Source organism: Thermoanaerobacterium sp. RBIITD (assembly GCF_900205865.1).
In the GTDB taxonomy this organism is placed as follows: Bacteria; Bacillota; Thermoanaerobacteria; order Thermoanaerobacterales; family Thermoanaerobacteraceae; genus Thermoanaerobacterium.
The window spans coordinates 346029-403699 of the sequence record NZ_LT906662.1 but is presented as its reverse complement, the minus strand read 5'-3'; the positions used below and the strand labels follow the sequence as shown (position 1 = coordinate 403699).

Below are 57671 nucleotides of genomic sequence, written 5' to 3'. Positions count from 1 at the left end.
AACTTGACTTAACTAATCAGGAGGCAGTAAGAAGATTTTTTGAAGAAGAAAAACCAGAGTATGTATTTTTAGCAGCAGCTAAGGTCGGCGGAATACATGCAAACAATACTTATCCAGCAGATTTTATATATGAAAATTTGATGATACAAAATAATGTAATTAAAGCAGCACATGATTTCAAAGTAAAAAAGCTTTTATTTTTAGGAAGTACTTGTATATATCCAAAAATGGCTCCTCAGCCAATAAAGGAAGAGTATTTACTTTCAGGATATCTTGAGCCAACTAATGAGGCATATGCTATAGCTAAAATAGCTGGGCTCAAGATGTGTCAATTCTTTAAGAGGCAGTATGGTGATAACTTCATAAGCTGCATGCCAACAAATTTATACGGCCCAAATGATAATTTCGATTTAAATAATTCTCATGTTATGCCAGCCCTTATAAGAAAGTTTCATGAGGCTAAGGTTAATAACTTACCTTATGTTGAAGTGTGGGGCACTGGTAAGCCACTTAGGGAGTTTTTATATGTAGATGACATGGCAGATGCATGTGTATTTCTAATGGAGAACTATGATGGTGAAGAGCATGTGAATATAGGAACTGGTCAGGAAGTTTCAATAAGAGAACTTGCTGAGATGATAAAAGAAGTTGTAGGTTTTGAAGGAGAGATAGTCTTTAATACAGATAAACCTGATGGAACGCCGAGAAAACTTACGGATGTTATTAAACTACATTCGCTCGGATGGAGGCATAATGTGGAGTTGGGAGAAGGGATAGAAAGGACCTATAAGTGGTATTTGGAAAATTATAAATAGATATATATTTTTATTCATTGAGTTAGTAGGATAGTACAAAAATCAATCATATACAGCATAGGGAGTGTAAATTTTGAGATTAGGTATTATTAGATTGTATATTGGTGATTCTGGAAAATTTGGATACTATAATATGCAGGAGTTAGGCTTAGCTAAAGCGCTTGTTGAAAATGGAGATTTTGAAGTTTATATATTTTTGTTAAGAAATAAAAAGATATATCCAGAGCAAGAGATTATAGAAATAAGTGATAAAATAAAATTTGTTTATTTGCCAGCAATAAGTATAGGCACACATGGTCTTATAAATCCTGGTTTTATTAAACGATATGAAATTGACGTTGTCCATCTTAGCAGTGATATACAATTAAATACGGGTAGGATTATAAAATGGTGTTTAAAAAATAAAGTACCTGTATATTCATGTATTGGTACTATTGAAAGTGATTCTAATATTAAAATTAAAAAATATTTGTCTAATGTTTTATTTTCTTTAAATAAAGTTTTTTTAAATAAAGTTACCAATATTGCCAAAACTCCTTATGTGTATAGTAAACTTAAAGAGAAAGGAATTAAGAATGTAAAACTTATACCTGTTGGATTAGATATAAAAGAATTAAATAATAATTCAAATATTGATAAACAAATATTAAGAAAAAAGTATAACATACCATCAGATACAAAATTGTTATTATTTGTTGGTAAATTAGAAGAATATAAAAAACCTTTAATGGCTATAGAAGTATTAAAGAATATACTAAAAATAGATGATGGATATTCATTGTTAATGGTTGGCAGCGGCTTGTTAAAACAAAGAATATTTCATGAAATAAGCATAAGCAATCTTAATAGTAAATTCTATTACATTGAAAAAATATCTAATAAGGATATATGGGAGATATATAAATTAAGTGATGTTTTCATTAATATGAACGATGCTGAAATATATGGGATGAGTATATTAGAAGCAATGTATTATAAATGTCCGATTATTGCAGTAAAAGCTCCCGGCCCTAAATTTATTATTGATGACAATGAAACAGGATATATCATAGAAGATTACGATATGCAAAAGTGGATATTGGCAATTAAAAAAGCAATAAAAAATAGGAAAGAAATTGGAGATAAAGCCAATAAAAAAATAACACAGGAACTAAACTGGGATGTTATATCAATTCAATATATTGAATTATATCAGGAATTAATCAATAGTTATCAGCATTATAGATTGAGGGAGATTACATGAAAAAATTAAAGGTGTTGATAGTGCATAATTATTATCAAATTCCAGGCGGAGAAGATGCCGTAGTTGAAAATGAGAGTAATTTATTAAAGGAAAATGGTCATGAAGTTATATTATATACCAGGCATAATGATGAGATTAAAAAAAGAGGAATTTTAGGCAAGGTTCTGCTATTATTTGAGACAATATTTTCATTTAGGACTTATAGAGAAGTTAAGAAATTAATTAAAAAAAATAATATAGATATAGTTCATGTACACAATACTTTTCCTTTAGTAAGTCCCTCTGCTTATTATGCTGCTTTCAACTGTAAAGTTACGGTTGTGCAGACTGTTCATAATTTTAGACTTTTATGTCCAGGAGCTACATTAACAAAGGAAGGGAAAATATGCGAGGAATGTATTTATAAAGGTTTTAAATCTGCATTAAAGCATAAATGTTACAGAAATTCTTTTTTGCAAACTTGCGTAATATGTATTATGTTAAAGTTTCATAGGATTTTAGGAACTTATAAAAGGGTAGATGGGTATATTGCCCTAACAGAGTTCAATAAAAATAAATTGTTAAATTTGATAACAGATGAGAGAAAAATTTTTGTTAAACCTAACTTTGTTAAAAAAAGTCAAACTATGACGCTCCCCAGGCAAATGGATAATTACTTTGTTTTTATTGGAAGATTAGACAAGTTAAAAGGCATTAACTTATTAGTAGAAGCCTGGAAGAATATAAACCAAGCCAGGTTATTAATAATTGGATATGGACCTGAATGGAATAATGTTCAAAAATTCATCGAAGAAAATAAATTAAATAACGTAAGTTTATTAGGTTTTATGCCGAGAGAAAAAGCGTTTGAAATTATAAAAAAATCAAGAGCGATAATAATGCCATCGCAATGTTACGAAGGATTTCCAATGGCTATAGTTGAAAGTTTTTTATTTGGTGTACCGGTAATTGCCGGAAATATTGGCAACTTAGCTTCAATTATAAATGATAGGGAAAACGGATTACATTTTAAATATAATGATAAAGAAGATCTAATTAATAAAATATTACAATTAATGGAAGATGCTGATTTAAATAACAAGCTTAATGAAGGGGCGCTAAATGCCTATAATAGTATGTATACAGAAAAAATAAATTATGAGCTTTTAATTAGGATCTATAATAATGTAATAGGTGGTAAAGTTGAAGAAGTGTAATATCTTAGGAGTTAATGTAAATGTAACAAACATGACCGAAACAATAAAATATATTGAAGAAAATCTAGAGAAGGCAAAAGGAAACTATATATGTGTTTCTAATGTTCATACAACTGTCATGGCTTATGAAGATAAAAATTATAGAAAAATACAGAATGAAGCTTTTATGACATTGCCTGATGGAAAGCCATTATCTATTGTTAGCAAATTGAAAGGGTTTAAAGAGGCTGAAAGAGTCACAGGCCCAGATTTGATGGAAGAGATATTTAAATTATCAGAGGAAAAAGGGTATACACATTATTTTTATGGTAGTACAAATGAAACTTTAGTTAAATTAGAAAAAAAATTAATAGCAAAACATCCTAAATTAAAAATAGTGGGTTCTTATTCACCACCATTTAGAGAATTAACTGAGGAAGAAGATATGAAAATTATTATGAACATTAATCAAATACGACCAGATTTCCTTTGGGTTGGATTAGGGGCACAAAAACAGGAAATATGGATGAGCAAACATAAAAGTAAAGTTAATTCATTAATGATAGGAGTAGGTGCAGGATTTGACTATCATGCTGGGATTCTTAAGAGGGCTCCAAAATGGATGCAAAGATTAAGCTTAGAGTGGTTATATAGGTTATATCAGGAACCTAGGAGATTATTTATAAGATATTTTAAAACAAATGCTAAATTTTTAATATATATACTAATAAAGAATCTATAAATAATTATTTTATGTTAGGTTAATTAAAATAAGATTATAGGTGATAATTATGAATCAATCTTATCATATACTTCAAATCCCATATTTTTATCCTCAAAACGAAAAGCCTTTATGGGGGATTTTTTTTAAAGAACAATTCAATGCCCTGAGTAGAGAAAATATTAAAGTAGGAATTATTTATCCCGAAAATAGAAGTATTAGGGAGCTAAACTTAAAAAAATTAAAAGATAATCATTTTCAGATAAAACTATATGATGAGGATGGTGTATATATATATAGAAAACATGGATGGAATATAATACCACATAAATTTACGTTAGGGATATATATTTGGATAAATGAAGCAGTTAAACTTGGAATTAAATATATAAAAAAATTTGGAAAACCTGATATTATACATGCTCATAATGCATGTTATGCAGGATATGCAGCGAAGATACTTTCGGATAAATTTTATATTCCATATGTTATTACAGAACATTCATCAGGGCATTTTTTGAATAATATAAAATTAATTGATAAATTATTTTTAAGAGGAATATATAATAATTCAAAAATAAATATAACCGTAAGTAATGAGCTAAAAAAATTATTATGTCAAAAATACAGTTTAAGTAGTGATAAATTTATGGTCATACCTAATATGGTAGATACAGATTTTTTTACTGTTAAGCCGAAAATTATTGATGATAATTTTTTTTCATTTTTGACTATTTGCAATCTTGTTCCTATTAAAAATGTAGATATATTAATAAAAGCATTTTATAAAGCTTTCAAGGATAATAAAAATGTCATGCTGAAGATAGGTGGGATTGGAAGTGAATATGAAAAATTAAAAAAAATAGTTATAGAAAACAATATTGAAGACAAAGTAAAGTTTTTGGGTATATTGACACGAGAAAAGGTAAAAGAAGAAATGCAAAAATCTAATGTTTTTGTACTAGCTAGTAAATATGAAACTTTTGGTGTAGTGTTAATCGAAGCACTAGCTACGGGAACTCCAGTTATTGCTACAAAATGTGGTGGGCCTAATGATATTGTTAAGGATGGAGTTGGAGTGTTGGTTAAGCCTAATGATATAAATGAATTGATAAAAGCATTAAAGTATATATACAAAAATTATCAAACTTATGATTCATATAAGATAAGAAATTATTGTTATAATAATTTCGGCCAAAAAATCACAATAAAAACAGTAATTGATTTATATAGTAAAGCAATTGATAGTAGATAATATTTATAAAAATAGTATATTAAAGAGTATTAGATTTTAAGGAGAATTTATCATATGAGTAAAAAAATAGATATAGATTTAATAAATTTATACTTATTGTATTTGTTCACTTTTTTAATAATTTTTGTAGTAAAAAAAATATTAATAGGATATAGTACTTATATATATGTATATAGTGGTGTAATAATAGGTTTATGGTATATAATTTCATTTAGACATTATAATTTTACGGTGATTAAAAAAAATTTTAAGCACATAGATTTCATGTTAATTCTTTTAATATTAACATATTGTATATATATAATTATAGATACAATATATATAAAACCAACAGCAATGATTTATACTTTAACAAAAGTTATTCCTTTAATTGTAATAATTCCATTAATAATACAATATAAATTGGATTACAAAAAAATAATTATTATAAATACTTTTATATCTAGAATATTATATATAAGTATGATTTTGGCTTTTATAATGTATTTTTTTGGATATAGTAATATTTATATTTCTAGAACAGGTATAAAATTTGCAACTCTTAATCAAACAGCTGTATTTGCTGATAAGAGCTTACAATGGCTATTTTGGCATAAAAGTAGATTTGCTACTTTTTGCTTTTTAGCTTTGATTTATTTATTTAATATAAGTAACATAAGAATTTTAGATAAAGCATTATTACTGATAATAATTGAATCAAATTTATATTTTTCAAATTCCCATACATTTCTTGCACTATCTTTTGTATATATTATATATTTTTTATTTAAAAAGTTTAAAAATATAAACAAATATTTAAAAGTATCTTTATTTATTATTTCTTTAATTATTATTTTAGTTATTTTTATTAAATTAATTATTCCATTGATAACCAATGGTAGAAATGTTGGAAGTTTAGGTAATAGAACTTTTATATGGAGATATTCAATTGAATTAATAAAACAAAATCCATTTGGTAATATAATATTAAATAGAAATAGTGGATTTATTTTGCAAAATAGGTTATATATAAATAGTGCTCATAATATTTTTTTAAATGAATTTATAGAAAGTGGCTTTTTGGGAGGAATTTTATATTTTTTAATAGTAATATTATTATTAAAAAGAATTTTATCTAATGATAAAAGAATTTTTTTTGGTGTTTTATTAATATTATTAGGTGGCTGCTTTGACATAATATTATTTGAAGCAATGAATCCAATATTTTGGTATACAATTGCTATTTTTTATAGTTATAATAATTATCAAAAATATAATTGGATAGGAAGAAAAATTGAAAATGTGCCAATTAGTAACAGCTATTATAACCTCATATAACAGTAATGAAAATTTTTTAAAACAAGCAATAGAAAGTGTTGTAAATCAAACATATAGTAATTTAGAGGTTATACTTGTTGATGATGGTTCTACAAACAATGTAGCAAAAAAAATAGCTAAGTTATATCCCAATATTAAATATATATATCAATCAAATAGAGGACTTGCGAGTGCCAGGAATACAGGAATAAATAATTCAAAAGGAGAATTGATTTGTTTTTTAGATGATGATGACATATGGGAAAAGGATAAAGTATCAAGGCAGGTTAATTTTTTTAATGCAGTAATAAAAAATGATAGTAGCCTAGGACTTATATTTACTTATCAAAAAAATATAGATGAAAAAAATAATTTTATAGGAACAGTTGAAAAGAATGCGGATGGTTTTGTTTTTGATAAAATACTTTTTGGTAATATTATAGGTGCCCCATCATCAGTAATGATCAAAAGAGAAGTTTTTGAATATGTAGGCCTTTTTAATGAAGAATTTCGATATGCTGAGGATATAGAATTATGGTATAGAATTACAAGGAAATATAATATATATTCGTTGAATGAATATTTGCTATATTATAGAGTACGAAAAAATAGTCTATCAAAAAATTTAAAAATGATGAATAAATTTTGTGAAAAAGCATTTTTAGATACAATACAAAGAGAAAATGATTATCCTCTAATTAAAAAAAATAGAGAAAAAATAATAAGTAATTATTATATGTGTATTGAAATGACACGTAATTTTGCTTTTAACAATGCTTCATTAAGTAGAAATAGTTATATGAAAGCATTAAAGTATAATCCATTAGGAATATTTAAAATAAAATATTTACTTAAATTTTTGTTTTCATTTTTAGGAGATAATTTATTAATTTATTATAATAATATAAAACATTCGGTTTAATATCCATTTAATATTTTTAATATAAATAAAATATGAAATGAGGTAAGATATGTCAGATAGAAGTTATATTAGTGGTTTTATAAAAAACATTAAAAGTAATTATATAAGAATGATTGTTGGAGCAATAATTTCATTTGCATCATCAATTGTTTATGCAAGAGGATTAGGGGTAGAATTATATGGTGTTTACTCATTTATTATGTGGTTTATTGCTATAATGTCTAATATATTAGGTATGGGGTTATCAGGAACGGTTACAAAATTTCTTCCTCAATATTATTTTAATAATGATATAGATGAATCAAAAATATTAATAATTAATTTTATAAAGAAGATTTATACAATAGTGGGAATAATATGTATTTTATTAATCTTTACTATTCCGATATGGGAAAATTATTTAAAAATAAATTATAATAATATATATTTTATATTATTAATGTCTATTATTTGTATTATACCTACTACACTTAATGGAATATATTCTAATGCAATTCAAGCATTACAAAGATTCGATATATTTGCAAAAGCAAGTATTAAAACTCAGATAATTATATTTATAGGTTCTTGTATAGTAATAGTAATAAATAAAAATGTATTATTAATAATATTTATTGTTTTACTAACTACTTTATTTCAAAATTTTATTTACTACAGAGAATTAAAAAAAATATTGGGAATAGAAAGTTTATTTAAAATTAGAAATGCAAAATTAAAAGATAAAAGTAGTATAATAAAATATTCGTTTTATATGTATATAAACATCATATGGCAGCAAATCGTATGGACAAGATCAGAATACTTTTTCTTAGGAATATATACTGGGCAAAAAGGACTTGCTGTGTATGGGCTTGCTTATAGTCTTGTAAATATGATAAATTTGATATTTTCACCCATTATGAATGTTCTTAATAATTATTTCTCTGAAATTGTATCAAAAAACAATAAAGAATTATTAAATAAGATATTATACACTGTAACTAAATATTTTATTGTTTTATTAATTTTAATATTGTGTTATGGTAAGTTATATAGTAAAGATATTATTTCATTTATATATTCTGATAGGTATTCAGGGGTTATAGATGTATTTCTTATACTACTTACGGGTTTAGTGATAAATCAAATTCTGAATGTATGTGGTGCATTACCTTTTTATTATGAAAAACAAAGGTTTATTGTTGTATTAGGTATTTTATCAGGAATAATTAATATAGTTTTTGATATTTTATTAATCCCGAAGTATGGAGTAATTGGCGCAGCGTTAGCAAATACATTTTCTCAAAGTATATTTTCAATAAATCAATTTGTTTATATAAAGTTTGTAATAAAGATAACATTTCCTCTAAAAGAATTATTATTGGTTATTATTGTAAATTTAGTTTCATACTTTATTATTAATATATTCTATAGCTATACAACTTTAAAAATTATATTTGGAATGTTATTTATTCCTATTATTATAATAATATTAGAAAAACTAAAAATAATTAAATATAAGCAATTAAAACAATTATAAATAGAAAGTTGGTGAATGAATGAAAAAGATACTATTATATCCATGGGGAGATTATTATTTAAACAATAAAATTTTTTATGATAAGAATTTTTATAATTTATGTACTGTTGAGAAGAATCCGATTTTACTTTTAAAAGAAGAACTTAAGTCATTAAATTATGATTTGATTACTATAGATAATGGGAACTTAGATGAAGCTGAATATATAATATTTTTCGAAGTTCCATCAAAAAATAATACATATTACAGAGAGTGTATAAAAAAGAAATTATATCATAAAATGATATTATTTTTATGGGAGCCACCTGTTGTAAATCCTAAAAATTATGATAAGATCATACATGAAAATTTTACTTATATATTTACTTGGCGTGATGATCTAGTAGATAATAAGAAATATTTTAAGTTTTATTATCCTCAACCAAGTTCGGTTCCTGAAATAGTAAATGTACAATTTGAAAAGAAAAAGTTTTGTACTTTAATTGCAGGTAATAAAATATCCAAGGTGAAAGGTGAATTATATTCTGAAAGAATTAAGGCGATAGAATATTTTGAAAAAAATAATATTAAGAGTTTTGATTTGTTTGGAAGGGGATGGAACAAACCTCGAAATAGGAAGGAAAAAATATTTCCTTTTCTAGTTCGGAATTTTAAAAGTTATTCAGGTGAAACAAATAATAAATTATATACTCTATCTCAATATAAATTTTGCATTTGTTATGAGAACCAATCAAATGTTCAAGGATATGTGACAGAGAAAATATTCGATTGTTTTTTTGCAGGATGTATACCGGTTTATTTAGGAGCAGAAAACATAAATGACTATATACCAGAAAATTGTTTTATAGATAAGAGATATTTTGATTCATATACTGATCTATATAATTACTTGACTTCAATAGGTAAAAAGGATTATATAGAATATCAAAATAATATTAAAAATTATTTGGAGGGTAGTAATTTTAAATTTTTTACAGATGAATATTTTGCTAAAAATATAACAGAGACGATAAAAAATCTTAAATAGAATTTTGGAGGTAATATGGTAATTGTAAAAATATTAGGTGGTCTAGGAAATCAGATGTTTCAATATGCTTTTTATGAATCCTTAAAGAGTAAGAATAAACATGTAAAATTAGATATAAATGATTTTAAAAATTATAACCTTCATAATGGATATGAACTTGATAAAATCTTTGATGTTGATAAAAATTATTGTACAGCTGCTGAAGCTGAAAAATTAAAGGATTGTAGTAGTAATATTATCTCAAGAATTAGAAGAAAAATAATTGGAAAAAAGAAAACATATTATATTGAAAAAGTAGGTTATTATGATCCTGATGTTTTTAAAAAAGATAATATTTATTTTGATGGGTATTGGCAAAGTGAAAGATATTTTATAGATATTAAAGAAATTATAAGAAGTAAATTTCAATTCAAAAAAAATCTAGATGGAAAAAATATAAAAATTTTACAAAAGATAATATCTAGTGACTCTGTAAGTATTCATATTCGAAGGGGGGATTATGTCTCAAATCCCGAGGCAGCAAAAAAACATGGAAATATTTGTAATATCAAGTATTATGAACACGCTTTTGAAATTATTTATTCTAATATTTCAAAACCTAGTTTTTTTGTTTTCTCAGATGACATTAATTGGGTAAAGGAAAATTTAAGAATAGATAATGCTTTTTATATTGATTGGAATAAAAGGAAAGAAAGCTATAAAGATATGTATCTTATGAGTCGTTGTAAACACAATATAATTGCAAACAGTACGTTTAGTTGGTGGGGGGCATGGCTTAATAAAAATAAAAATAAAATCGTAATAGCACCTAATAGATGGTTTAGTAAAAAAGACTTGAATAATAATGATATTATACCTAATTCGTGGCTAAAAATTTAATATATATATAAAGATAATTTTATATAGACATAACATTATACAAGCTACAAAGACAAGCGATATAATATCAAGTATTATTTTTTGGAACCTTGACAAATAAAGGCCTCAAAAACTATAAAAAAGGCAACACTTAATAAACCTACCATGAATTGGATAATAATGGAAGGAAATTTAGTAATCTTCAGTTGAATGTATTTGCTAAATCTATCCATTACCTCCCGGTTGGTAGATTTGGCCTTTACTCAGCATGGCAAAGACCAGTCTTACAAGCTTACGTGCCGTTAAAACGAGGGCTCTCTTATGCTGGTGTTTTGTAACCTCATTGTACTTCTTGCAGTAGAAATCAGCATACTCTTTTGCGTGTATCCTTACGCAATTAGCTGCTTCTACAAGATAGTACCTTAAATACTGGTTACCACACTTAGCTAAAGAGGTATCTTCAGCACTAAAGTTGCCAGATTGATATTTATTCCACACGAGGCCTGCAAATTTAGCTACAGCACATTCATTTTTAAACCGCTTAACATCGCCAATCTCAGCTACAAGGCCTGCGGCTAGTACATTACCGAAACCTGGAATAGTAGTCAGAGTTTGGCGAAAGCCATTAAGCTGTTTAGAGATTTCTTTGTCAAGTTTTTTAAGCTGTGACTCAAGAAATCTGATATTTTCAAGAGTCATGGTCAAAGTCATGCTAACAGTATCGCACATGTCAGGATTAAGACGATATGCCCTATTAGCAGCAGACTTAAGTGTCTTAGCAATTTCTTCGGGATTTTTCAATCTATTGTTGCCATGACTCAAGACAAAATCCACAAGTTCCTCCACAGGCATAACAGCGATCTCATCAGGAGTAAAAGAATCAAAAACAGAAGTAGATGCTGAGCCAAAGACGTCGCTAAAAGGACAATCTTCCTTGAATGAAGAGAACTTGAGATAAAGGAGGTTCAAAGCTCTGCTCTTTTCACTGGATATAGTTTGTACCAGATGGTATCTAAAACGAGTAAGGCGCTGTAGCGCAGCATACCTAAAGTCAGGCATAGGAGTAGGGTTTACCCTACCGAATCTGACACAATCAGCAATGATTCTGGCATCAAAATCGTCAGTTTTAGGCAAATAGGTATAAGCCTTTTTAAAACCCTTGACGACACCTGGATTCATAACAAAGAATTTAGGGTTAAAAGGTGCCAGGTCAGGAGAAGAAGCCAGGTGAAGATGGAGGTGCCATGCATAATGAGAAGTGGCTTCCATACCAATTTTGACACAGGAAGCATTAATAGCGTTAGCATGAGAAATCACCTCAGAGATGATAGAATCAGCACCTGGGATATCATTAGAAACCGAAAAAGGTTTCTTAATGAGGTTATTGCCATCTTGATCAATAAAGAAAACAGAATTAGATTGACTGCTAACGTCTATACCGACGAATAAAGTACTGGGCACGTAAATTCCTCCTTTCATTAAAAAATTGAGAACCAGTACCAGGTTAATCCCTGACAGATTACCGAGAAACAGCCTCGCGATATCAGAACTATATCAATACCCATAGGATACACCGTATGGATGCTGAAACATACGGAAGAGTATGATATGGACAGCAAGCGAGTCAGAACTAAACGAGTAATCCCAGGGGTGCAGTCTTAGGCGAGAAGTACCCTAAAGTAGGGTCTTCAGGAGGTTTTCAGAGCGACCCTGAAACCAAATCCTAAAAATAGTTTAACAGAGACAACCTGAAGAAGAAAGAGAGAATTCGTGTACTACAAATGCAAAATGCAGCAATCCAGCATACATCGCATGGAAGATTATATGTTTGGCCGATGTGTAGTCAAGCCTAAAATGAACTCACTGCGTTCGGGCTTGACAACCCATCTTCCCAAACATAGATAATAGCTAAGCGATGTATACATAATATCAAGTGGCACTTGATGGATTTAATTATGACGAATTTAGTAAAACAATATTTAATTATCAACGGGTCATGATCTTACTATCACAACCAGGGATGAAAATGGCTTAAGTACTTGTATAATTTCAACTATGTGCTAAATTCAAAGTAGGACAGGAACAAAGTTTGGTCGAACATCGGAGGAATAGTACCCCGTTTTTCAACGTAAACTGATTGCCTTCGAGCACAACCAATTGTGGACCTATAGGCAGCACGAGTAGTAAAGTTCATATAATCTCGGGCAATCATTCCTGTCAAAATATTTAAAGGAGTTGATTTATATACAAGACATTTTGAATGCTGCTGCAGACTTGATATCCACAAAGAATCCGTAGTTGCATGTCTTCTCAAAGGACCGATTAACAAGCAACCCACCTCTGAAATCAGAATATTTTCAACACTGCTTTCAGACCTTGATTCTCTAAAAGCATGGCTTGTTGAAGAAAGCTGCATGCATATGGCTATGGAAAGTACAGGTATATATTGGGTGTCTGTCTATGAAACTCTTGAAACAGCATTTGATGGACGTATGTTTCTAATTGTTGCCAATGCAAGGCATATGAAGAACGTACCCGGCAAGAAGACTGATATGAAAGATGCGGAATGGATTGCTACTCTTCTAAGAGCTGGTCTTCTCAACAGAAGTTTTATTCCGAAAAAAGATATCCGAGAGGTCAGGGACCTCACAAGATATCGTATAAGCGTTATATCAGATATAACTTCACAAAAGAATCGTATTGAGAAGTTTTTACAAAGCTGTGGTTTCAGGCTTTCATCTTTCATATCAGATATATTTGGTGCTTCTGGCAGTGCAATAATAAAGCATCTTTACACTCACGGCAGCATTACTATCAAGGATCTTGATAGTTGTCTTAAAACCAAAACCCGCAGAAGGATAAATGAAATAATGCAGGCTATAAATGGCAGACTGGACAAACACCAGATGCAGTTTCTTAAAATGATGTTTAGTCATCTCGAGAATCTTAAAGCCCATCTTTCAGAGGTAGAGAGCCAGATTAATTCATTTATTCAAAAGTATGACCATCAAATAGAGCTAATAGATGGTATACCAGGTATAGATAAAATAGCTGCACCTACAATACTTGCAGAAATCGGCACTAATAAGAGTAAATTCAAAACTGCTGAACATATTTGTTCCTGGGCTGGGTTAAGTCCAGGTAACAATGAAAGCGCAGGTAAAAAAAACGAGCAAACATCAATAAAGGTAACCCATATATAAAATGCATCCTTTGTGAAGTGGCCTGGATAATAAGGCCAGAGGAAATCATATTTGTGCGCATGGTATTGGAAGATGAAACAGCGTAAAGGTGCTAAAAAAGCAATTGTAGCTTTTGCCAGGAAACTGCTTGTAATCATCTATACTATACTTAAAACAGATACCAAGTATAACGAAAACTGTTTTGAATCACGCAGGCTTCAAACCGAGAAAAAACGAGTTGTAAGAATGGTTTATGAACTTCAAAAACTCGGTTTTGAGGTAAAGCAGCCCGCATAAATGGGATATTTTCATTACACTGGATATGTATGAGGTAAGTATAGACGATTATACTCGCATAGGGTAGTATTAGCCTTTTTTAGGGCTAGTATATAAAGTTGCCAACGTGCGAGCCTTCGCAAGTACCTTTGAGGTCTTGGAAGAAATTATCCCATTTTCGTAGTAATGTTTAAAGTTCAAAACATCTACCTTCAAGTGGATAAGCTTTTCGCCTATAATAGGAAGGACTTGAGTCTAACTAGCAAGCTCAGTCGCCTCCGGCTCCTGAAATAGGACCTACGGGCGTAATTAACAAACTGTAACAAATATAAATCATGCTGTAATTTATTTAAAGAGGTGAATTTATATGAATATTTCAGTAGCAGGCACAGGTTATGTAGGTTTGGTTACTGCAGTATGCCTTGCAGAAATAGGGCATAATGTAACTTGTGTTGACATTGATAAGAAAAAAATTAATATAATGAAGTCTGGAAAGTCACCAATATTTGAGCCGGGTCTTGAAGAATTAATGATTAAAAATAGTAAGAGATTAACTTATACGACTGATTATAAGGAAGCTTATAAAGATGCAGATGTTATTTTTATAGCTGTTGGTACTCCTGAAAAAAAAGATGGTTCGGCAAATTTGAAATATGTATATGAGGTTACAAAACAAATAGCTGAATCTGTAGAAAAGAATTGTGTAGTTGCTGTAAAATCAACTGTACCTGTTGGAACAAATGATAAAATTGAAAGAATCTTAAAAGAAAACTTAAAACACAATGTTTATGTAGAAGTTGCATCAAACCCTGAATTTTTATCACAGGGGACAGCTGTTAGAGATACATTAAAAGCAAATCGTATAGTACTAGGAGTTGAAACAAAATATGCCGAAGAACTATTGAGAAAAGTATACGATGGTTTTGGACTTCCATACGTAATAACAGATAGAAGAAGCGCTGAAATGATAAAATATGCATCAAACGATTTTCTTGCTTTAAAAATTTCGTATATAAATGAAATAGCAAACCTATGTGAGATTGTCGGTGCAAATATAGAAAATGTTGCAAAAGGTATGGGAATGGATCCCCGCATAGGAGATAAGTTTTTAAGAGCTGGCATCGGTTATGGTGGTTCATGCTTTCCAAAAGATACAAAGGCACTAAATTGGTTGGCAAATTTTAACGATTATGAGTTAAAAACTATTAAAGCTGCAATCGAAGTGAATGAAAGCCAAAAGATAAAACTCATTAAAAAGGCAAGAAAATATTATGATAATTTTAGTGGTTTAAATGTCGCAGTTCTCGGGCTTACATTCAAACCAGGTACAGATGATTTAAGGGAAGCACCGTCACTGCAGAATATACCAATACTTCTAGAAGATGGAGCTAATATTAAAGCATGGGATCCTGTCGGCATTGAAAATTATAAAAAGATATATCCTAAAGAGATAAAGTATTGCAATACAATAGAGGAAACACTTAAAGATGCTGATATTTGCTTTATATTTACTGAATGGTCAGAAATTAAAAACTTTAATATATCGCTATTCTCAAAGTTAATGAAAAATCCTTTAGTTATTGATGGAAGAAATTGTTATGATTTAGAGAAGGTAAAGACGGCTGGAATCATATACGAGTCAATAGGAAGAAGTACAATTAATGGATTAATTTCAAGCAACGATAATGCAACTTATGATGATGAGGCCGCAGCTTCAATAAGTAAATAAGTAGTTTAATACATAAAAGTCGTTAAATTATATGGATAAACTTATATTAAGAAAAAGATAAAAATAGTCAAAGCTAAAAGATTTACGTAAATTTATTTATGGGGGGTGGGATTATGTGGTATAAAAAATGGAGTATTATACTTGATATTAGTGCATTGGTTTTAGCTTTTATAATTGCTTTATATCTTAGATTTAATTTCAATATGAATATAATGTCAAAAAGATGGTATTTAAGCACATTTATTATCTTATTAACGATAGATTTTTTAATTTTATACTTTAAAGGATTATATGATAATAAGCATTGGCCTTTATTTAATCAGATAGGAATAATAATTGATGGAATGGTTTATTCAGTATTTATATATCTATTTATATCATATTTTATTAAAATGACGTATTTTTCAAGATTAACACTTATATACATATTTATTATTGGGTTACTGCTACAAATAATATTCAAATCAATTTTACTATATTTACAAAAACAGAGATATAAAAGAGGCTTAGATTTAAGTAATGCATTGATACTGGGGAATTATTCAAATGAATCAAGTGAAATAATTAATAAGCTTATGTCGCATGAATTTGGGATAAACGTAGTGGGTATTTTATCTGATGATGATATAAATTATGATGATTTAAATAAATTAGGAGATATTAAAAATTTTAATATTGTTATTGATAAATATAAAATCGATACAATATTTATAGTATCAAAAATTGATAAAACAGAAGAAATAATAAATATGTGCCTTAGCAAGTACATAAGCGTTTATTCAATTAATAACAGTATAAATCTTTCAAACTATCCGATGGAAATAGAGGTAATTGATGATATGCCTATTTTAAAATTAAAGGATGTATTTATTGGCGGATTCGAAGGACATGTAAAGAGACTTTTGGATTTTACGCTGTCATTTATTGCGTTAATTATTTTATCGCCTTTATTAATTATAATAGCACTATTAATAAAAATTGATTCTCCAGGTCCTGTATTTTTTGTTCAAAATAGAATAGGATTAAATGGAAAATTATTTAAAGCATATAAATTTAGGACAATGGTTATAAATGCCGAAAAAATTTTATTAAAATGGTTAGAGGAAAATCCGCAGATAAGAGATGAGTATTTAATAAATCATAAACTTAAAGATGATCCGAGGATAACAAGAGTAGGAAAATTTTTAAGGAAAACAAGTCTTGACGAATTACCACAATTGTTTAATGTACTAAAAGGTGATATGAGCTTGGTAGGACCGAGGCCTTATCTTGTGAGAGAATTAGACGAGATACGTCATTATGCAAAATTCTTATGGAGAGTTCCACCTGGAATTACTGGTTTATGGCAAATAAGTGGACGAAGTGAAGTAGATTTTGAAGGACGATTAAAAATGGATATGCAATACATATCAAATTGGAATATTTGGCTTGATCTTAATATACTTTTTAAAACTATACCAGCAGTACTTAAAAAAGACGGTGCTTATTGACTAATGTAATAAACATAATAATAAGAAACCATAATATAGTACTATATAATAATCCATTAAGTAAACTAGAATAAAATTTTTTACTCAGCATAAAATCACCCATTATATTTATGATTTACCTCCTGGTAATATCTTATTCAATAAGATTTAAATTGATATTTGAATTGAATATGGAATCGACGAAATATTTAGACGATTAATATGTTATATAAGCCATACTTTAAATAAAAATAATGAAAAGGGGAATTTCAACATGTATAGAAAAAATAATACTACAGTTTTTAATGAATCATTTAATGATGATACAAAAAATCAGGTTTGGAAAAAAGGATTTCCAATACCTGGTGAAGACCCAGATATATATAGACGTGATTGCTGCGGAGCTATAATAAGGAAAGCTTCGTATGGAACGCATGGTGATTATGGCTGGGAAATAGACCATATAATACCTGTGTCAAAAGGAGGAACGGACGATTTAAGTAATCTTCAACCGTTACATTGGGAAAATAATGAATACAAGAGCGATAACTATCCCAACTGGTCCTGTAAAAGAAGAAGTTAATAATTAATTTTTTATTAAAGTATGGCTTTTTTTGTAGTAGAAATTTATAAGATATTAGATAAGATACTAGTTTAGAAATATGAATTTGTCTTATAGTTTGATAAAGAAGGTGGTGCACATATGATAACAGGTGTAATCATGGCAGGGGGAAAGGGCGAAAGGTTTTGGCCCAAAAGCAGGATAAAGATGCCAAAGCAGTTTTTAAAGCTATATGGTGATAAAACCATGATTCAGCAGACGGTAGATAGGCTAAAGAGACTTATGCCAATTGAAAATATTTTTGTTGTTACAAACATAGATTATGCAGGTTTGATTAGCGACCAGATACCAGAGCTTCCGACAGAAAATATATTGATAGAGCCTATGGGAAAAAATACAGCAGCTTGCATAGGTCTTGCAGCCATACATACAGAAAGGCTTGATAGAGATTCTATCATGGTAGTAGTGCCATCAGATCACGTAATAAAAGATGAAGAAACTTATTTAGGAGTGTTGAAAGCAGCAATAGAAAAAGCAAAAGCAGGCAACAATCTTGTCACAATAGGCATAAAGCCGCTGCATCCGGAGACAGGATACGGATATATAAACTTTAAGAAGATTACAAATGAGATATTTCATAACAATCCTGTACACAAAGTAGAAAGATTCGTAGAAAAGCCAGATCATGATACAGCAGTGAAATATGTAGAAAGCGGAGACTATTTATGGAATAGCGGCATGTTCATCTGGAAGACATCTACAATACTAAATGTGATAAAAGAAAATATGCCACAATTATACAGTGCATTAAATGTTATAAAGGAAAACTTTGATTCAGATGAGATAGAGAAAATCTTATACGAGGAATATTCAAAACTTGAAAGCATATCGATAGATTACGGCATAATGGAAAAGGCCAAGAATGTATATGTAGTGCCAGGAGACTTTGGTTGGGACGATGTAGGAAGCTGGACATCAATAGAAAGATTATACGAAAAAGATGAGAATGGCAACGTCATAAAAGGCAATGTCGTAAGCGTAGACACAAAGAAATGCATCATAACAGGAAGCGATAAACTCATCGCAACACTCGGCATAGAAGATGTAATAATCGTAGACACAGAAGACGCACTTTTAATATGTTCAAAAGATAAAGCGCAAAATGTGAAAGAAGTATTGAAGGAATTGAAAAAGAAGAAGGCGGAGTATTTGTAAAAATATATAATTATTTTTAAAAAGGGATTTTTTGACTAGAAGGGGAGGACATTTATGTACTGCAAGAATTGCGGCTATAAAATGGGAGACAATCTTCATATCTGTCCTTACTGTGGAGCATTAGTGGATAATACATCTAAAGAAGCAAAAACTTCAAATAAAAGATATTGGCTCATTCCTTTTAGTTTTGCCATAATGGTTGCCATAGCGGTAACTTTTTATTTTTTCTATGAAATAGGTGTCAATAAGAAAGTGGAAGAAATACGGGCAAAAGCGGAAGATATGGCTTTACAGGGGAATTTTGATACTGCATTAAATTTTGCTAAAAAGGGTTTGGCTTTGCGCCCTAATCATAAAGTATTACAACAAGACCTGGCTTTAATAAATTTTGGCAAAACGGTATATGAAAAATTAGAAACAGCTAATAAGTATGCTGATGATAAAAAATTTGATTTAGCATTAAAATCCATTTCTGCAGTTGATAAAGACCTTGAAGGTCGAAGTGGTGAGTATTTTGACATGCTTTCTAATCTCAGCAAAAAGTATAAAACACAGGTAGAAGTAAAACAACTGTATGATGATGCCAAAAACAAAAATACAATTGATGAGTTGGCTGATGCATTGTCTAGATTAAGCTATATAGATAGTCCAGATGCAAAGAATATAGATAAATTAATACGTCAGAAAATTGCCAATATGGCTTACTCAAATGCCAATGAGTTGTTAAAGGATAAACAGTTTAATGAAGCATTAAAAGTGATAGAAAAAGCTATGCAATACGATAGTTCAAATGCTAAACTTATTTCATTTAAAAAAACTATAGTAGATCAGAAAACTGCTTTTGAAAACGCAGAAGCACAGAGAATGCAGCAAGCTATGATTTCTGCAGCCAAAGAAGATGCCATGAACAGGACCAATGCAGTCAGCGTATTAAATGTTAAAAATTACATCAATGGTTATGGGGATTTTGTGATAGAAGGAGAAATTAAAAATGTAGCCACAAAACCTATATATGAAGTAGAAATTTATTATGCAATATATGATGCAAATGGAAATACTATTGGAGATGGCAATACATATGTATATCCAGTTTATTTGTCACCATTGCAAAAAGGAAGTTTTTCCAATATACACTATGGGCTTTCAAATGCTGATCATATAAAAATAACTGGGGTAAACTGGTATATTGATTAAAAGGGGCAAACAAGCATGGGAGAGACAAAAAAAGATTCTAAAAATTCTTTAATTATTAATTTACTTATAACAATTCTGATAATAGAAATTGGACTTGTTGCATTTAATTATATTAACAAAGAATTTCATCAACAAGTAATTACAGGTAACTCAAAATTAGGCCAATATAACGCTATAAAAAGTTCACAAACAAAAGATTCAAAACAAACTAGCATTAAGTCTATAATATCTGATAATCAGGAAAAAGTTATGTACATCGAGGTCAACGATGGAGGCGATATGGTAACAGGTTCTGGATTTTTATACGACACTAATGGCGATATCATAACAAATGCTCATGTAGTTAGTGGTGCTTCTACAGTAAAAGTAAAAACATATGATGGAAAGGAATATAACGGTACAGTCATAGGCAAGGGTGAAGATATAGATGTAGCTTTAATAAATGTACCTGGACTGGCAGGAAGAACTCCTGTTAAAATATCATCGAGAAAAGGGGAAGTCGGCGATCCTGTCATTGCCATGGGAAGTCCACTGGGGTTACAGAATACAGTTACGACGGGAATAATAAGCGGTGTTGACAGAGATTTTACAATTGCACCATATGTGTACAAAGGGGTATATCAGATATCAGCTCCTATATCGCCTGGTAGTAGTGGAGGCCCACTATTGGATCAAAATACAGGAGAGGTTCTAGGAGTAAATTCAGCCGGGACTATTGAAGGGGTAATAGGTTTCTCCATACCCATAAATCAAGTATTACCACTTGTGGAGAATTGGGCGAAAAATCCATCAAAACCTCAGACAAATGAATATGCCGTTGATTCTACAGAGCAACTTGATAATGGTCAATCTATTAAAGAAGAAGCCGAAGCTTTAGTTCAGTATTTTTATCAATGCATCAATTCGCAGGATTATGTTACCGCATATTCACTTTTAGGCAGTGATTGGCAAAGCGGAACAACATATCAAGATTTTCGAAATGGCTATCTTAGAACAGAATATGTTAATATTCAAAACATTATATCTAATTACAAAGATAATAATCATGTAGAAGTTACTATAACAATAGAAGCTCAGGAACTCACTGGTCAAGATACTGTTGTGACAAGTCTTTATATGTGTACATACGATATAGGTTATGAAAATGACCAATTGAAAATCTTAAGTGGTAAATTTAGAAAAATTTAAAAAGCAGCATGTTCATATGGAAGACTTAACAATACCAAAGGAATATTAAAAAAGGGCTTTGCCTTATGAGACCAGAACTGGAAATAGTTTGGCAATAAATCAAAAGGCAAAAATGATTTTGTGTTTTTGTATGGCAATGGGATTTTGGAGGGGATGATGTAGGAAGCTGGACATCAATGGAGAGATTGTACGAAAAAGACGACAACGGCAACGTCATAAAAGGCAATGTCGTAAGCATTGATACAAAGAAATGCATCATATCAGGAAGCGATAAACTCATTGCGATTTTAGGCATAGAAGATGTGATTGTCGTTGATACAGAAGACGCACTTTTAATATGCCAAAAGATAAAGCACAAAATGTGAAAGAGGTATTGAAGGAGCTTAGAGAGAGGAAGTCGGAGTATTTGTAAAGATAAGAAAATTTTTTAAAAGAATGTGGATTTTTATGGTAGATAATCTAATAGATTTTTATGAAAATAATCTTAGCATGAAAAAATTAATATTTTCTTATTCAAAGACATATTTTAAATTTTGTTTTATGATATTTCCCATTACAGGAATAATAACTTCAATTTTATTTTTTTTATATAAAAAATTTTTCATCTTAATTATTATGGCTATTATATTGATGATTCCATTATATTTTATTAATTCTCAAATTAAAAAAATATTAAGTAATAGATATAAAATCAATTCGAAAAGTTTTCTGTGGGATATTAATGGATATAATAAAATTAGAATGAATTTATTAATAGATTATTTGACTAAAGAAAACATATTAAAAAATGAAAAAAATTAGAAACTATTAAAAATATCATTTATAAGCAAAGTAATGAAAAGAAATTTAATGGTTTTTTATTACCAGGTATATATTTGACATTAATTATTCCGATTTGGTTAGATTTTCTAAACTGGATATATGAACATACATCTTCATTTACAGAAATAATACTTATTAGTATTTTTTTCTTTTTATTTGTATCAGAGATATTTTTTATAATATATGGATTTAAATTTATAATTTCTGATTTGCTAAATAGAGAAAGCAATAAGTTAGCAGATTTAGCATATCTTTTAGAAAAAATACAGATAAATGTAAAACTTGATAGTTTATATAAATAAAAATTTTTATTATATGCATAAAGATTTTATTTCAAAAAGGAAGAAATATAATTTGTAAGATAAAAAGCCGTAGTAGGAGTATCGTCTTAATTTTTATTTAAATACGTCGAAATATACTTTGAAAAGTAATTTTTTATATTATTCCATCAAGTTTAGATAAAATTGAAAAGAGGGTATATAAAATGGAAAAGGGGAAATTTGCTGATTACGCCATTAGGGAAGGAAATGTTAAATGGAATGATTCAATAAAAAGGCAAAAAGAGTTATACGACAGAGAAGATGAATTAAGAAGTCCATTTTACAGGGATTATAATCACATATTTAATTGCATGGCTTTTAGAAGATTAAAACATAAAACACAAGTGTTTTTTGCTACACATAATGATCATATATGTACTAGAATGGAACATGTAAATCATGTAATGTCTATAAGTTATGATATATCGAGCTATCTTGGATTAAATACCGATTTGACTTTAGCTATTGCTATTGGACATGATATAGGTCACGCTCCATTTGGTCATGCAGGAGAAACAATTTTGAGAAACTTAGCCGAGAAATATTTAGAAGATAATTTTTGGCATGAAAAGAATGGCTTAAGATTTGCAGATAAATATGAAACTTTACAAGATCCGTATGGTAATGAAGAAAACTTAAATTTAACATATGCAGTTAGAGATGGTATAATTTCACATTGTGGTGAGATAAAAGAAAGATCTTTAAAACCTCGAGACAATGTAATTGATTTATATTCTATCACAAAGCCAAATGAATATTCGCCTTTTACTTGGGAAGGATGTGTTGTTAAGATATCAGATAAGATTGCCTTTATTGGGAGAGACATAGAAGATGCTATTATGCTAAAAGTTTTGTCAAAAAGAAATATAATAGAATTATATAAAATTATTGAAAATGACATTAATATAAAAATATCTGATATCAATAATACAGTTATAATTCATAATTTTTTAATAGATTTGTGTAGGCATAGTGATCCTTTAAATGGATTAAGATTTTCTGAAAAATATTTAATTTTAATTGATCATCTAAAAAAATTTTGCTATTCGTATATATAAGAGAACAAGCGACTAAATTTATATAAAGATTTTGCAAAGCTAATTATGCATTCAATCTTTAATGTTTTATTAGATTGTTATAAAGGAAATGATACAATAAATCGTATAACTACATCTTATAACGAAATATATCCGCTATTAACGAAATATTTTATTGAATGGTTAAAAAAGTACTCAAATAATCGTGATAATTCAAAACTAAAAAATGATGTAATATATGATCTAGAAAATAAAAATGATTATATTCAATCGATAATAGATTTTATTTCAGGGATGACTGATAATTTTGCTTTGCGTATTTTTGATGAATTAACTAGTTTTTAAAGTTTATTAAATTATAATCAGATCTAATTTTTAATAAAATTATTCTTTAAAGGTGATTAGTATAAATAAATTAATGGGTTTTTTAGAATTAAACAAATTAGGTATACCGACTGTTCCATTAAAAGAATTTCATCCAGATGTTAATTTAACATATGATGTGTTATGGACAATACGGGTAGCTGTATATGAAGGTGATGATTTAAATTTACCGCGAGCAGTTGGTGTTAATGCCAGGGAAGCATTGAAAAAAGGACGGGAATTATATAATACTTATAAGGATAAAGGTATGATTTTTTATTATCCTTTTTTTATAGCGGAAAAAAGCGGGACATTAGAGATTAGCAATTCAAGAATAATAATTGAGGCAGTACAAGGAGATTTATGGAATCTTGTTACGTATGGCAAAGTAGATGAAACAATAATAATTAGTAATGAGGATAAATATTATTATAAGAATAAAGAATTTTTAACTAATGAAGAGATATTACAAATTATGAAGCATATTGATTTAATAAAATTTAAATATAGAGATTTGCTAGTGGAAGGAAAATCGGTATTATTAGAATGGAGCTTTGCTTATAATACAAACAATGAAAATATACCTTTTGGCAATAAATATCTCGTGTTTTATGAGATAAGAAGTATATAGAAATCTATCAATATGTTTATTTAAGATATAAGTTTTATATTAAATAGGTATATGTGGGGGATAAAATTGATAATTAAAAAGAAAAGAATTAGAAAAATAGACTTTCTAAATTACTTAAATGGGGAAAATATAAGAATAGGCGTCACGCTAGATAATTATAATGTCAAGAAAGCTTATGAAATAGGATTTTCAATTGACCTCAAAAATGGTGAAACGGTATTAACATCAGTAATTGGACCTGTTACAAGAAAAAATGCAGAGGGATATTATATCATACATAAAGATAAAAAGATGGAAACAAAATATCGAACAATTGAATGGCATTGGAAACAATGGTGTGGCCGTGGAAAAACTGAAGATATGATGGATTTTATAGATGTATCTTATAAAAGATATCCTCGAGATTTCATACCACCATATTCAATTGAGTTATCAATTGGCACAAATTCAAAAGGAGATAGTTTGATATTATCACCAATCATTAAATGTGATACTGTTAATTCGTCTGAAATTTTAATTCATGTTATAAATTTATTTCTTGAAATTTTTAATGAATGTACAATATTACATGACGATTTGAGTGATATAAATATAAGTAAAACTGAAAGATTAAACTGGGAAATACTACCTCAAGGAGATTATCCATGGGAGGTAAGATATCTAAAAATAAAACCATTTATCCAGAAAGCAAAAAAAGGTAATCAATCGGTTATTGAAGATAGAATAAAATTTATACATTCTTTTAATCCCGATTACATTGCTATTGGCAGAGCTGGTTTTTCTGGATATATAGTTTTTGAATTTACTGAAAAAAATATATATTTGTTTGAAAGTGTTTATACAGATAATGCTACTTATGTATTTGATAAAAATTGGAAGGATATTTCTATGTTAACTAAAAAAGATATATTAACAAATGAGCTACAAAAAGATAGAATAATTCATAGAGTAGAAACTTGGAAGAAGAGAATAGACAATTTATTAAGGTAAGTTAATGAAAATATTGTAAGACAGTTTGAAGAGCAATATCAGTCTTATAGATACAGGCATAATGTTAAAGCAGGTATACAGAGTTAGCACAAGTTATAGGAAAGTGTTCTACAGATGTTGATGACAAAGTAAAGTTAGACCTTTTTGGAGTAACATAGCTAGACCATTAGGGGGAATTTTAATGAACATATTAGTCACAGGTGGAGCAGGCTTCATAGGATCAAATATCGTAGATTTTCTTATAGATAATGGATATGACGTCGTTGTTGTTGATAATATGTCCACTGGTAAGAAAGAGAACATAAATAAAAGAGCTAGATTTTATAATGTAGACATTACAGACAGTAATTTATACAAAGTATTTGAAAATGAGAAAATTGACGTTGTAATACATCACGCGGCGCAAATAGACATACAAAAATCTATAAAAGACCCTGTATTTGATGCAAAAGTAAATATTCTTGGAACGATTAATTTGCTAGAATGCTGCAGAAAATATGGTGTAAAAAAGATTATCTATGCTTCTTCAGCAGCAGTATACGGTAACCCAGAGTATCTAGGGGTTGATGAAAAACATAGAGTATATCCTATATCATACTATGGTATATCAAAACATACACCTGAGCATTATTTTGAAGTTTATAATGAATTATACGGATTAAAGTATACAGTATTACGATATGCCAATGTTTATGGGATTAGACAGGATCCTAAAGGTGAAGGTGGAGTAATCTCTATATTTATAGATAAGATGTTAAAAGGCGAAAGACCTGTCATATTTGGAGATGGTGAACAAACAAGGGATTTTATTTTTGTAAAAGATGTAGCAAAAGCTAATCTTCTAGCACTTAAAAAAGGAGATAATGAGATAATAAATATAAGTACAAATAAAGCTATTACGATAAACGAACTTGTAGATATAATGAATGAAATAATGGGTACATATTTAAAACCTATTTATACTAATTCAAGAAAAGGTGATATAGTACATAGCTACCTTGATAATAAAAAAGCTTTGGAGGTACTTGGCTGGGAACCGGAATATCAGCTTGAACAGGGTTTAAAAGAGACGATTGAGTATTATAAAGAAAAATATATATTAGAGGAAGAAGCTGCTGTAACGAAAGATATAAATGTTGATTTATCATATAATGTATGGTCCAAAGGGGATTAATTTATTAGACTGCAAAATTATATATCGCGAAGTAATTAAAAAAATGGAGAGAAAAGAATATGATTAAACAAGTTTTTTACTTTGATGGTAAAGAATTTATTAGATTTTATCATGATGGATTTAATGATTATAGAAAAAATAGAAATTTAAGTGAAAATACTGTTATAGATTCCCACAATATTGAATTCAAAGAATATTATATTGATGATTTAATCAATGAAGATATTGAATGCGATGATATAATTGAAGGTTTTTTAAGTCGCAATAACAAAAAAAATCCATATTCATCTTGCTGCTGCAATTATAAAGAATATATTAACTATAATAAGGAATTATATAATGAATTTCAAGATAAAGATATTTTTAAAAAAGTAAGTGATTTTGTAGAGGAATGGTCCGGATTTAAATTAAAATATAATCCTTATTCAATATTCAATATATTTGTATTTAATCGTACTTTAATTGATATAAATCTTACTACCAACGATGAGGGTAATATATTTATCGATTATAATCAAAATATATATAATAATATATTATTCATTATAAAACTTAAGCTCGGTAATATTATTGTTAATACAATGGTTTATCGCGGCAGTATTAAAAATATAATTCCAAATCAATTATGGGATTCAATAGACATTGAAATATATTCAGAAGATAATAAATTGATTTATGCATATTATGATTTACATTTCATAAAGTATATAAATATTAATATGGGAATTATTAACAAAGATATTGAGATGAATTTAAAAACTCAAAAGAGAAAAGTAAATTTAAAGTCCGTATTTAATCAATTATTAAAAGTAGGTAAGAAAAATAGTGATAGTGATAGATTAATAAGCTATTTATATAATGAACAATTGGCATATAAAAAGAAAAATTATAATAATAGATTGTTTGAATTTTTGGGGAAAAATGAAGAAGATAAAGCTTTTAAAATTTTTGAACAAATATCTTCGGCTGATGGTTTTACTGAAATGTGGATTTTTGATCCATATTTTATAGATTATAAACCTAAAGGTGGCAAAGATAAATTAAACGATATTATAATAATACTTTCTAAGAATTTATCATTGAAAAAAAACATTGTATATGAGGTAGGTAAAAACATTAATTTAGAAGAAAAAAATGAAAATTCAATTGATAAAAACAAAGTTCATCAAGAATTTGATGAATTTATTAAAGCAATAAAACCAACGAAAGAAATAATTAATAAAAAAGCTAAACAAAATTTGAATATAACATTTTATGGGACTAAGGAGCATTTTCATGATAGATTTATTTTTTTGACTAATGATGATTTTATTAAAGGGTATATGTTAGGTACATCATTAAATTCTTTTGGTGATAATTATTCAACAATAATAGAACTTGATTTAGATAATGCAAAAATAGTTTTTAATAAATTAAAGAACAATGTTGTAAATAAAGATAATATTATGGTTAAAGAGGATTTTTAAATGATTATATGTAATAATTCAGATATTAATAATTATTTAATAAAGGAATTATCTCCATTTAGAAATACCGGAAAATATCTTATCATAATTATTGATCCTTATTATTATGACAAAAGTGCAAAAAATAAAATTAATATAGATAATTTTATTAATTTTTTAAAATTGGATATAAATATAACAAGAATAATTTGGTTTTGTAGTAGATTTTACAATAATCATTCTAACAAAGATGTTGAAGTAAAAATTTTTACACATATTGAACTTCATGATAGATTTTTATTTGTTTATGACATATCAAAAAAAATTTATGTAAAAATAATTCACATTGGAGCATCAATAAATAGTTTTAATATAAATGATAAAGTTGGGATGAATAACAATGTCAGTATTTTTAGGATATCTAATGTTGATGAAATAAATCTAAATGATAATAAAGATCAAAATTACAAAATAATCAATATTATTGAAAATTTATATAATAAAAAGGATTGGGGATATTAATGCATTATAAGATTATTGAAAAAATATCTAATATCGTAAATGAGGGACAGTCAGATATTAATTCCATAAGAGAAGATTTAGAAAATATGTATGCGGGAAAAGAATTTAGTAAAATTATTGATGATTATGATGAAAGTTTAAATTTAATGCCTTCAAGCAAAATACCTCATTATACATTTATTTTTTATTTATCTTTAGTTGTTTTATTTCTTGATGATTTAGAAAATATAGCAAGATATATTAAACCTAAAAAAAGTTTTAGATTTTTGTGTAAAGGAGCTAGTCTTTTTGTAGGACAAAAATCAATATATCTTAAATATGATGCTAAACTTAATGATAATTACTTAAAAAACAAATATGAGTTTATTGATAGATTTGAAGGTGAATTTGTTGATCACAACAATATAATGTTTTATGTTATTTATCTTTTGAAACTGATATATTATGCAGATAGAAAATCATTAATTGATATAATTAATGAGGATAATCAAAATTTATTTTTTTTAACCACAATTACTGATTATGAAATAAAATTTACTGATGAAGAACTAATAGATTTTTTAAATTCAAATGATGAATTAAAAATTAATGGAGCATTATATAGATTGACTTATGATTTTAATTATGCTATATCTCAATATGCTTATGATAAAAATGAAAATAATTCCAAAAAAGTTGATGAACAAATTGAAAGATTGAATAAAGTATTTGGTAAATTAGATGAAAATAAAAAAGTATATTTAATTGTAGATTTTATTTTTGTAGAAAAATATTATCCAATATTCTTTTTTGATATATTAAAAGAATCTAAAAAAGAGTTTATTATTGATAATTTAAAAAAGCAGGATTTAGAAAACTTATATAAGTTAATTAATTTAAAAATTTTAATTGAACAATTGAAATATGAAGAAGTTAAAAAGCTATTTGTTGACTTTTTAATAATATTTATTATAAATGATGGAAATAAATTTGTCTGGCAGGAAAAATGCAATGATATTACTGATATCTTAAAATTAATGAGTGACGATTTGATAGTTGATTTAAAAAAACAACTTGAAATTATAAATAGCAATTTATTCATTTCAAATTTTGATAGACAGATAAGATATAATAAGTATTTAAAAGATTTAGATAGATATGAGATTATTAATTATATTATAAAATTATTATAAAATACTTAGATGGTAGTATGTATACAGTAAATGAAACCTTGATAATAAAAAAACATATTCTTGGCTGAAAACTGGAATGTCGGCTAAAACATGGATTAAAAGAGATAATAGAATATTATAGAAAAAATGCTTTTGAAGAAGTGCTGTAACAGAGAAAAATATAGCTTTGTCAGAGTGATTGAGAAATTGAAATAAAAAATATTGAGAGGTGGTGCACATATGATAACAGGTGTAATCATGGCAGGGGGAAAGGGCGAAAGGTTTTGGCCCAAAAGCAGGATAAAGATGCCAAAGCAGTTTTTAAAGCTATATGGTGATAAAACCATGATTCAGCAGACGGTAGATAGGCTAAAGAGACTTATGCCAATTGAAAATATTTTTGTTGTTACAAACATAGATTATGCAGGTTTGATTAGCGACCAGATACCAGAGCTTCCGACAGAAAATATATTGATAGAGCCTATGGGAAAAAATACAGCAGCTTGCATAGGTCTTGCAGCCATACATACAGAAAGGCTTGATAGAGATTCTATCATGGTAGTAGTGCCATCAGATCACGTAATAAAAGATGAAGAAGCCTATTTGGAAGTATTGAAAACAGCAATAGAGAAAGCAAAATCAGTTAATAATCTTGTCACAATAGGCATAAAGCCGCTGCATCCGGAGACAGGATACGGATATATAAACTTTAAGAAGATTACAAATGAGATATTTCATAACAATCCTGTACACAAAGTAGAAAGATTCGTAGAAAAGCCAGATCATGATACAGCAGTGAAATATGTAGAAAGCGGAGACTATTTATGGAATAGCGGCATGTTCATCTGGAAGACATCTACAATACTAAATGTGATAAAAGAAAATATGCCACAATTATACAGTGCATTAAATGTTATAAAGGAAAACTTTGATTCAGATGAGATAGAGAAAATCTTATACGAGGAATATTCAAAACTTGAAAGCATATCGATAGATTACGGCATAATGGAAAAGGCCAAGAATGTATATGTAGTGCCAGGAGACTTTGGTTGGGACGATGTAGGAAGCTGGACATCAATAGAAAGATTATACGAAAAAGATGAGAATGGCAACGTCATAAAAGGCAATGTCGTAAGCGTAGACACAAAGAAATGCATCATAACAGGAAGCGATAAACTCATTGCTATACTCGGTATAGAAGATGTAATAATCGTAGACACAGAAGACGCACTTTTAATATGTTCAAAAGATAAAGCGCAAAATGTGAAAGAAGTATTGAAGGAATTGAAAAAGAAGAAGGCGGAGTATTTGTAAAAATATATAATTATTTTTAAAAAGGGATTTTTTGACTAGAAGGGGAGGACATTTATGTACTGCAAGAATTGCGGCTATAAAATGGGAGACAATCTTCATATCTGTCCTTACTGTGGAGCATTAGTGGATAATACATCTAAAGAAGCAAAAACTTCAAATAAAAGATATTGGCTCATTCCTTTTAGTTTTGCCATAATGGTTGCCATAGCGGTAACTTTTTATTTTTTCTATGAAATAGGTGTCAATAAGAAAGTGGAAGAAATACGGGCAAAAGCGGAAGATATGGCTTTACAGGGGAATTTTGATACTGCATTAAATTTTGCTAAAAAGGGTTTGGCTTTGCGCCCTAATCATAAAGTATTACAACAAGACCTGGCTTTAATAAATTTTGGCAAAACGGTATATGAAAAATTAGAAACAGCTAATAAGTATGCTGATGATAAAAAATTTGATTTAGCATTAAAATCCATTTCTGCAGTTGATAAAGACCTTGAAGGTCGAAGTGGTGAGTATTTTGACATGCTTTCTAATCTCAGCAAAAAGTATAAAACACAGGTAGAAGTAAAACAACTGTATGATGATGCCAAAAACAAAAATACAATTGATGAGTTGGCTGATGCATTGTCTAGATTAAGCTATATAGATAGTCCAGATGCAAAGAATATAGATAAATTAATACGTCAGAAAATTGCCAATATGGCTTACTCAAATGCCAATGAGTTGTTAAAGGATAAACAGTTTAATGAAGCATTAAAAGTGATAGAAAAAGCTATGCAATACGATAGTTCAAATGCTAAACTTATTTCATTTAAAAAAACTATAGTAGATCAGAAAACTGCTTTTGAAAACGCAGAAGCACAGAGAATGCAGCAAGCTATGATTTCTGCAGCCAAAGAAGATGCCATGAACAGGACCAATGCAGTCAGCGTATTAAATGTTAAAAATTACATCAATGGTTATGGGGATTTTGTGATAGAAGGAGAAATTAAAAATGTAGCCACAAAACCTATATATGAAGTAGAAATTTATTATGCAATATATGATGCAAATGGAAATACTATTGGAGATGGCAATACATATGTATATCCAGTTTATTTGTCACCATTGCAAAAAGGAAGTTTTTCCAATATACACTATGGGCTTTCAAATGCTGATCATATAAAAATAACTGGGGTAAACTGGTATATTGATTAAAAGGGGCAAACAAGCATGGGAGAGACAAAAAAAGATTCTAAAAATTCTTTAATTATTAATTTACTTATAACAATTCTGATAATAGAAATTGGACTTGTTGCATTTAATTATATTAACAAAGAATTTCATCAACAAGTAATTACAGGTAACTCAAAATTAGGCCAATATAACGCTATAAAAAGTTCACAAACAAAAGATTCAAAACAAACTAGCATTAAGTCTATAATATCTGATAATCAGGAAAAAGTTATGTACATCGAGGTCAACGATGGAGGCGATATGGTAACAGGTTCTGGATTTTTATACGACACTAATGGCGATATCATAACAAATGCTCATGTAGTTAGTGGTGCTTCTACAGTAAAAGTAAAAACATATGATGGAAAGGAATATAACGGTACAGTCATAGGCAAGGGTGAAGATATAGATGTAGCTTTAATAAATGTACCTGGACTGGCAGGAAGAACTCCTGTTAAAATATCATCGAGAAAAGGGGAAGTCGGCGATCCTGTCATTGCCATGGGAAGTCCACTGGGGTTACAGAATACAGTTACGACGGGAATAATAAGCGGTGTTGACAGAGATTTTACAATTGCACCATATGTGTACAAAGGGGTATATCAGATATCAGCTCCTATATCGCCTGGTAGTAGTGGAGGCCCACTATTGGATCAAAATACAGGAGAGGTTCTAGGAGTAAATTCAGCCGGGACTATTGAAGGGGTAATAGGTTTCTCCATACCCATAAATCAAGTATTACCACTTGTGGAGAATTGGGCGAAAAATCCATCAAAACCTCAGACAAATGAATATGCCGTTGATTCTACAGAGCAACTTGATAATGGTCAATCTATTAAAGAAGAAGCCGAAGCTTTAGTTCAGTATTTTTATCAATGCATCAATTCGCAGGATTATGTTACCGCATATTCACTTTTAGGCAGTGATTGGCAAAGCGGAACAACATATCAAGATTTTCGAAATGGCTATCTTAGAACAGAATATGTTAATATTCAAAACATTATATCTAATTACAAAGATAATAATCATGTAGAAGTTACTATAACAATAGAAGCTCAGGAACTCACTGGTCAAGATACTGTTGTGACAAGTCTTTATATGTGTACATACGATATAGGTTATGAAAATGACCAATTGAAAATCTTAAGTGGTAAATTTAGAAAAATTTAAAAAGCAGCATGTTCATATGGAAGACTTAACAATACCAAAGGAATATTAAAAAAGGGCTTTGCCTTATGAGACCAGAACTGGAAATAGTTTGGCAATAAATCAAAAGGCAAAAATGATTTTGTGTTTTTGTATGGCAATGGGATTTTGGAGGGGATGATGTAGGAAGCTGGACATCAATGGAGAGATTGTACGAAAAAGACGACAACGGCAACGTCATAAAAGGCAATGTCGTAAGCATTGATACAAAGAAATGCATCATAACAGGAAGTGATAAACTCATTGCAACACTTGGCATAGAAGATGTAATAATCGTAGACAGAGAAGATGTATTATAAATATGCTCGAAAAATAAATCGCAGAATGCGAGAGAGATATATTGCAGGAGTTGAAGGAAAAAAATAGCGAGTATTTATAATATATTTTTTAACGAAACATGTCGAAATATTTAGTAAATGACAGATGAATAGTATGTGATTTTTAATTTAGGGATGAGGTAGATGAACAATTTTGCCGAAGAATTGACATACTGGTATCTTCGATTTAATGGATTTTTCTTATTGCAAAACTTTGTCTTACATAATTTAAGAGAAGGAGAGCAAAGGGGGACTGCAGATTCTGACTTGAGGCAATTAGATTTTCTGATGTTTATGAAAAAATTGGTGGACAAAACCAAGATTGGGATAAAGAAAAATTTTTTGATTGGGGTATAGATATTTATAAGCGTAACTTAGCTTTTATCGTTGAGGTAAAGTCAGGAGGAACAAGTAAAAGCGAATTAGAAAAAGCTTTTTCTTCTAAAAGGCTTGAAAGTGCACTTTATCGTTTTGGGATCTTCCCTACAAGAAAAGTTTGTTGTATGATTAAAAAATTTGAAAGTGAAAAATATGCAGAGTTTCATCAAAATTAATTGATGGTCTTTGGTTAAATTTAACTTTTAACTAAATGATGAATTTATACAGAAACGAATCCAATCTTATTCTGATGATAAGTACCCAGATCGAATATACTTTACAAGTGTTCTTATGCAAATTAGAAATTAAATATTGTTTAGTAAGATTTCTTTGTACTCTTCCATTGAGATTTTTTAAAAAGGAGAAATTTGTTATGGAATTGAAGTTAACTACTCTTACTCATTTGTGGACCGGTGGAATTCATCCTAGTGAGATAGACCATATTCAGGAAGCTGGAATTATTGGCAGTATGCGTTGGTTGTCTGAGGTTTTTGTTCGTGGTGTAGGTGGAAAAGTTTGCAATTTAAATGAACGTGATAAATGTAGTTTTAGTGACAAAGACTATTGCGATTCCACTGCTGTAACTTTGCGTCAGACGTTACGGGATTCTGGTTTGTGCGATGTTTGTCAAGTATTTGGAGTGACTAAATGGGGAAGTAGGTTTAGATTAGAAATTATTGAAAATGTTAAATAGAACAGATATTGTGCGAAGAGTATTCAAAACTTGAGAGCATATCGATGAATTATGGCGTGATGGAGAAAGCTCAAAATGTCTATGTGGTGCCTGGCAATTTTGGCTGGGATGATGTGGGAAACTGGACATCTGTAGAGAGGCTTTACGAAAAAAACGAAAACGACAAGGATTCCTTTTGTTAAAAATACGGTTTATAATAAGTTTTGTTTCAAATACCATAGAAGGCTATTGAAATGGAGATGTGTATAAATTTTAGCATTGAAGTTTATGTAGGTATGAAGGAAGTAATTTTAGTGAAAGGGGTTTTTCATAATATATGTGGAATCAATATAGTGAAAAATCACCTGAAGTTTCACAAGATGTTACAGTAAGATTAGATATTAATAGTAGAGTAAAAAAGTTAATACATGAATATTTTATTTTGAGTTTTAATCTTAAAAAAGAACCGAATGTAAAAGAATTTATGGATTATTTGACGGATAATGTGCCAGATATAGCTGAGAATATTACTACAAAAACTCTTATAAAATTATTTGATGAAGAGAGAAATAGTATAGAGTCAATTGATGAAACAACTCCAAGAATCCAAGATCAAGAGTCAATGGATATAGCTAATGACACAAAATCTAGTGATATGAACCTTAGCGATGATTTTGAAAATCTCGGTTTTGAAAAGCGAGTAGAAAAAACAAAATTAATACAATTTTTTGAGTATCTTAAAGCATATCGTTCTAAACTGGAAGAACCTATTAGAAATATATCGAAATATGATGATATTGTTGTATGGTATAATGATATTCCTATTGGAGAAGGGTGTTTTTTATCTAAAGGAGGGAAAAAATGAGTAACTCAGTACTAATAATTGGCGCTGGCGTAGAAAAAACAGAAGGCTTGAATATGCCTCTTGCTAATGAATTAATACCAGAATTAGTAAAATTTACTGAAAATCAGGGGAAACAAATATCTGAGTGTTTAAGGGGAAAGCTACCTAATATGAGATTTTCTTTCCGAAGTTTAATAAAAGATGGTATTGAATCCATTTTATATTCTGATGTTGATGGGAATGATAAATTAGCTAAAAAATTGAAAGAATTAAGTATTAATAGAGAAACACTAAGAATAAAATTACTTTATAATATTTCAACTAAGTTAAGTAATATAAAAAGAGGAAATTATATTGATGAAGAAACAATTGAAATAATAAGAGAATTGTTTACGGAAGAGGAATTGATAGATATAACAGATAATAATTTATTAGACTTAAAGTACTTTACATTTACAGATGCTTTTAAAAAAATGTTAGTTAGATTATTAGAAGAGAGTATAGGTTTAAAAACGAAAAGTAATGATTCTAATGATGAAATGTTATATAATTTACTGATAAATGAATTCTTAGATTTTGAAAAATTGTTGGTTGATACATTTATAGGTTTTTATACAAAAAAGAAATCTGACATCAAAAAATATATTTATATATCATGGATATTATGGTCTTACTTGTCATGGAAAGAGTTAACTATTGATATAAATATAAATGAGATACCGTTTTATAGCAAGATACCAAAAAAGTGGAATGTAATAACATTTAATTATACATCTTTTTTAAAGAAATGCCATGAAAATTCAATATATTTTCATGGTTCTTGTGATGAGTATATACGGCTAGATAATAGGAATACTTTACCAATTGAACAATCTCAATTTAAAGATATTGATGATATTCTTGACTTTTTAGAACAAAATATCAATTTTGATTTTGAAAAAGAAATATATTTTATTCCTTCAATAATTCCACCGCTAAAATTAAAACCTGTAATTTCAACGCAATTTTTAGACAAATGGTATAAAGGAAAGACCATTATTAATAAGTCGGATAGAATAATTATTGTTGGATATTCTTTTTCAAGTGCAGACGAACATATAAATGATATTTTAAGAGAAAATAAAAATAAACAAGTTATTATTGTTAATCCATCATTTAAAAGGATAATACCTTCAATAGAAAACATATATAGAGTTAATGAATATAATTTTACTGAATTTAATTTATCAGGTAAAAGAGCGTTGAAGGCTGATAATATAATAATTATTGATGCTTATGCAAACGAAATTTATCTTTCTGAATTAGAATTAATAGGTTAAATCTGAGATAATCAATAGATGTAACATTAAACCAGCTATAAATGCTAAAATAAAATTGAGCCAAATAAAGTACCAGTGATGATAAAAAAGTGATACACATTATTCAAAAATCCTGTATTATAGAACTGGGAAACCACTATGATATAGTAGGTTGAAAGGAATTATTAATGTGGACCATACCAGTATATCAGATTTGTGTACGAAAGAGAAGGGCTGTTACAAAGGGCTATAGTAAAAAATTGGAAATATTCAGGAATACAGTTAGAAAAGATTCCAATGGGGAACATATGCTATGGCAATTACAAAAAAGGTATTTAGTTCTCCGGTGACAGGTCCGGTAAGACCGATAGTTAAAAATGGCTCACAGAAGATGAATCTGCCCCTGAGAAACAGAGGCACATGGCAAGACGCATATATCATAGACTCGTTGAAGAATATGACTTTAAAGATAGAGAATTCACCATAAGGCAACTTGCACGCGAAATCAAGAGCAAGAAAAAAGAATCATATACCCCACTAGGATTTGATTACGGTGAAGCAATGCAAGTAGATTGGAGACAAGCGGTTTTCAAAATAAACGGAAAGGAGGTAAAAGTTCATCTCTTCTGTACCAGACTATGTGCCAGTTGTGCGCCATTTGTAAAATCATATCCCATAGAAAGAAAGGAGGCTTTTTTAGATGGCCATATAAAAGCATTTGAGTTTTCCGGCGGAGTGCTAAAGAGGTTGGTATACAACAATCTCAAAATAGCTGCAAAAGAAAGCTGGGGAAAATACGTAAGTGACGAATAAAAAAATTTCAAAGCATTAAAAGCCATTTTGCTTTTGAGAGTACATACTGCAATAGAAGCCAGGGTCATGAGAAAGGCCTTGTAGAAGGATTGGTACGATTTATACGGACGTATTAGTCCTCATACCGGAAGTAGGAACATGAAAAGAATAAAATCAAAAACTCAGAGAAAAATGCATAAACTATTGGAATTATCATCTTTAGAAGAACAAAAAGCCTTGGCTTCATTGCCGGTAACACCGTATGATACGGCAGTAAAATTACAGATCAAAGTTAATAGTGACGGTTTAATACATTTTGATGCAAACAGGTATTCAGTGCCACTGGATTTTGCCGGGTATGAAGTAACAGTTAATGTGCTACTCCTTTTGAGATAAGGATATATTCAAAAAATAGAGAGATATCGAATCATAAAAGAGCTTATGGCCAGAATTACTGAAAATGCTGATTTAGTGTGGATAGGAGGAGATGGATAATTTGTTTCAAGAACTTATAATAAGTTTAATTATTAGTTTAATTAGTAATTATATATCACAGAATGTAAATGAAGTTTTATTAGATGGTGATATCAATAGTGAAATAAAAGAATGTATTCAAAATGTTACAGATAAAATTTCGACGAAATATCCGAAGTTTAAGATTATAGATGGATTTACTTTATGGGATAATATTGCTGAAAAAATAAATTACGAAATTGAAAAAAATTTTGACGATATTAGCTATATAAATATAGTTAGCACAATAAACAGTGTTTTAATAAAACAATTAAACGATTTAGATCCAGATAAAATTAAAAATATATCTGAAGATTATTTAAAGCTTCTTAAAAAAGAGATTATAAATAAAGATAAACTATATAAATTTTTAATGTTATCATATTTTACAAATATCGATGGTTATATTCGTAGCAGGTTAGAAACTATAATTCATGTGTTAGAAAATAATACGACAAAGGATAAATTTATGGATGTTAAAGAGATTAAAGAGATTAAAGATAATTTATTAGCATATTTAATTTTTTTACAAAAATGGGCATTTAATGAGTTAGGAGAAATGGAGTTTGAAAGAACGTTTAAAATTACCGGTAATAAAAGACGATTAAAGATAGATGATTTGCTAAAGTTAAATTCAAATCTTGTTATTATAGGTCCTCCGGGTTGTGGTAAAACGTATACGCTTATTAACTTAATATTCAGATTAACGCAAAGCAATTCAGGGAAAATGCAAATACCAATATATGTTGATTTATCGTCATACGGAATGTTCTATGATTCGATTTTTCAACGATTATTAGACATCGTCAATAAAAAGCTGGTTAAGTGTCAAAAGGATGACTTAGAGCTTTTATTGAAAAAAGGAAGTTTTATTTTATTTTTAGATGGATTTGATGAGATAAAAGATGATTTTTATGAAAAATGTGTCAGGGATATTAATAATTTAATGATTGATTATCCATTAAATTTATTTATAATTGCCAGCAGAGATAATAATTATTATGAGGAATTTGGATATAAAGTAATAAAATGTAAAATTGATCCATTAGATGGTATACAGATTAAAGAGATTGTAGATAAGTATTATAAATATTCTTTTTATACGTTGAGTGATGATATGGTTGAATTGTTTAGGAATCCATTAATTTTAAAAATCGGGATAGAGGTAATTAAGAATAATGATGGTAAAATTCCTTCTAATAGAAGTTTAATATATGGTGAATTTATAGATTATCTAATAAAAAAATGGAATAGGCAAAAAGGATTAAAAAAGGATTTTATTCCTTATATTAATATTATGGAAACTATTAGTAAAATAGCATATGAATATTTTGAAACACCTTATATATATATAAGGGAAATGCAATCTTTACTAAAAAATTGTTTTCCAACAATGAATACGGATAAGGTTTATGACTTTATTCTAAATTTAGGAATTTTCGAGGTTAGAGATAACAGAGTAACATTTATGCACAGAACTTTTAAAGAATATTTTGCTGCAATTTATATATTAAAACAGATTGAGTCAAAGAATATCTCGATTTTAGATACTATAGTTAATAAAAAGCAATGGTATGAAGTATTTATATTTATATCTGGCTTACATACAAAAATTGAAATTAAAGATTTATATTTAAATTATGTACTTCAAAAAAATATTAAATTATATGTAGATTGTGTTAAGTCAGAATATAATTATTCTGATGAATTAAAACAATATGAGCTTAATGATTTAACGGTATATTACTTAAATAGTTTAGTTTTTACGTATGAGTCTATTATTAACAAATATTTTACTAAGATTAAAAGATTATTTAGCCCTTATAGGGGATTTAATAAAATTGATGATGAAATGGAAATTTGTATTGAAGGATATATAAGTGAAGATATGTGCAGTCTAAAATATTTATTTAAAATTAAAAATGAAGACGAACCAAAGGTGAAAATAAAAAAGTTGGCATTGCTAGAAAAAATGTCAGTAAGTTTTATTAATCTAAATTACTTTTCTATTGATAGTTCAAGAGGACTTGCAATAGAAAGAATAAAGTCAGAGTTAAAGTATATTATAGAAAAACAGTTACTGCGTGAGAGTGATTATATTATATCTGAAAGGATATCAGAGGCTTTAAAGAAACTAAAGTTGAATATGGATTTAAATGAGGCATATGAATGGGTTAAAGATGTAATAGCTGGTCAATTAGAAAACTCTATTAATTTGGTGAGTATTCAATATGACGGTGTTGAATTATTTGAACTATATAATTTAATTGAACATATTATAAAAAATAATATCGATTATCAGTTATGTTTACTGCCGTCAATGGATTTGCTTACTAAAAAAAGAGGATTTGTTTGGGATTGCTATTCTAAAGAGAGATTAATCGAAAGAACATACAAATTTTTTGAATTCTATCAAGAGTCTTTTATTTTTATGATAGAATCAAATTTTCTGGAAATTAAAAACTATATGCCTGACTATATTAATTATCCATATAAGTATATTATTGAGATATGTTTTCCTGAAAGTAAAAATAATAATCATGAACCATTGTTAAGGTATTTTTACATACAAGTAGAAGATAAAAGCAATTTAAAACCGAAAATTTTAATCAGCGATGAAAAAGAGTTTTATCGAGATAACAAAGAATTAGAAATATATAATACATATTGTAAATATGGACAAGGATTAATTATATCATATACGTATATTGATTTGGTTTTAATATCAAAAAAAGTATCATCAAATTTAATTATTTGTGATTTTACTTATGATCGGATAAAAGAAAATATTGAATATATATTTGGCAAGCTTTAAAAAGACTGAAGTGACATCAATAGATTGTGAAAATGGGATATGTAAAGTTAAAATAAAAAATAATGTACATGGAAGTTATTGATGTTAAGATCGATGTAGATATGGCCAAAACTTCATTCAGCACTCTTTTACCATCTCCCATATTTTCTCATTATTTGATAATATAGAACCACTTTAAAAAATAAAACACGAAAAGCTTTTGAAGAATCACGAGCTAAATTAAAGATGGAGACAGAAAAAGAATTAGAAGAGTTAAGACACTTGCACCAAGGTGAAATAAATGTACTCCTTAGGCGTATGAAGTTTATCAAAAGATGGTATTATCTATGAGAGTGTTTATATCTGAGATAAAAACGGCAGATACCTAGCCCACATAACCTTTGAGGTAGAACCAGCAGAGGTAATAATCGATTCAAGGCTGGAGTATATAGGGCAGGACACAAATCCTGACGGAATAGCATTGGCGAATATAGGCCATCTAGGACAACCAGAGCCATGGCATGAGGGATTTTAAGATACCATATCCCAGGGGATTACAAAAATACAGAGGAGAAATACAGATAACATTCCACAAAAACGGTTTTATGTATATAAAGATACCTGAATTAACATGTAGCGGAGGAAACAGAAGTAACACCTCATAGGAGTCCTTGCAGACATGGTGACAGAGATAGTAAAAGAGCTCAAAATGCTATTGGCGGTAGAAGATCTAAGATTCAAAAAAGATAGGATGGCATCCAACTTTGCATACAGCAAGGTAATAGAGGCAGAGATGAGAAGCGACTACAAAAAAGGAGTAGAGGTAAAAGAAGTATGGCCTGCCCACACATCCACCATAGGGTATTACAAATACAAGGAATGCTATGGTATAACAATACATGAAGCAGCAGCGATGGTAATAGCCCGCAGGGCTATGGGTTACAGAGAAAAATAACGAAAGAGATAAAGCAAAGAGTAAAAGAGCTAATAGAAGAAAGGCAGAGGATAAATACCCTTCCTAAGTAAGGAAGAGGGATGACACGAAAGGAGAAAAAGCTCATAAAAAAGTTAGAGTATCACAATGGGCTGAAAAAGTTAAAGCAAGAGAGTTTCTACTCCGTATGGCATGAATTAAGAGAGCTTGTATATTCAAGTAGGTGACCCCGTTTAGCCGGTAACGGTACAAACCGGTAGGCCGAATATAACAGATCGCGTGGGGCGGTACAACCCACCTTAAGGTTAACACAGGCTAAGAATAGGTGCCTGTGCCCTTAAGGTGCAGATCCTACGTCCAGGGTGGGATTCCCGTGGCTTAGGTCTTCCTGTCTTCCGTGCCCGAGAGGGTAAATTCTATCGAAAGGAGGAAAGCCTGGTTAGGGGAAGGCCGTTAACTGTAAAACAGTTAAGTTCTTTGAACCAGGAACAATTTTGTGAAGCGGGGCAAATCAAAAACAGTTGGCTATATTTTGGCGCTCTTTTTTGGTGGCTTAGGTGCTCACCTTTTTTATTATGGTAAGTATCTAAGGGGCATTCTTTATTTAGCGTTTAGTTGGACAGGTATTCCTATATTATTGGGATGGATAGACATGTTTTTTATTCATAAATGGCATCAGCGATATCTCGAAAGCCAAGAGAATTCTTCAAAATTTTTGCAGGAAAAATCACTTCAATCAATTACTCCACGAGTGGAGAAAACCAGACCTGAGAAAGTCGAATCTGAAAAATCAGTTCTATCATATAGAGAAAACGAAATGATGTTTTACAGGGAAGAAGAAATTATTTTGCCAGAATATGCACATCTCAAGACACCTTCGTACATCAAAGAAGAAATTCAGCAAATTAAAAAATCATTTAAGCCTAAAGATTTAAACAGACCGGTCATCGAAATTTCTCTTCATACTCGTGAGACTTATTTCATGGAAGATTCGATTAAATATGCTAATCAAATGGGTGTTAAAACTGAATTTGTTCCTTTGCAGGTTTATTGGACGACTTTTCGAGATCTCGATGAAAAACAAAAGAAATGGTATCTTTATTGGAGACATCAGACGTTAAAAGGAAATTATTTGGATACAGATTTAAGCTATGTGATTTTATTTGCTTATGAATTGATCAATTATACTTTTAATCAAAATGCAGCATTTAATGTCAGTATGATGGTTCGTTTACAGCAGGCATATAAAGAAAGAATTCCCAACTTGGATAGATATCTTTCAGAGTGGATTAGAGATATGTTAATTGAGTTAAATGAAGTTGAGCTGGCTCGTAAATGGGGATTAGGAGCTGACCCTTATTATCATACAGATTTTTATCAAATATTTAAAGCCCATGAAAAAGATATTAGCCGAATACCTATTAAAGAATGGCAAAAAGTTATCAGAGGATATTCAGAAACCAACTTTTTCGAAATGAACAAACAAAAGGTTTATGCTACATTTAAGGAGGCATTAAAATTATTCCAAAAAATAAACATTGAAGAAGGATTGGATTTAGAAAAGGCTTGGTTTGAACAAGAGAAAAAAACGGCAACGTATTATTTGTTTAAAAGTGCAGTGATTGGTCGAAATGTTGGAAGCCGAGTTATTGAATATACGGAATACGTACCGACAGAATATTTTTATAACGAGATCACTGCTTTATTTCGTGTTTCTGAAAATGTTACTCGGTTGTGTAACGGTGTTAAGAGACAAATCAAAGCAAATGAAGAGTTACTTCCACCTAATTTCAAAAAACGTTTATTAGAAGAAATGAAAAGCAAAAAAGTATATGAAATTGATGAAGATGTAGGAATCAAAAGTCGTTTTTCGCATGTTGTAACAGATAAAATTGAGGAGAAAGGGAGCCAAATTCCTCCAAAGCCCAATGAAACATTAGAAACAAAAACAGCTAATAATGATTCGAACAAATCCTGGATAACAGAATTGGACGGTAAACAAGTTGAAGTATTGAAACAAAGGCATCAGGCTTTTCTTTCAGAGTTTTCCAGTGATGAGCAGGATGAGGATAAAAGTACAGAGAGAGAAATTAAAGCAATGTCTAATGTGGAGAAAACAAAGCTTGATATTTCCGAGCGGCCGACAATTACACTGAGTGACGATGATGTGGATGTTGAAGGATTTCTTTCCTCATTGACGGAAGAAGAAATTGAATTTATTAGTACGTTCTCTAGTAAGAGGAGAAGAATCGACGTGGTGAATGACGAGATAAGAGAAAAAGGAATTCCCGCTGCGGTTTTTATTAACGAAATCAATACAAAAGCAGAGGAATATTTAGATGATGTGTTTATTGAACAGATAGGCGATGATTATGTGATAAACGAAGAATTAGTATGTGTATTGGAGGAAATAGAGAGGAGTAAAGCAATATGAAAATTAAAAGGCGTGATTCAGCAGATATTTTAAATGCATTAGCTGGTGGGGTAGTTCCCAGTCGAGGCCTTCAATATATAATAGTTGGTCGTGAAGCTGAAATGAGACAAATAAAAGAGGATCTAAAGGATATTAAGGAAAATGGAAGTTCGTTAATTAAATTTTTTATTGGAGCATACGGAACTGGCAAAAGCTTTATGCAAAATTTTGTTCGTCAGATAGGTCTTGATGAAGGGTTTGTCGTTGCAAAAGCTGATTTTACTCCACATAGGAGATTATACGGAAATGATAACCAAGCTGTTGCTTTGTACAGCGAGCTAATGAGGAACTTATCTACTAAATCAGTTCCACATGGTAATGCTTTACCGGCGATTTTGGACCAGTGGATAACAAATATTCAAAATCAGGTGGTACAAAAATTGGGCTATGACGGGCCTATTTTGAACGATCCTACTTTTATTCAAGCAGTTGAAAAAGAAATTATTGATGTTGTTTCACACTTGGATGAGCTAACGGGGGGATATGATTTTGCAAATGTATTAGGCGTTTATTATCGGGGTTTTGTAGAGCAAGACAGGGAAAAGCAACGCCGTGCTTTGAGATGGGTACGAGGGGAGTACCTGGCAAAAACCGATGCTATTCGTGATTTAGGAATTCGTGAAATTATCAATGATAACAATTATTATGGATATTTGAAGGTGCTGTCGAAATTTGTGCGTCAAATAGGATATTCAGGATTAATCATTAATTTAGATGAGGCAGTTAATTTATATAAAATTACGCACCGAGAAGCAAGAGAGAAAAATTATGAGTATATTTTAATGATATATAATGATATTTTACAAGGAGCGGTGGAAGGTTTATATATTACTTTCAGCGGTACACCTGAGTTTTTAGAAGATGAGCGCAGGGGACTTTACAGCTATAAAGCATTGGAACGTAGGTTAAAACCAGGTGTTCAAAACGATGAATACCGTGATTTGAAGCAACCCGTAATTAAATTAACGTCAATTACTCCTAATGAAACTCTGGTTTTATTAATGAATATCCGCGATATACACGCAGCGCATTACGGTTATGAACCAATGATAACAGACGAAGAGATTCGTGATTTTTTGATTCATTTTTATGAACGACCGGGTGCAGAGAAGCAAATCATCTTGGGGGACGTTATTCGACAGTTTATCAGTAGTTTAAATATTCTTATTGAAAATCCGATGACAGATTGGAAAGAATTATTTGATGCTTCTAATGTAACACCACAAGATGATAAGATAGATCGAAAAGTGGTTAATATACATGATCGCTTTCAACGTGGTAATTTTTAGTGATGTAAAGTGTTTTTAAATGTGAATGATACGATGAATACGCCGTTTTTGATGTGATACCAAGGGGGATAAAATGAGCCAGATATTTTATATGTTATCTGATACTGTGCAAAAGAAAATATGGGATATGGGTTGGACACGATTTACATCTATTCAAGAGAAAGCAATTCCGGTTATTATGAATACGCAAAAGGACGTGGTTCTTTCGTCAGCTACAGCTTCGGGAAAAACAGAAGCAGCATTTCTGCCTATTCTTAGCCAAATTGAAGAAACAGCGCCTTATACTCTTAAAGTTCTTTATATATCACCATTGAAGGCGTTGATTAATGATCAATTTGAACGCATTCAAAAATTATGTGATCAAATGTATATTCCAGTTCATCGTTGGCACGGTGATGTTAGTCAATATAGTAAAAAGAAGTTTATTGATAATCCTGCCGGCATATTACAAATTACACCTGAATCTATTGAGAGCTTGTTTATAAATCGTACTCATGCACTGCGTTTGTTGCTTCAGTATCTTCAATTTATTGTGATTGATGAAATTCATGTTTTTATTGATACAGAACGTGGAGTTCAGTTACGTTCATTATTGTCTCGCATTGAGAAATTTACCAAAGATCGGCCTCGTATTATTGGGTTATCGGCAACAATTGATAATTTTGAGTTAGTTAAGAACTGGGTTAATTACCGAGACCCAGATAACGTTGAAATTATCGAGGCAAAAGAAAATGACAAAGATCTTTATTATAATTTGATGCATTTTGACAGTGAGAAAATGAGGAGTTATCCTATCGAACTTTATGAAGATATCAGGGAATTGACCCGTAATCATTCTGCCTTAATTTTTTTTAATAGTCGAGGTGCTGTTGAAGAAGCAACAGTTATTTTAAATCGTTTGGCTGAACGAGATGGAATAGGGCAGATTTACTACGCACACCATTCTTCGATTGCTAAAGCGGAACGTGAATTTGTTGAGAAGATGATGGCTAAATCTGCTGTGCCTAAAAGTATTGTAGCAACCAGCTCATTGGAGCTAGGAATTGATATTGGAGAAATAGATTTTGTTATTCAAGTGGATAGTACTTTTACTGTTTCATCTTTAAAACAAAGGTTAGGAAGGTCAGGCAGAAAACAGAGTAAAGATCAGTATTTGCAATTATATACAGCAGATAAGTACGGGTTATTACAATCTATTGCAGTGATGGATTTATTATTACAAAAGTGGATAGAGCCGAGTAAAGGTTATTCGCACCCTTATGATATTTTGTTTCATCAAATTATTTCAATATGCCACCAAATGAATGGCACTGCACCAGAAGATTTAATTATATTGTTGAAACGCAATGGTGCATTTTATGATTTACCGGAAACAGATATTTGCCTGTTAATTGAACATATGGTTAAGCAAGATTATTTGGAACAACTTAGTGATACAGGCCAGTTGATTGTCGGATTAGAAGGGGAACGACTGCTTAGAGGAAAAGATTTTTATTCTGTTTTTATGACTGAAGATTCATATGAAGTATTAGATGGAATTAAAAAAATTGGGGAAATTGAAAAAACGCCATTCGTAAATGAAGGAGATAACATTATCCTTGCTGGGCGATTGTGGACGATCAAAGAAGTAGATGCTAAACGCAGCAAGGTATATGTGCAGAAAGCAGTGGACGGGCATCCACCTAATTATTCAGGTGGGGGTGTGCGATTACACCGAAGAATTCCTGAACATATGCATGAGATATTATGTTCAGATTATATATTTGATTTTATTAATGATGATGGTCGCTATACTTTAGAAGAGTTGCGTGCGCCTTATCGTCATTATAAAGTAAGACCGGATGAGAGAATAATATGGAGGATGGATGGTGAACTATTATTTGAAACATTTACCGGCACCAACATTTTTCAAACGTTAATTTGGATGATTCGCTATTATGGTGTTAATGTAGATAAGACTGATGGTATTGGGCGTATCTCTATTTTGGACAATATTGATTTAATAGAAATATTAAAGGAGATTCGACAGAAAGATTGGTCTTTGAGTGATTTGTTACCTTATACAATGGACCACGAGTTTTTTGTGTCAAAATATAGCCCGTTTCTTCCTAAGGAATTACAGATTAAAATGCATGAAGCACATTATGTTGATATTAAAGGTGCACTCGATTTTCTAAATTGCTATTGTATTCGAGAAATCAGGCTGTAGTACAAAGCGGAATTGTCTCGTATCAACAATCTGAAGGTTACATCTCAAGAAATAAGAGATCTGCTGGACTAGCCTTCTGTAACGCAATTAAAATGAGGAGGGATTTTATTATGGAGATTATAGACAATAAGTTTGAATTAGGAGATACATGGAAGTTAATTGATGGGTTAGCTGATGAATCAACAAAAGAAATGTTTGAATTAGATGAGATATTGTATGAGATTTCTATGAAAATATATGAATTTAGACTTAAAAATGATTTGACGCAAAAACAGCTTGCCGAAAAATTGGAAATTAAGCAATCGATGGTATCAAAACTTGAAAGTGGTCAATATAATCCATCCATTGAACAGCTTTGGAAAATTTCAAAAAAGTTAGGATGGAATTTTAAGGTACATTTGTTTGGAATATTCAAAAGTTAAAACAAGAGGATTTTTTAGGTATGATAGAGTTAAATGGTTTAACGACACTTTCTCAGTTATCACGGACATATATTTTAACTGTTACATCTCTTTCTGGAATAAATCCGCCAGTAAAATTGCCTATGGTAAATATTTTTAAATTAATACAGCAGAAAAAGGATAATGAAGTAAATAAAAAATAGGTAGTAGATAAGGAACTTGTTTATAGTTTGATATTTGGGAATATTTTGACAATACCGAATAAAAGTGGTGAGAAATCTAGTGAACATAAAAATAAGAGAAGCATTATTTAATGATTATAAATCAATAAGTACTCTTGTTAAAGAAGTACATAGTCTACATGTTAAAAATAGGCCAGATGTGTATGCAGATGTGGACAATCCATTTACAGAAGAAAGATTTAAGGAGATATTAGATGACGATAAAACAAAGATTTTTGTCGCTGAAGATTGTAATAATGAAATAATAGCTTACAGCATTATAGAGATAATGACTACGAGAAATATTCCAATTCTTATACAGAGAAAATTTGCCTATATAGATGATTTATGTGTTAGCTCAAATCATAGAAGAAAAGGTGTAGGAAGAATGCTATTTAGACATATTGTTGATTATGCAAAAAAATCTGGTTATGATGCGCTAGAATTAACTGTATGGGAATTTAACAGCGATGCTATTAAGTTTTATGTGGGATTGGGTATGACGACAAGAAATAGAAGAATGGAATTGAAGATTTAACAAAAATCTTTAAATTCTTTTTTATGCCTTTTCATTAATTACAATAATTATGATGTTTATATTAGAAGAAACATGATTGGTTGATAATATTTAAGTAAAATGTTAAAATTAAGATAAATAAAGGATAGGAGAAAATTATGAAAATCAGAATAATGTCAAGATTTTTAGGAGTGATTAACAATGAAATCAAATTTAAACGAAGTGTGGAATTTAATAGATAGTTTATCATTTGCAGAAAAAAAAATAATTTATAAAAGAATGCAAAATGAAATAAACAATAAATTGCTTGAAATAGTTGATAAAATTAATGAAAGAGCTGATACGGACCCAATATCTTTAGGTGACATAACAAAAGAAGTAGAGGATGTTAGAAGGAAGAGATATGGGAAAAATTAAAATAGTTGTAGATACTAACATTTTTATAAGTGCTTTTTTAGGTAGCAAAAAGGCTAGGTTTTTGTTAAAAGATATCATTAACGACGAATATATACTTATAATGTCATCAGAGCAATTGCTTGAAATAAAAGAAGTGTTAAACAGACCTAAATTTGAAAAATATATTTCTAAAGCGGAAATAGATGAATTAGTTGAATTAATTTCTCTAAAAGCAATTATGCCTGCTATATACGATAAGATAACTGATTGTAGAGACGAAAAGGATAACATGATACTTGAGGAAGCTGTCTATGGAAATGCAAATTATATAATAACTGGTGATGATGATCTGCTGATTTTGAATCCTTATAGATGGATAAAAATTGTTATGTTAAGAGATTTTTTAAATGAACTTTATGATTTATAAAGGACACAAAATAGTTGTTTATGCGTGTATTGATAGTTAAATAATTGTAAATATGGGTTATGAAGTGGGGCTTGTGTCTACTGTATTGACGCAAGTCCAGTTTTTTAGTCATGCCATGCTTTTTGGTGATGGCTATAATTATATGGAATGGAACCTTTCAGGAGAGTAACAAAAAATTATATATGATTGAAATGGAGGTATTTTAGTGGATGATCATGTGATAGAAGAAATAAAGAAGACTTGTGACAAACTCCTGACAGATAAAAAACTATTGCCTCTTGAACAATTAAATCAGGGATATAACATATTTAAAGAAAAATTCAGCCCTGAAAGATTAAAAAGTTTAGATGGTGAACTTTTGATAGATACTATCTTTAATATTGGTAATAAAGATGGATTAAGTTATTGGCTGGAATTCAAAAACGATGATGAATTTAAAACAAATTCTAATAGTTATGGCAGCATTTCTGGTGGTAGTTCATATAAGTTTATCATGTTTAAAAGAAGCTCTGACGGCAAGTGGGTCACAGGTAACCCTCAAAATCCTACTATTTTATCTGTTGATGAAGCGGTTGAACTTGGCAGAAAAATAAGAGATGCTTTAGTTGCTGGTGCAAATTTGATTGATAAACTTTCAGATGATGCAAGTATAGAAGACTATATAAAGCTACAGGAACAACTAAGCAACACATTAGTATATAATATGCAAAACCTTGGATGGGTGCATAAGTACTATCATATACTATATCCAAATAAAATAGATGCCTTTCATTCTACAAGATGGCAAGTACATGCCCTTATTTGCTGCAATATAAAGCCAGTGCAAGATGATAAACTTTATACGATGTCTGGGCAATTAATGCAAATTATAAAAAAGACAGGATTACCTACAAGTTATGTAATGAATTCAATGTGTGTATTGTTTGGACCGCCTGTAAATTATTTTAGGATTGGCACAGGTGATAATGGCAATAGCTATTGGGAGGATATGAAGTCGAATTCATATGTAGGTATAGGCTGGGCAAAACTGGGTAATTTGACTTCATACGATGAAAGTAAGAGCATTAAAGAGGATATTGCTCAGGAACTTAAAAAACTTTATGGATATGACAATAATGTAGCAAGTAGAAAAGCTGGAGAAATAATAAAATTTTACAGAAATATTGAAATTGGAGATGTTGTAGTAGCAGCACTTGGTGAGAAAGTACTAGGAATAGGTAAAGTTATTGGGAATTATGAATATGTAAAAGATAGACCTTATTCACATTGTAGAAATGTCGAATGGGTAAAAATATTTAAAGAACCTGTTCATTTACCAAAAGCTAGCACTGGGAAACTAACTGCCTGTTTCCAATATAGAGATATTGATAACATCTTTGAAATTAGAAGATTGATGAGTGAAGAAATTGATGAAATTAAGATTGAGCCTATATTAAAACCTCTTACGGGTACAGTTGCAGAAATAGAAGGTGTACTAGCGCGCAAGAAGCAAGTCATTTTATATGGACCTCCTGGAACAGGGAAAACATACTATGCTGAAAAAGCTTGCAGTGAATTTGCAGCAAGAAGTCTATTTCACAAGCCTTATGATTCACTTTCACAGAATGAAAAAGCTTTGATATTGGGTGACAGTACGACAAATGGTTATGTTCGCATGTGCTGCTTTCATCCATCATATGGATATGAAGATTTTATAGAAGGAATTAAACCAAGGGTTGTAAATAATCAAACGGTATTTGAATTAAAAGATGGGATATTTAAGAGAATATGCAAAGATGCAATGGAAAATTCAGATAAAAAGTTTTATTTGATTATTGATGAGATAAATCGCGGAGATATATCACGTATTTTCGGAGAACTCATTACACTTATTGAAGTAGGAAAGCGCGGCAAAGAGGTTATACTTCCATTTTCAAATGAATCTTTCAAAGTGCCAGACAACGTATATATTGTAGGGACGATGAATACAGCAGATCGTTCGATTGCTCTTTTAGATGTTGCACTTCGCAGACGCTTTGGCTTTATAGAGTTAATGCCAGATTATAGCCTATTTGATGGTGTGGTATTTGAAGGTTTACCACTTGCAGAATGGCTAAAGGAATTAAATAGTAGAATATGTGAGAACCTTGGCAAAGATGCTCGCAATCTGCAAATCGGCCATTCATATTTTTTAGAGAAGGAAAAACCCATTATAGATAATGAGAAGTTTAAAAGAATTATAAAAGAAGATATTATTCCGCTTATTGAAGAATATTGTTATGGTGATTATGAATTGATTTCTAATATTTTAGGTGGAAGTATTGTAGATGTAAAAAATCAGACGATTAGATATGAATTATTTGATACACCGGATATTTCTGATTTAGTAACAGCATTACTATCACCATGTCCTGATATTCGCATAGGCGTGGAGACAACCAATGATGATGTAGCAGATGAAGATAATGACAGTGAAGATAATCAAAATAATAGTGAGGAATCATGATGACTAAGATAGTCAGTTTAAAAGAGTGGGACGGCATAGTTTTGGATGGTGTAGAATTAGCGGATAGCGGCGTTCGCAATTTAGCAAAAATTCTTACAGGCAAGGGAATATTAGAAATTATAGAGATTAGAGGTGGCCTATCAATTAAGAGTAATTCATATGTTGGAAGAGTTAAACTTGGGGATTTACAGATTGATGTTTATCCTAAGATAAATGGGCTACCGTTGTATCAGCTTCTAAGATATGCATATGGACTTAGAGATCTAAAGTTATTTAATACTGCAGAGCATAACTTAGGTAATTTTTCTTTTTTTGATTTGCTTATTTATGAACTTTATGTTGAGGCAGAAGATTTGATTCAAAGAGGACTTCAAAAAAGCTATATAAAGGAAGAAGAATGTTTGTCATCGCCAAGAGGCAGAATTGATATGAATAAGCTTTGTGCTCAAGGTGGATTAATAAAGGATACATTACCGTGTAGATACTTTGCTAGAGATGAAGACAATATACTTAATCAGATTTTACTTTCTGGTTTAAGACTCGGGTTGAAGCTGGTAATGGATGACAGATTAAAATTTAACCTTCAAAGACTGATTTCTTATCTTAAAGAAAATGTATGCGATATTATTCTTACGCGAACTAGCTTGAATCGTGCTTGGAATAGTATTAATAGACTGACAGAAAGATATTCCTCTATACTTAGAATAATAAACATCTTGTATGAATCACAAGGTATACAGTTAGAGGATGGTTTAAGTTCAATTGACCTTAATGGATATTTTTTTGATATGAATGCATTTTTTGAAACATTGATAGGACGATTATTAGAAGATTTTGGCGGAGGTTTTTCTGTGAAATGTCAGTATAGCTTGCATGATATGTTTACATATGTTGCAGAGTTTAACCCACGCCTAAAAAAGTCTCCAACACCGAGGCCAGACTTTGCAATTGTCAAGCAAGGTAAGGTAATAAAGTTAATAGATGCCAAGTATAGAGATTTATGGCATGATGATTTGCCACGGGAGATGTTATATCAGTTATCGGTTTATGCAGTAAGTGGTATTGGAAATAAGACTTCAACAATACTTTATCCAGCCACAAGTGATATTCCTACTATACAAAAGATTGACATTAATGATCCTGTTTCAGGTTCTAAAATAGCAAGTATAATCTTACAACCAGTAAATCTTATTAAAATTGCAGAGTTAATTACTGATGAAAGTAGAAGGTATGAATTGATGAATTATATCGATGAAGTTGTTTGGAGTTGAACATTTACTATTTTGAGTGAGTATACGAAAGAGTAGTACAATAAAGACCAGTGAGGACATTTTCTGGGGTACACAATGAGTAGTATGTGAAAAGTGTATGTCTTTCCACTGATTGATTTTGATCACCAGTGAACATCTATATTAGCATACGCAATTTAACTTTTTATTCAAAATCTTTTCTATATTCAGGATCTTTGGCGAGTTATTCTTGCTGCTTTTTATACATTTCATCAATAGAGAGAAAATTTGTCTATATAGATGATTTATGTGTTAGTTCCACTCATAGAAGAAAAGGTGTGGGGAGAAAGCTTTTTAGACATATTGTTGATTATGTAAAAAAATCAGCTTATGATACACTTGAATTAACTGTATGGGAATTTAATAGCGATGCTATTAAGTTTTACGAAAGTTTAGGCATGACGACAAAAAATAGAAGAATGGAATTGAAGATTAATTGATTATTTTACTGGAAAATGATAGAATTAAATTATTAAAGCTTGTGGTGGTGATATTGTGCCGCTTTCGGATCAAGAGAGAAAAAATATGCGTAAAACTTGGTGCATAAGAAGCGATAAAGACAATAATGCTTGTTATATACGATAAGATAACAGATTGTAGAGACAAAAAGGATAACATTATACTTAATGAAGCTGTTTATGTAAATGCAAATTATATAATAACTGGTGATGATCTGCTGATTTTAAATTCTTTTTATAAATAAAGTACCACATCATGTCCATAACATTTGATAAAATAAAAGTTAAAATGATGCATTTGACTAATTTAAAGACCAGTATGTATTAAATTATGTTAATGGAATGAGGTAATAAGATGAATCTAACTGCTATTACTGCAACTTTAGGTAAATATAGATCAGACGATATCGAATGCCTTATAGAAGAATTGCCTAGAATAAAAAATGATGAACAAGGATATGTAGTATATATGGTATTTGATATTAAACATAAAAAAATTTATTTTGAATCAGGAGAACCTGTGAAGGAGAATACCACAGAGCAATTATTATATTTTGGAAACAATTCAGGCAGCGGCTTTCAGTATTACCTTAGTAGGGATGCTGAATCTTTATCTTATCTTTTAACAAGTACCATAAGTGATTTATATAATATGCTTTGTAAATACGGTATGCAGGATGGAAAAATGGCTTTGATTATTAAAAAGATGGAGGATAGTGGGTTAGTCACTTTAAGTAAAAAGAAAGGTGCTGGCAACATAAATTATAAGATGTTTTTATTGCCAGATAATTATTTGATTAAAGGTCTTACTGAAAATACAAATAAAGCTAAAATAACATTATCAAAGTCCACTGAAGATGGTGATAAAGTTGTATCTCCTGAACAATTTATTAGAATAGGAATTGGAGAAAAAAACAAAAAAAACCGGTTTCTATTAGTTGTACCTGTAGTCCTACAGGAAGATGGGCAACGTGTTGTCTTATCTGAATATCCTGAATATATAAAGCTGGTAAAGTTAGATAAAAATATTGAAAACGAAAGCTGCACTCCTTCTTTACAAAGTAAAAAGGTGTGCTATATATGCCATAAAGAAAAAGATGATGTTAAAACCGAAGATTATATAAAAAATTTTGATAGAAAAGGGATAAACAAGCTATTTGAAATAACAACTAAGAATACGTCTCAAATCCTTGATAATTTCAACTATGAAAATACATATTCCATATGTCATGATTGTTATTTAGATCTTCTTAATGGAGATAAGAAAATTCAAAAAATGTTTAGAGGCAAGATAGCGGGCGAGGATGTTTTTATATTGCCTGAAGGATTAATTAAAGATTTTGATTACAATTTCTTATATAAGTTAAAAAGAGAAGCGGATCTTGCTTTAAAAGAAGATGATGCAAATAATTGGCTTCAAAACATTGAAGCGCTTGCCAGTGTAGATGAAATTGTTTATTATAGTCTGAACTTTGTAGTATATAGAACAGATGGTACATCATTTAGTGTATTGCAGACTATAGAAGATGTGCCTACAGTACGTTTTAAAAAGATAATGGAGCTTATTGGCCATAATGTCAATATGATGTGGCAACATATAAAATACATGTCTCTTGCTAGTATTTATAGATTAATTCCAGTATATCAAGATAAGAATAGCAATAAATGGACAGGTAAAGTATTATCACTTTACAAAGCATTATTATGCGGTGAACAGATTGATATGAATGAGTTATTTAGCTATGCGTGTGAAGGTCTTGATAAGGGATTAAATCAGCTTAAAAAGGATGAAGTAAAAAATTATTTCAATATGGGTCTAGCTGAATATAAGAAAAATTATAAAGATTATGCAGATGACTATTTCATAAGAAATTTAATAATGGGCTATTTAATCTTATTTAATGTGTGTAGACAACTGAATATTTTGTATTTGGAAGCGCAATGGCAGTAGAAAATGTATCAAAATCATATACTGGGCCAGTACAAATGAATTGGGGATATTCTCTTCATCCAGTAGAAGAAGTTAAATCTAATTCTATAACTTCTATAATGAATGATAACAGTTCTACGTTTGGTAAAAAAAATAAGATATATTATGCATTAGTTGCTCACTATGGTACTATGAATAAGTATAGCGCAAAATATACCGGGATGACAGAAGATGATGCCTCTATATTTAGAAAAGCTTTAGTGCAGGGTATTATGGCTAATCAGACAGATAGTAAGCAAGGGCAACAGCCTTTGTTTTACATTGAAGTAGTGTATAAACCTGATTTTGATGTATTTCTAGGAGATTTGAGACGATTTTTAGAGGTTTCTTATCCTGATGATAAACCTATAAGATCACTTAATGATGTCAAAATAGATTTTAAAGATCTTAAAAACGTTATAGAAAAAATGAAACAAAAGGGATATGTAGATGAAGTAATTGGCTGGGTATATCCATATATCGATACCAGTAAATCTCTTGTAAATATGCCTTTATATAAAGAAGTTGATTTATTGGCTCCTATTTCCAATAAGGTGGTTGGTTAGATTATGAAAGTAGTATCATTTTCAGTAAATGGTAAAATGGCGCATTTTAGGAAAGTACATTCCAATGCTTCGGTCCTTTCATATTTTTTACCTCCTAGAACTACAATATCTGGTATAGTGGCTGGCCTATTAGGTATGGAAAGAGATACGTATTATGAGACATTTTCTATAGATAATTGCAAAATTGCCGTAGCCTGTCAAATGCCAATAAAAAAATGTATGCAAAAGCTTAATCATCTTATGATAAAGAGCAAAAATGATTTAAATGGCTCGGCTGAGAATCACAGTCAGGCGGCTACAGAGCTTGTTATACCGCTTAATATACGAACTGGATATGTAAGCTATCAAATATGGATACATCATTCTGATAATAATATTATGGAGAAATTAGAATGGATAGTAAATGATATGCCGATGTATTATACCCAAGGCATATCAGTAGCACTAGGCACTGCTTTTAATTTGGGATGGTTAGAAAAGAAAGGTGTATATGAAGCAGAAGAAGTATATAAATCAGATGTTGTTGACATGTATTCTGCCATACCGATGGAATATATAGATGATATAAAGTTGCAAAATATGACAGATAGATGGT

At 29.8% G+C, this 57671-nt stretch carries 54 protein-coding genes and 3 pseudogenes (2 of these 57 cut by a window edge); 56 read left to right on the top strand and 1 reads right to left on the bottom strand.

All coding sequences use genetic code 11. From position 1 onward, the window contains the following. From fcl to CPG45_RS01870, 10 genes are all read left to right on the top strand, one after another. A protein-coding gene (gene fcl, locus CPG45_RS01915) for a GDP-L-fucose synthase (RefSeq protein WP_096230375.1) crosses the window boundary here: on the top strand, positions 1-815 show its 3' portion. It extends 115 nt beyond the left edge of the window; only the last 815 of its 930 coding nucleotides appear in the window; its start codon lies beyond the left edge, outside the window; the stop codon is at positions 813-815. 73 nt (positions 816-888) lie between these two features. Then, positions 889-2058, top strand: coding sequence for a glycosyltransferase family 4 protein (locus CPG45_RS01910; protein WP_096230374.1), 1170 nt, complete (start codon positions 889-891; stop codon positions 2056-2058). Further along, entirely contained in the window at positions 2055-3254 is a 1200-nt protein-coding gene (locus CPG45_RS01905) for a glycosyltransferase family 4 protein (protein ID WP_096230373.1), read from the top strand. The genes CPG45_RS01910 and CPG45_RS01905 overlap by 4 nt, the downstream gene beginning before the upstream one ends. Beyond that, positions 3241-3975 (top strand): WecB/TagA/CpsF family glycosyltransferase, encoded by a 735-nt coding sequence (locus CPG45_RS01900; protein ID WP_197702831.1) that lies wholly within the window; start codon positions 3241-3243, stop codon positions 3973-3975. Before CPG45_RS01905 ends, CPG45_RS01900 begins: the two co-directional genes overlap by 14 nt. A 49-nt stretch (positions 3976-4024) precedes the next feature. After that, positions 4025-5209: a glycosyltransferase gene (locus CPG45_RS01895; RefSeq protein ID WP_096230372.1), complete on the top strand. Its 1185-nt coding sequence runs from the start codon at positions 4025-4027 to the stop codon at positions 5207-5209. A 468-nt stretch (positions 5210-5677) separates the two neighbouring features. Continuing rightward, complete coding sequence (locus tag CPG45_RS01890) at positions 5678-6526, top strand: O-antigen ligase family protein (protein ID WP_172856455.1); 849 nt, start codon at positions 5678-5680, stop codon at positions 6524-6526. Then, on the top strand, positions 6489-7427 hold the full coding sequence (locus CPG45_RS01885; RefSeq protein WP_096230370.1) for a glycosyltransferase family 2 protein: 939 nt from the start codon (positions 6489-6491) through the stop codon (positions 7425-7427). Before CPG45_RS01890 ends, CPG45_RS01885 begins: the two co-directional genes overlap by 38 nt. Before the next feature lie 49 nt (positions 7428-7476). Then, on the top strand, positions 7477-8946 hold the full coding sequence (locus CPG45_RS01880; RefSeq protein ID WP_096230369.1) for an oligosaccharide flippase family protein: 1470 nt from the start codon (positions 7477-7479) through the stop codon (positions 8944-8946). 19 nt (positions 8947-8965) lie between these two features. Continuing rightward, a complete protein-coding gene (locus CPG45_RS01875) occupies positions 8966-9973 on the top strand; it encodes a glycosyltransferase family 10 domain-containing protein (protein ID WP_096230368.1) in 1008 nt (335 codons plus the stop codon). Positions 9974-9988: 15 nt separating this feature from the next. Further along, a complete protein-coding gene (locus CPG45_RS01870) occupies positions 9989-10852 on the top strand; it encodes an alpha-1,2-fucosyltransferase (protein ID WP_096230367.1) in 864 nt (287 codons plus the stop codon). Between the two features lie 204 nt (positions 10853-11056). On the opposite strand, the gene CPG45_RS01865 is transcribed toward CPG45_RS01870, so the two are convergent. Further along, on the bottom strand, positions 11057-12292 hold the full coding sequence (locus CPG45_RS01865) for an IS110 family RNA-guided transposase (protein ID WP_096230366.1): 1236 nt from the start codon (positions 12290-12292) through the stop codon (positions 11057-11059). Between the two features lie 746 nt (positions 12293-13038). Here CPG45_RS01865 and CPG45_RS01860 point away from each other — a divergent pair. The 46 genes and pseudogenes from CPG45_RS01860 to cas5 form a co-directional block, all read left to right on the top strand. Further along, on the top strand, positions 13039-14034 hold the full coding sequence (locus tag CPG45_RS01860; protein WP_350354078.1) for an IS110 family RNA-guided transposase: 996 nt from the start codon (positions 13039-13041) through the stop codon (positions 14032-14034). 51 nt (positions 14035-14085) lie between these two features. Beyond that, positions 14086-14310: a hypothetical protein gene (locus CPG45_RS17835; RefSeq protein ID WP_255405103.1), complete on the top strand. Its 225-nt coding sequence runs from the start codon at positions 14086-14088 to the stop codon at positions 14308-14310. 346 nt (positions 14311-14656) lie between these two features. Beyond that, positions 14657-16018 carry a UDP-glucose dehydrogenase family protein gene (locus CPG45_RS01855; RefSeq protein ID WP_096230365.1) on the top strand — a complete coding sequence of 454 codons (1362 nt, stop codon included), beginning with the start codon at positions 14657-14659 and terminating at the stop codon, positions 16016-16018. 113 nt (positions 16019-16131) lie between these two features. After that, positions 16132-17508: a sugar transferase gene (locus CPG45_RS01850; protein WP_172856453.1), complete on the top strand. Its 1377-nt coding sequence runs from the start codon at positions 16132-16134 to the stop codon at positions 17506-17508. 253 nt (positions 17509-17761) lie between these two features. Further along, a complete protein-coding gene (locus CPG45_RS01845) occupies positions 17762-18070 on the top strand; it encodes an HNH endonuclease (RefSeq protein WP_096230364.1) in 309 nt (102 codons plus the stop codon). A gap of 120 nt (positions 18071-18190) precedes the next feature. After that, positions 18191-19264 (top strand): mannose-1-phosphate guanylyltransferase, encoded by a 1074-nt coding sequence (locus CPG45_RS01840; protein WP_096230363.1) that lies wholly within the window; start codon positions 18191-18193, stop codon positions 19262-19264. Positions 19265-19318: 54 nt separating this feature from the next. Continuing rightward, the gene (locus tag CPG45_RS01835) at positions 19319-20458 is read left to right on the top strand and encodes an FxLYD domain-containing protein (RefSeq protein ID WP_096230353.1); all 1140 of its coding nucleotides are present in this window, start codon (positions 19319-19321) and stop codon (positions 20456-20458) included. A 15-nt stretch (positions 20459-20473) separates the two neighbouring features. Then, complete coding sequence (locus CPG45_RS01830; protein WP_096230352.1) at positions 20474-21646, top strand: S1C family serine protease; 1173 nt, start codon at positions 20474-20476, stop codon at positions 21644-21646. 122 nt (positions 21647-21768) lie between these two features. Further along, positions 21769-22058: pseudogene (locus CPG45_RS01825) on the top strand (mannose-1-phosphate guanylyltransferase); the annotation flags it as partial. A gap of 463 nt (positions 22059-22521) precedes the next feature. Then, positions 22522-22770: a hypothetical protein gene (locus CPG45_RS01815; RefSeq protein WP_096230361.1), complete on the top strand. Its 249-nt coding sequence runs from the start codon at positions 22522-22524 to the stop codon at positions 22768-22770. Positions 22771-22952: 182 nt separating this feature from the next. After that, positions 22953-23846: an HD domain-containing protein gene (locus CPG45_RS01810; protein ID WP_197702830.1), complete on the top strand. Its 894-nt coding sequence runs from the start codon at positions 22953-22955 to the stop codon at positions 23844-23846. Between the two features lie 45 nt (positions 23847-23891). Then, positions 23892-24170 carry a hypothetical protein gene (locus CPG45_RS17070; protein ID WP_197702829.1) on the top strand — a complete coding sequence of 93 codons (279 nt, stop codon included), beginning with the start codon at positions 23892-23894 and terminating at the stop codon, positions 24168-24170. Between the two features lie 73 nt (positions 24171-24243). Then, complete coding sequence (locus CPG45_RS01805; protein ID WP_096230360.1) at positions 24244-24819, top strand: hypothetical protein; 576 nt, start codon at positions 24244-24246, stop codon at positions 24817-24819. 66 nt (positions 24820-24885) lie between these two features. Continuing rightward, positions 24886-25809 (top strand): hypothetical protein, encoded by a 924-nt coding sequence (locus CPG45_RS01800; protein ID WP_096230359.1) that lies wholly within the window; start codon positions 24886-24888, stop codon positions 25807-25809. Between the two features lie 181 nt (positions 25810-25990). After that, the gene (locus CPG45_RS01795; RefSeq protein WP_096230358.1) at positions 25991-26983 is read left to right on the top strand and encodes an SDR family oxidoreductase; all 993 of its coding nucleotides are present in this window, start codon (positions 25991-25993) and stop codon (positions 26981-26983) included. A 59-nt stretch (positions 26984-27042) separates the two neighbouring features. After that, on the top strand, positions 27043-28449 hold the full coding sequence (locus CPG45_RS01790) for a VPA1262 family N-terminal domain-containing protein (RefSeq protein WP_096230357.1): 1407 nt from the start codon (positions 27043-27045) through the stop codon (positions 28447-28449). After that, the gene (locus CPG45_RS01785; protein ID WP_096230356.1) at positions 28450-28950 is read left to right on the top strand and encodes a hypothetical protein; all 501 of its coding nucleotides are present in this window, start codon (positions 28450-28452) and stop codon (positions 28948-28950) included. After that, positions 28950-30122 (top strand): hypothetical protein, encoded by a 1173-nt coding sequence (locus CPG45_RS01780; protein WP_096230355.1) that lies wholly within the window; start codon positions 28950-28952, stop codon positions 30120-30122. The genes CPG45_RS01785 and CPG45_RS01780 overlap by 1 nt, the downstream gene beginning before the upstream one ends. Positions 30123-30341: 219 nt before the next feature. Further along, positions 30342-31415 (top strand): mannose-1-phosphate guanylyltransferase, encoded by a 1074-nt coding sequence (locus CPG45_RS01775; RefSeq protein ID WP_096230354.1) that lies wholly within the window; start codon positions 30342-30344, stop codon positions 31413-31415. 54 nt (positions 31416-31469) lie between these two features. Then, positions 31470-32609, top strand: coding sequence for an FxLYD domain-containing protein (locus tag CPG45_RS01770; RefSeq protein WP_096230353.1), 1140 nt, complete (start codon positions 31470-31472; stop codon positions 32607-32609). Positions 32610-32624: 15 nt separating this feature from the next. Further along, positions 32625-33797 carry a S1C family serine protease gene (locus CPG45_RS01765; RefSeq protein ID WP_096230352.1) on the top strand — a complete coding sequence of 391 codons (1173 nt, stop codon included), beginning with the start codon at positions 32625-32627 and terminating at the stop codon, positions 33795-33797. Positions 33798-33919: 122 nt separating this feature from the next. After that, positions 33920-34212: pseudogene (locus CPG45_RS18075) on the top strand (mannose-1-phosphate guanylyltransferase); the annotation flags it as partial. Positions 34213-34294: 82 nt separating this feature from the next. Continuing rightward, a complete protein-coding gene (locus tag CPG45_RS17270; RefSeq protein ID WP_231968934.1) occupies positions 34295-34507 on the top strand; it encodes a hypothetical protein in 213 nt (70 codons plus the stop codon). A 232-nt stretch (positions 34508-34739) separates the two neighbouring features. Then, entirely contained in the window at positions 34740-35222 is a 483-nt protein-coding gene (cmr1, locus tag CPG45_RS01750; RefSeq protein WP_096230351.1) for a type III-B CRISPR module RAMP protein Cmr1, read from the top strand. Next, positions 35219-35383 (top strand): annotated as a pseudogene (locus CPG45_RS16690) (mannose-1-phosphate guanylyltransferase); the annotation flags it as partial. The gene cmr1 and the pseudogene CPG45_RS16690, both read left to right, overlap by 4 nt. Positions 35384-35538: 155 nt before the next feature. Further along, positions 35539-36066: a hypothetical protein gene (locus tag CPG45_RS01745; protein WP_096230350.1), complete on the top strand. Its 528-nt coding sequence runs from the start codon at positions 35539-35541 to the stop codon at positions 36064-36066. Then, positions 36063-37364 (top strand): hypothetical protein, encoded by a 1302-nt coding sequence (locus CPG45_RS01740; protein ID WP_096230349.1) that lies wholly within the window; start codon positions 36063-36065, stop codon positions 37362-37364. The genes CPG45_RS01745 and CPG45_RS01740 overlap by 4 nt, the downstream gene beginning before the upstream one ends. Positions 37365-37763: 399 nt before the next feature. Beyond that, the gene (locus CPG45_RS01735; RefSeq protein ID WP_096230348.1) at positions 37764-38156 is read left to right on the top strand and encodes a hypothetical protein; all 393 of its coding nucleotides are present in this window, start codon (positions 37764-37766) and stop codon (positions 38154-38156) included. A 138-nt stretch (positions 38157-38294) separates the two neighbouring features. Then, positions 38295-38531: a Mu transposase domain-containing protein gene (locus CPG45_RS01730; RefSeq protein WP_096230347.1), complete on the top strand. Its 237-nt coding sequence runs from the start codon at positions 38295-38297 to the stop codon at positions 38529-38531. Between the two features lie 91 nt (positions 38532-38622). Next, positions 38623-41463, top strand: a complete 2841-nt coding sequence (locus CPG45_RS01725; RefSeq protein ID WP_096230346.1) for an NACHT domain-containing protein — start codon at positions 38623-38625, stop codon at positions 41461-41463. Positions 41464-42121: 658 nt separating this feature from the next. Then, positions 42122-42397: a hypothetical protein gene (locus tag CPG45_RS01720; protein ID WP_096230345.1), complete on the top strand. Its 276-nt coding sequence runs from the start codon at positions 42122-42124 to the stop codon at positions 42395-42397. 475 nt (positions 42398-42872) lie between these two features. Continuing rightward, positions 42873-44810 carry a TerB N-terminal domain-containing protein gene (locus tag CPG45_RS01715; protein WP_096230344.1) on the top strand — a complete coding sequence of 646 codons (1938 nt, stop codon included), beginning with the start codon at positions 42873-42875 and terminating at the stop codon, positions 44808-44810. Further along, positions 44807-46138, top strand: coding sequence for an ATP-binding protein (locus CPG45_RS01710; RefSeq protein WP_096230343.1), 1332 nt, complete (start codon positions 44807-44809; stop codon positions 46136-46138). Before CPG45_RS01715 ends, CPG45_RS01710 begins: the two co-directional genes overlap by 4 nt. Before the next feature lie 73 nt (positions 46139-46211). Beyond that, positions 46212-48347 carry a DEAD/DEAH box helicase gene (locus tag CPG45_RS01705; protein WP_096230342.1) on the top strand — a complete coding sequence of 712 codons (2136 nt, stop codon included), beginning with the start codon at positions 46212-46214 and terminating at the stop codon, positions 48345-48347. Between the two features lie 110 nt (positions 48348-48457). Further along, positions 48458-48769, top strand: a complete 312-nt coding sequence (locus CPG45_RS01700) for a helix-turn-helix domain-containing protein (protein ID WP_231968931.1) — start codon at positions 48458-48460, stop codon at positions 48767-48769. Positions 48770-48789: 20 nt separating this feature from the next. Next, positions 48790-48951, top strand: coding sequence for a hypothetical protein (locus CPG45_RS01695; protein ID WP_231968927.1), 162 nt, complete (start codon positions 48790-48792; stop codon positions 48949-48951). Positions 48952-49030: 79 nt separating this feature from the next. Continuing rightward, a complete protein-coding gene (locus CPG45_RS01690) occupies positions 49031-49507 on the top strand; it encodes a GNAT family N-acetyltransferase (RefSeq protein ID WP_096230341.1) in 477 nt (158 codons plus the stop codon). 180 nt (positions 49508-49687) lie between these two features. Beyond that, positions 49688-49903 (top strand): hypothetical protein, encoded by a 216-nt coding sequence (locus tag CPG45_RS01685; protein ID WP_013297455.1) that lies wholly within the window; start codon positions 49688-49690, stop codon positions 49901-49903. Beyond that, a complete protein-coding gene (locus tag CPG45_RS01680) occupies positions 49890-50309 on the top strand; it encodes a putative toxin-antitoxin system toxin component, PIN family (RefSeq protein ID WP_096230340.1) in 420 nt (139 codons plus the stop codon). The genes CPG45_RS01685 and CPG45_RS01680 overlap by 14 nt, the downstream gene beginning before the upstream one ends. Before the next feature lie 205 nt (positions 50310-50514). After that, a complete protein-coding gene (locus CPG45_RS01675) occupies positions 50515-52794 on the top strand; it encodes a DUF8426 domain-containing protein (RefSeq protein ID WP_096230339.1) in 2280 nt (759 codons plus the stop codon). Next, positions 52794-54065 (top strand): McrC family protein, encoded by a 1272-nt coding sequence (locus CPG45_RS01670; protein WP_096230338.1) that lies wholly within the window; start codon positions 52794-52796, stop codon positions 54063-54065. The genes CPG45_RS01675 and CPG45_RS01670 overlap by 1 nt, the downstream gene beginning before the upstream one ends. A gap of 128 nt (positions 54066-54193) precedes the next feature. Further along, positions 54194-54523 carry a GNAT family N-acetyltransferase gene (locus tag CPG45_RS01665; RefSeq protein ID WP_231968924.1) on the top strand — a complete coding sequence of 110 codons (330 nt, stop codon included), beginning with the start codon at positions 54194-54196 and terminating at the stop codon, positions 54521-54523. Between the two features lie 125 nt (positions 54524-54648). Then, positions 54649-54786, top strand: coding sequence for a putative toxin-antitoxin system toxin component, PIN family (locus CPG45_RS01660; RefSeq protein ID WP_096230337.1), 138 nt, complete (start codon positions 54649-54651; stop codon positions 54784-54786). A 110-nt stretch (positions 54787-54896) separates the two neighbouring features. Continuing rightward, the gene (locus tag CPG45_RS01655) at positions 54897-56492 is read left to right on the top strand and encodes a TM1802 family CRISPR-associated protein (RefSeq protein WP_096230336.1); all 1596 of its coding nucleotides are present in this window, start codon (positions 54897-54899) and stop codon (positions 56490-56492) included. Then, entirely contained in the window at positions 56483-57076 is a 594-nt protein-coding gene (locus CPG45_RS01650; RefSeq protein ID WP_096230335.1) for a type I CRISPR-associated protein Cas7, read from the top strand. Before CPG45_RS01655 ends, CPG45_RS01650 begins: the two co-directional genes overlap by 10 nt. A gap of 3 nt (positions 57077-57079) precedes the next feature. Next, positions 57080-57671: the 5' portion of a CRISPR-associated protein Cas5 gene (cas5, locus tag CPG45_RS01645; RefSeq protein ID WP_096230334.1), read on the top strand. Its footprint extends 167 nt past the window's final position; the window shows 592 of its 759 coding nt (coding positions 1-592); it begins with the start codon at positions 57080-57082; its stop codon lies beyond the right edge, outside the window.

Excerpts from the sequence above, each read along its gene's own strand:
- CPG45_RS01905 (WP_096230373.1), top strand. The coding sequence starts at position 2,055 with ATGAAAAAATTAAAGGTGTTGATAGTGCATAATTATTATCAAATTCCA.
- CPG45_RS01895 (WP_096230372.1), top strand. The coding sequence starts at position 4,025 with ATGAATCAATCTTATCATATACTTCAAATCCCATATTTTTATCCTCAA.
- CPG45_RS01885 (WP_096230370.1), top strand. The coding sequence starts at position 6,489 with ATGTGCCAATTAGTAACAGCTATTATAACCTCATATAACAGTAATGAA.
- CPG45_RS01880 (WP_096230369.1), top strand. The coding sequence starts at position 7,477 with ATGTCAGATAGAAGTTATATTAGTGGTTTTATAAAAAACATTAAAAGT.
- CPG45_RS01875 (WP_096230368.1), top strand. The coding sequence starts at position 8,966 with ATGAAAAAGATACTATTATATCCATGGGGAGATTATTATTTAAACAAT.
- CPG45_RS01870 (WP_096230367.1), top strand. The coding sequence starts at position 9,989 with ATGGTAATTGTAAAAATATTAGGTGGTCTAGGAAATCAGATGTTTCAA.
- CPG45_RS01855 (WP_096230365.1), top strand. The coding sequence starts at position 14,657 with ATGAATATTTCAGTAGCAGGCACAGGTTATGTAGGTTTGGTTACTGCA.
- CPG45_RS01850 (WP_172856453.1), top strand. The coding sequence starts at position 16,132 with ATGTGGTATAAAAAATGGAGTATTATACTTGATATTAGTGCATTGGTT.
- CPG45_RS01845 (WP_096230364.1), top strand. The coding sequence starts at position 17,762 with ATGTATAGAAAAAATAATACTACAGTTTTTAATGAATCATTTAATGAT.
- CPG45_RS01840 (WP_096230363.1), top strand. The coding sequence starts at position 18,191 with ATGATAACAGGTGTAATCATGGCAGGGGGAAAGGGCGAAAGGTTTTGG.
- CPG45_RS01835 (WP_096230353.1), top strand. The coding sequence starts at position 19,319 with ATGTACTGCAAGAATTGCGGCTATAAAATGGGAGACAATCTTCATATC.
- CPG45_RS01830 (WP_096230352.1), top strand. The coding sequence starts at position 20,474 with ATGGGAGAGACAAAAAAAGATTCTAAAAATTCTTTAATTATTAATTTA.
- CPG45_RS01810 (WP_197702830.1), top strand. The coding sequence starts at position 22,953 with ATGGAAAAGGGGAAATTTGCTGATTACGCCATTAGGGAAGGAAATGTT.
- CPG45_RS17070 (WP_197702829.1), top strand. The coding sequence starts at position 23,892 with ATGCATTCAATCTTTAATGTTTTATTAGATTGTTATAAAGGAAATGAT.
- CPG45_RS01805 (WP_096230360.1), top strand. The coding sequence starts at position 24,244 with ATGGGTTTTTTAGAATTAAACAAATTAGGTATACCGACTGTTCCATTA.
- CPG45_RS01795 (WP_096230358.1), top strand. The coding sequence starts at position 25,991 with ATGAACATATTAGTCACAGGTGGAGCAGGCTTCATAGGATCAAATATC.
- CPG45_RS01790 (WP_096230357.1), top strand. The coding sequence starts at position 27,043 with ATGATTAAACAAGTTTTTTACTTTGATGGTAAAGAATTTATTAGATTT.
- CPG45_RS01785 (WP_096230356.1), top strand. The coding sequence starts at position 28,450 with ATGATTATATGTAATAATTCAGATATTAATAATTATTTAATAAAGGAA.
- CPG45_RS01780 (WP_096230355.1), top strand. The coding sequence starts at position 28,950 with ATGCATTATAAGATTATTGAAAAAATATCTAATATCGTAAATGAGGGA.
- CPG45_RS01775 (WP_096230354.1), top strand. The coding sequence starts at position 30,342 with ATGATAACAGGTGTAATCATGGCAGGGGGAAAGGGCGAAAGGTTTTGG.
- CPG45_RS01770 (WP_096230353.1), top strand. The coding sequence starts at position 31,470 with ATGTACTGCAAGAATTGCGGCTATAAAATGGGAGACAATCTTCATATC.
- CPG45_RS01765 (WP_096230352.1), top strand. The coding sequence starts at position 32,625 with ATGGGAGAGACAAAAAAAGATTCTAAAAATTCTTTAATTATTAATTTA.
- CPG45_RS17270 (WP_231968934.1), top strand. The coding sequence starts at position 34,295 with ATGAACAATTTTGCCGAAGAATTGACATACTGGTATCTTCGATTTAAT.
- cmr1 (WP_096230351.1), top strand. The coding sequence starts at position 34,740 with ATGATGAATTTATACAGAAACGAATCCAATCTTATTCTGATGATAAGT.
- CPG45_RS01745 (WP_096230350.1), top strand. The coding sequence starts at position 35,539 with ATGTGGAATCAATATAGTGAAAAATCACCTGAAGTTTCACAAGATGTT.
- CPG45_RS01740 (WP_096230349.1), top strand. The coding sequence starts at position 36,063 with ATGAGTAACTCAGTACTAATAATTGGCGCTGGCGTAGAAAAAACAGAA.
- CPG45_RS01735 (WP_096230348.1), top strand. The coding sequence starts at position 37,764 with ATGGCAAGACGCATATATCATAGACTCGTTGAAGAATATGACTTTAAA.
- CPG45_RS01730 (WP_096230347.1), top strand. The coding sequence starts at position 38,295 with ATGAAAAGAATAAAATCAAAAACTCAGAGAAAAATGCATAAACTATTG.
- CPG45_RS01725 (WP_096230346.1), top strand. The coding sequence starts at position 38,623 with ATGGATAATTTGTTTCAAGAACTTATAATAAGTTTAATTATTAGTTTA.
- CPG45_RS01720 (WP_096230345.1), top strand. The coding sequence starts at position 42,122 with ATGGTGACAGAGATAGTAAAAGAGCTCAAAATGCTATTGGCGGTAGAA.
- CPG45_RS01710 (WP_096230343.1), top strand. The coding sequence starts at position 44,807 with ATGAAAATTAAAAGGCGTGATTCAGCAGATATTTTAAATGCATTAGCT.
- CPG45_RS01705 (WP_096230342.1), top strand. The coding sequence starts at position 46,212 with ATGAGCCAGATATTTTATATGTTATCTGATACTGTGCAAAAGAAAATA.
- CPG45_RS01700 (WP_231968931.1), top strand. The coding sequence starts at position 48,458 with ATGGAGATTATAGACAATAAGTTTGAATTAGGAGATACATGGAAGTTA.
- CPG45_RS01695 (WP_231968927.1), top strand. The coding sequence starts at position 48,790 with ATGATAGAGTTAAATGGTTTAACGACACTTTCTCAGTTATCACGGACA.
- CPG45_RS01685 (WP_013297455.1), top strand. The coding sequence starts at position 49,688 with ATGAAATCAAATTTAAACGAAGTGTGGAATTTAATAGATAGTTTATCA.
- CPG45_RS01680 (WP_096230340.1), top strand. The coding sequence starts at position 49,890 with ATGGGAAAAATTAAAATAGTTGTAGATACTAACATTTTTATAAGTGCT.
- CPG45_RS01670 (WP_096230338.1), top strand. The coding sequence starts at position 52,794 with ATGACTAAGATAGTCAGTTTAAAAGAGTGGGACGGCATAGTTTTGGAT.
- CPG45_RS01660 (WP_096230337.1), top strand. The coding sequence starts at position 54,649 with ATGCTTGTTATATACGATAAGATAACAGATTGTAGAGACAAAAAGGAT.
- CPG45_RS01655 (WP_096230336.1), top strand. The coding sequence starts at position 54,897 with ATGAATCTAACTGCTATTACTGCAACTTTAGGTAAATATAGATCAGAC.
- CPG45_RS01650 (WP_096230335.1), top strand. The coding sequence starts at position 56,483 with ATGGCAGTAGAAAATGTATCAAAATCATATACTGGGCCAGTACAAATG.